Genomic DNA, 57,671 nt, shown 5'->3' with positions numbered 1-57,671 from the left:
GCCCGCGACAGCCTGGAGACCGCGATCGACTACGCGGGCTCGCGCGAGGTGTTCGACAAGCCGCTGACCAGCTACCAGCTCACCCAGGAAAAGCTGGCCAACATGACCGTCGAACTCGGCAAGGGAATGCTGCTGGCGATCCACCTCGGCCGCATCAAGGACGCCGAAGGTGTTCGGCCCGAGCAGATCAGCCTGGGCAAGCTCAACAACGTCCGCGAAGCCCTGGCCATCGCACGGGAATGCCGGACCCTGTTGGGCGGCAGCGGAATCACCCTCGAATACTCACCACTGCGCCATGCCAACAACCTGGAATCCGTCCTCACGTACGAGGGCACCTCCGAGATGCATCTGCTCTCCATCGGCAAGGCGCTGACCGGGCAGGCGGCCTTCCGCTGATGACCGTCGCCATCAAGCACCTGATCGGCGGACAGTGGGTGCCCGGCACCGGCGACGAGCTACTCAGTGTGAACCCGGCACAGCCGAGTCTGATTGTGGCTCAGGGAAGTAACGCACGGCTATCCGATGTCGACGCCGCGGTGGGTGCCGCCACTGCAGCCGCGGCGCCCTGGGCCACCGCGCCGATGCATCAGCGCGGCGCGGTCCTGCTCGGCGCTGCCGATATCGTCGACCGCAATGCGGAGGCGTGGGGGCTGGAACTGGCCCGCGAAGAGGGCAAGACGAAAGCCGAAGGCACCGGCGAGGTTCGGCGGGCCGCGCAGATCCTCCGCTACTACGGAAACGAGGGTGATCGGCAGGCAGGCGAGATCTTCGCCTCGCCCCGGGCCGGTGAACAGATCCTCATCACCCGCAAGCCGTTAGGCGTGGTCGGTGTGATCACCCCGTTCAACTTCCCCATCGCCATCCCGGCCTGGAAGATCGCACCCGCGTTGATCTATGGCAACACCGTCGTGTGGAAACCCGCGAGTACCGTTCCGCTGCTGGCGATTCGCCTCGCGCAGGCGCTCACCGAGGCCGGCCTGCCCGCCGGTGTGCTCAACCTGCTGATCGGCGGATCCGATATCGGCACCGCCATCGTCGACCACCCCGGCATCGACGGCATCACGTTCACCGGTTCCACCGGGGTCGGGCGGGGCATCGCCGCGGCCGCGGCCGCACGTGGCATCCCCGCGCAGGCCGAGATGGGCGGCAAGAACGCCGCCGTCGTCCTCGATGACGCCGATCTCGATCTGGCGCTCGAGCAGGTGATGCTCGGTGCGTTCCGCTCGACCGGGCAGAAATGCACTGCCACCTCCCGCCTGATCGTCACCGACGGGATCGCCGATACCTTCCTGTCCGCTCTGAGCCGGCGCGCGGCGGCCCTGATCGTCGGAGACCCGACCGACGATACGACGCAGATGGGTCCGGTCATCAACGACACTGCACACCAGTCTATTTCAGCCGGGATTCGTACCGCGGCCACGCAAGGTGCCACGGTTCTGACGGGTGGGCATCCCTATGCCGACGGTCCGCTCACGGCGGGCTACTTCGTCGCACCTACCATCGTCGAACTCAACAGTGCACCGGCCGATGTGTGGACCGACGAATTGTTCGGGCCCGTCCTCGCGGTCAAACGGGCCGCCGATGCCGATGCCGCGTTCGCGCTCGCCAACGACAGCGAGTTCGGCCTCTCTGCGGCGATCTTCACGCAGGACCTGACCCGGGCCCTGCAGGCTGTCGAGCAGATCGACGTCGGCGTGCTGCACGTGAACTCCGAGTCGGCCGGCGCCGATCCGCATGTGCCGTTCGGTGGCGCCAAGAAGAGCGGACTCGGCCCCAAGGAGCAAGGTGGCGCCGCGCGGGAATTCTTCACCCACACCACCACGGTGTACCTACGTGGCGGGCGGGCGCGCTCGTGACCGCCGGGGCGCTCGACGGGGTCGTCGTCGTGGATTTCAGCCGCGTGCTGGCCGGGCCGTACGCGACCATGATGCTCGGTGATTTCGGCGCGGAGGTCATCAAGATCGAACGCCCGGGTACCGGCGACGACACCCGGGCCTGGGGACCGCCCTACGATTCATCCGGTGTGGCAACGTATTTCAACGCCATCAACCGCAACAAGCGTTCGGTGGCACTCGACCTGACCGACCCGGGCGACCGGGATCGCGCCCGATCCCTGGTCGCGGGCGCCGACATCGTCGTCGAGAACTTCCGGCCGGGCACGATGGAGAAACTCGGCCTGGGGTACGAGGACCTGCGGGCGATCCGTCCCGATGTCATCTACTGCTCGATCACCGGATTCGGCCGCGACGGCGGTGCTGGATTGCCGGGCTACGACCTGCTGGTGCAGGCGGTCGGCGGATTGATGAGCGTCACCGGAACCGAACCCGGCGATCCCACCAAGGCCGGGGTGGCGCTGGTAGACGTGCTGGCCGGGCTGCATGCGCTGAGCGGGATCCTCGCCGCCCTGGCCCATCGCGACCGCACCGGGGTGGGCCAGCGCGTCGACACCAACCTGTTCTCGGTGTTGTTGTCCTCCATGGTCAATCAGGCTTCCGGGTACCTCGGCGCCGGTGCGGTGCCGCAGATCATGGGCAATCGCCACCCGAGCATCGCCCCATATCAGACCTTCGAAACCGCCGACCGGCCCATCGCCGTCGCTGTCGGCAACGACAAACAGTTCCGGTCCTTCGCCTCGGCCATCGGCGAACCTCAGCTGGCCGACGACCCCCGGTTCGGCACCAATCCGGAACGGGTTGCGCATCGGGATGCACTGTGCGCCGTCATCGAAACCGCGTTGAAGAACCACGGTGCCGACCACTGGTACGAGGTGTTGACCGCGGCGAGTATTCCGGCCGGGCCGATCAACGATCTGTCGGAGGCATTCGCCTTCGCTCGCGAACTCGGGTTGGAAGCAACAGTTCCGGTGCCCGGAACGCCCACACCGCAAGTGGCCAACCCGATCACGTTGTCGGCGACACCGGTCACCTACCGCAGCGGTCCACCACGGCTCGGCGCCGACCTGATGGACCGTCTCACCCCGACCGGCGAGACGCCAGCAGCTGCCAGGCCTTGAGCGCCAGCCATAGCTGTGCCCGGGTATCGGCGGACTCCAGGTCATCGCCCAACAGTTGACAGATACGCCGCATCCGGTTGCGCATGGTGTGGCGATGAACCGCGAGCTCGGCAGCCGCCGCCTCCATCTGACCGTTGCGACCGAGAAAGGCTGCCAGGGTGGGGATCAACTCGTCCCCACCGGCCAGCGAGTCCAACGGCGCTGCCAACACCCGGAGTTCGGCGGCACTCCGCCCCTCGAGCAGCACTGCCATCGCGCTGAGTTCACCGAATTCGCTGAACCGCCCGCCGCCGGAATGCGCCGCGATACGGGCCTGTTCCAACGCCGCGTGCAGATCGGCCAGCCCGGCCGGTCGGCTCACCCCACCACCGACCGTGATACCCGTCTGCTGCGCGAGCTCCTCCACGACGGTGCGGATACGACGTCGGCTCCCGGTCGCCGGAACCACGATGACGATCTCGTCACCCAGCGGAGCCATCAGAAACGAGGTCAGCACCCGGCCCAGTACATGCTGGGCTGTCAGCAACGGCCCCGCGCCGGTGAACGATGCCACCACGATGTCGCCGTCGGGTTCAAAACCGAAGTACCGCAACACCGCACTGTCCACAGCACCTGCGCCCGAAATCAGCTCGCGGGTCACCGCGATCCGCAGCAGTTGCTCGGCATCGACCACCCGGGCCGGCTTCTCGATCGCGATCGAGATCAGCGACACGGCATGCGCGACCAGGAACCGGTCGGCGTTGGACATCGGGGCGGACGTGCGCACCGCAAGCCGACCGCGAACGGGCTGGGCGGCCCGCAGATTCTGAATGGTGACGTAGGCGTCCCCATCGGTGGTGACATGGGCACCGTGCCGACGCGTCGGGCGCCCCTGCTCGCCCAGTACGGAGATCAGCCGTGCTTGGGCACCTCCCCCGGCAGCCAACACGGTGTCGTCGGTGTCGACCACCACGACCGTCGCCGACAGACAGTCGGCCAGCGCGTCGACCACTCCGGGGATGCCGCCCCGGAGTGTCGCCCGGGCCAGCACCTCCTGATCGTCGACGACCCGCTGCACCGAGCGCAGTTCGTCGGCCTTGAGCGCGTCGATCACCACGCGGGCGATCGCGATGAACGGCGTCGACGCGGGCACCTCGAGCACCGGGATCCCCAACTCGTCGCCGGCGGTGCGCACCGCCCGCGGGATGTCGGCAATCGTGGTGCCGGTGTCGATGGCCAGCGCTGCGGTCCCGGCCGCGGCCAGGCGCGCCACGTAGGCCGCTTGCGCTTCGGCGTCGGCTCCGATGTTGATGCCGGTCGTCATGACCAATTCACCACCGGCCAGATACGGGGTCGGGTCGGTCAACTCGATCGCATGCGCCCAGGAGATCTCACGGTCCGCGCCGCGCGCTCCGGCCACCAGCACGAGGCCGAGGCCGTCGACCTCGGTCAGGTCCCGCACGGTGAGTGCCACAGGAGAAGTCTTACCCCTTTTCGGCCGTCACCGGCATCACCTCGCGACCCCACTGTGACAGCGCACACTTACCTGCTGCGAAAGAGGTTGGGCTGTAGCGAAACTCACACTCTAAGAATTGCTTTTAGACAGCTGCTACGAGGACCATGGAGTTGTCCGTCCGGCGAGCGATCCTCGACGTGTGGACATCAGCAAAGACAATGGGTACCCGTGATCCGGGGCACTTTTTAGGAGTGAGAAGTATGTCCTTCGCACAGTTTCGCGCAAACCAGAAGCGCGCCAACATGCGGCGCCGCCTCTATGCGCGGATCAACGAAATGCCGAACTCGTCGGTTCGCGAAGAGTTGATCGCAGTCGTGCAGCGGCACGAGCTTCAGGATGCAGATCACTGAGACGACGTTTCCGCTGTACAGAGCCGGTGGCCCGAAGGCCTCCGGCTCTGTTGCTTTCGGCGGTTGATTTCACTGGCTGATCGGTCAGCCTCGGCCGAAGTACGGCATGGACCGCGCCATCACCGTCAGCGACGGCACCGAGACCTCCAGCGGCAGATCGACCAGATGCGCCACAGCGCGTGCGACATGCTCGACATCGAAAGTCGGCTCAGCCGCGAGACTTCCATCAGCCTGCAGAGTCTGGTGGCTGAATCCTGCGGTCATGTCGGTGGCGGCATTACCGATGTCGATCTGGGTGATGCAGATGTCGATATCGCGCAGATCCAACAACATTGACGCGGTCAACCCGCTCATCGCGTGTTTGGTGACGGTGTAGGCCAGGCTTTTGGGACGGGGCCGGTGCGCCGAGATCGATCCGTTGTTGATGATCCGCCCGCCCCTGGGCAATTGGGCGGCCATGACGCGAGCGGCTTCCCGCGCGCAGAACACCGCACCGTCGACATTCGTGCGCCACGTGGCGTGCCACTGCTCGTCGGTGATGTCGGCGACCGATGCCGACGGTCCGAACACCCCCGCATTGTTGAACAACACATCCACCCGGCCGTACGTCGACACCGCGTCGCCGAACAGCGCACGCACCGAGGCTGAATCCGTGACGTCGGTAGGCACGACGCGGGCGTTCGGGCGCCCACCGCCGGCCTCGACCAGCGGCTCGGCACGACGGCCCGCCAGCACCACCTGATGCCCGGCGTCCAACAGCACCTGGGCTGTTGCACGGCCGATGCCACTGCCCGCCCCGGTGATGATCACGACTTTCTGCACGGGTTCGATTGTGCCCGACCTAGTGTGTCGGCGTACCGCCCGCCGGGCTCGGCCGCGGCGCGGTGAAGAACGACCCGATCACGGCGAGCACGCTGATCACCGCGGCAGCCATGAAGGCCGCATGCACGCCAGGTAGATCCGGGGCCCCACCCGAGTGGGATGCCTTGGTCATCACCGTCACGAACAGCGCGGTTCCCGCCGCGCCACCAACCTGCTGCAGCGTCGTCAGGATGGCACTGCCGTGTGAATAGAACCGGTCAGGCAGGACTCCGAGTGCGTCAGTCATCAACGGGGTGAACATCATCGACAAGCCCAGCATCATGACCGACTGCAGGACAACCAGTTCCCACACCGGCGACGCCGCCGACAGCAGCGTGAAACCCCACAGCGACACGCTCAGCATCACCGATCCAGGTACGACCAGCAGACGGGCGCCGTGACGGTCATAGGCCCGCCCGACCAGCGGGCCGGCCAACCCCATCAACAGCCCGCCGGGCAGAGTCGCCAAGCCGGCGACCAACGCACTCTGCTTCAACACGTCCTGCACATACAGCGGCACCATGATGATGGCGCCGAACAGCCCCATGAAGCCGAGGACCACCAGGCTCAGCGACACCGAGAACCGCCGGTAGGTGAACGGCCGTAGATCCAGGAACGCGCGATCACGTCGCTGCAACTGAATCTGCCGCGCACCGAATGCCAGCATCGCCACCGCACCGATCACCATCGGCACCCACGCGGGTATCGACTGCTGACCGTGAGCGGACTCACCCATGAGCGACAGCCCGAACACCAAGCCCGCGAACGCAATCGCCGACATCGGCACCGAGACAGGATCGATCGGGGTCGGATCTTCCCGCTCATCATCGACGCGCAGCCATGCCAGACCGGCGCCGAGCGCCGCCAAGGCGATCGGCAGCACGATCCAGAACATCCACCGCCAGTCCAGTGAGCCCAGGATGAAACCTGACAACGTCGGTCCGATCGCCGGCGCGACGGCGATGACGATCGAGATGGTCCCCATCATCTGCCCACGCCGGTCGGCGGGGATCAGCATCATGACCGTCGTCATCAGCAGCGGCATCATCACCGCGGTGCCGCAGGCCTGCACGATCCGTCCAACCATGAGAGCCGCGAATCCCGGCGCCAACGCGGCCACCAACGTGCCGGTACAGAACAACGACATCGATGCCAAGTAGATGCCGCGCACCGGGTAGCGCTGCAACAGCGAACCCGACATCGGGATGACCACGGCCATGGTCAGCAGGAAGCCACTGGTCAGCCACTGCGCCGTACTCGCCGAAATATCCAGGTCGACGATCAGGGCCGGCAGCGCGACACTCATGATCGTCTCGTTGAGGATCATCACGAACGCCGAGCCGACCAACAGCGCGATGATGACGTTGGCGCTCGACTGGGCACGCGGATGCGTCGCGATCTCCCCCGTGCTCGGGCCCGTCGTCATTGCCACTCCCCTGTCTCCCCCGAGCTTGGTCTGCGCAAGCCACCCAGGGTAGGTGGGGCACCCGACATCAGGGAAACCAGTTTCGCCCCGAAATGATGGCGACCCGGCCGCTACGGGGCAGTTCTGGCGCTAAAGTCCGTGCCGAACCCGCCCTGATGGCGGTCGATGGCGGAGCCGACAGGGCGCCGAAAACGGCGAAGGTGGACCGATGACGACGAGCGAGGACCCTAAGGGCGCCAGTACGGCGCCGCAGACCGAGCCCGGGCGCCGCGGCGTCATGCAATCCCTCACCGCACTCTGTGTGCGCTATGTCGAACGCCTGATGCCGGACCCGTACCTGTTCGCCGTCATCCTCACCCTCATCGTCGCCGGCCTGGTCGCCTTTCTGGTGAAAGGCGCGACGCCTGACGGCATGCTCAAGGCCTGGTACGGCGGTGTGTGGGGTTCGCAAAACATCTTCACGTTCGCCTTCCAGATGGTCCTGATCCTCGTGACGGGCTACACGCTCGCCGAAGCGCCGGTCCTCAAACGCGCCATCGTCAACATCGCCGCGAAACCGAAAAACCAGGTCCAGGGCGCCCTGCTCTGTTTCGGTGTGAGCGCGGTCCTGTCCCTGCTGAACTGGGGACTCGGGCTGGTGGCCGGCGCGTTGGTCGCCCGGCAGGTCGCCAAGCGCTTCACCGACGCGCACTTCGGCTACCTCATCGCGGCGGCGTTCATGGGCTTCATCGTCTGGACACAGGGACTGTCATCGTCGATCGCGCTGGCGAACACCGACCCCAGCAGCCCGATCAACGTGATCCACAAGATCACCGACATCACCGTGCCGCTGAGCCTCACGATCTTCCAGCCCTACAGCTGGCTGTCGGTGATCGTCGTGCTGGCCCTGCTCGCGCTCGCGATCTGGCGCATGGAGCCCACGCAGAGCCTTGCCCCCGACCCCGCGGTGTTCGAAGACGAGGAGAACGCGGAGGCCGAGACGTCGGACCGCAAAAGGACGTTCGCCGAATGGCTGGAGAACCTGTGGATCCTCAATGTCCTCGTATTCGCCGCGGGCATGGCCTATTTCGTCCTCAGCGGTTTCGCACTGAACATCTCGTCGATGATCATGTTGTTCACGATCACGAGTGCCCTGCTGCACCGCACGCCGATCCGGTTCATCCGGGCGTTCACCGGCGCCGCCAAGGTGTCCGGTCCGCTGCTCCTGCAATATCCGCTCTACGGCGGTCTGGTCGGCCTGCTGGGTTACCACGCGAGCGAGGGAACCAAGCCGCTGCAGACGCTGCTGGCCGAGGCTGTCGTGAGCGGCGCGACGCAGCACACGCTGCCGTTCCTGACCTTCATCGGTTCGTTGATCATCAGCCTGTTCGTGCCCTCGGGCGGCGGGCACTGGGCGGTGCAGGGCCCGATAGCGGTCGACTCGGCGCTGGCGATCGGTCAGCAGTCGCCGGCGTATCTGGGGTTGATCTCCATGGCGGTCGCCGTCGGCGAGGGAGTGGCGAACATGATCCAGCCGTTCTGGCTGCTGCCACTACTCGCGATCGCGAAACTCAATGTCCGTCAGGTGATGGGCTTTACCGTCGTCGCGTTCTTGATCGGGGTGTTGGTGTTGGGTGCCACCACTCTCATAGCGCCCCATGTGATTTGACGGCGGTCCCCACTTCACCCGTCTAGGGTCGAAAAATGGGTGAGTCAACGGTGATACGCAGATTGGCGTCGGTGCTGGCCGTCACGTCGGTGATCAGCGCCGCGACGGCGTGCAATTCGGGCGGTTCCGGTAATCCGGAAACCACCGGCGACCCGGCGCCGACGATCACCACGGGCGCGTCGGGGACCGCTGACGCCGCAGCGTTCACGGGTTTCATCGAACCCGTCAAGGGCACCGAGGGAACCGTCACCTATCAGGTAGACCTCCCGCAGCTGCGCGGCGGAAACACCGCGGTGCGCAACAAGTTCAACACCGGAATGCGCGCCGCCTTGGACGACTACCTCAAGCCCACCGAGGACAACGCCCCGGTCACCATCGCGCCCGGGGTCCTCGGTGAGGACGACCGCAGCGAGGTATCCCACATCGGCACCGGCGCGGTGGCCGGCGTGCTCCTTGTCAACATCTTCGTCCACCATGCGGCGCATCCGTTCAACGCGGTATCGACGACGGTGACCAACGCGCACACGGCCGAGCCGATCATGATCACCGACCTGTTCACCGACCAGACCGCCGGGCTCACCGCACTCGTCGACGGCATCAAGGCCGAGATCGCCGGCGACGAGAAGCTGGCCAACCAGGCCGCGCCAGAGCCGGTCGCCGATCAGCTCGCCAATTGGGTGCCCGACGACGACGGCCTCGTCGTCTACCTGCCGGTGGCACACGTGCTCGGCGACTACTACCCGGTCACGGTGGACTGGGACGCGATCGCGGGCGTGCTCGCGCCGGGAATGCGGGAGACATTGACGATGTAACGGGGTTCGGATGGCCACCCGCGCCGCCTTGCCACTTGATAGAGAATGGCCCCCGGAGATAATCTCCGAGGGCCATTCTCACTGGTAGCGGGGACAGGATTCGAACCTGCGACCTCTGGGTTATGAGCCCAGCGAGCTACCGAGCTGCTCCACCCCGCGTTGCAAATACAAGATTACCGGGGTCTTAACCAGAGCTCCAAATCGGGTGCTCAGAGGTGGTTTTCGGCCCGAAAACCACTCGGATGTCAGCCGACGAAACGGACCACCTGACCGCACCGGAACACCCCGGCCGGGTCGTGCCGTTCGGCCAGCGCCGCCAGCCAGTGCCGAGTGTCCTCGTCGTAGACCCGGGCGGCCCGCCCGGCATCGTCGGAGGGAGCGAAGTTCGCGAGCTGGCCGCCGGTGGACCACTGCGACAGCGCCACGATGAGTGCGCCGGCCTGCGGCACCACGGCATCGGCGGACGGCGGGGCCAGGACCCCGGCGGTGCTCACCGCGAAGGCGGCGTCGCGATGGCAGAACGCGCTGCGATGGCGCCCCTCACGTGCCAAGGCGCCCCCGAGCAACCGGAGTTCGACGATCGTCTGCACCGAGCCCGAGTCAGGTCCGGCCGCACCCAACAGCACCTCGACCGTCTCAGGGGTCAATTCCCGCAACAGCGTGTGGTGTTCGTAGGTCGGCATCGGATCGACCGGATCGGCGTGCACCGCCCCGATTGCCGCGTACGGCAAGACCGAGACGGTGTCGAGCACCGGAGTGGCCACCGCACGCATCGGTGCCAGCAGCCGTTCAGCCCTGGCGAAGTCGCCGACGTGACCGTCTGCGCTCCTCACGTGCGCCGCGGCATACCGCACCGCCACCGTGAACCGGCCGGCCAACGGCTCGGGAACTCCCGGGAGCGGCGGAAGCTGTTGCAGTGCAATAGACGTCGAGACGGATTCGGGGAGGTCGACACACCAGCTGGCCCACTGCCGCAGCACCGCTGCGGCATCGGCACCGTCGAAAAATACCGCGCCACCGTAGAACTCGGCGATCGGCAGCAGTTCGATCTCGACGGTGGTGACGATGCCCAATGTCGACTTCCCGCCACGCAGCCCCCAGAACAGCTCGGCGTTCTCCTCCGGCGAGGCACGCAAGAGCTCCCCTGCCCCGGTGACCAGTTCGAAGGACCGCACATAGTCCGAGGACAAGCCGAGTGTGCGCACCAACGGTCCGATCCCGCCGCCGGTGAGGAAACCCACCACCCCGACTCCCGGCGCGGATCCGGACACTCCGGCCAGGCCGTGCGGCGTCGCCGCATCGAGCACGTGCTGCCAGGTGGCTCCGGCCGCCACCCGCGCGGTGCGTGTTGCCGGGTCCACGGTGCAGCTGGTCATCCCAGAGGTCACCACCAGGATCGTGTCGGAGGCGACGGCCATGGCGCCGTGGCCGGTGGCCTGGACGCCCACCCGAAATCCCCGGGCCGAGGCGAACCGCACGGTGTTGGCGATGTCGTAGGCCGACGTCGCCAACACCACCGCGGCCGGTTCCACGGTGGCCGCCAAATTCCACGGGGTGGCCTGCTCATAGCCGGCCTCCCCCGGCAGCGCGACGGGGGCGGCGACGTGGGCGCGGAGGCCCTCCAGCGCGTCGTCCAAGCCGTCGTGCGGGAGTTCGGTCAGGGTCATCGGGGTCCTCTCAGAATGCAGCCCAGCAGTCCGGGCGAAGTGTCGGCCTACAGCATCACCGCAACCGCTTGGCGTTCACTTGGCGGCCGGCTCAAGAACGCGGCAAGCCCCCGGTCACGCCAGCGTCAGCGCGCGGGCCGCCAGCCCGACCATGCCCACCGTCTCAGCCTCGGCAGCCAGCTTGCGCGCCGCCTCACGCCGCGCCGAGCCGTCCCCGCCGAGTACCGGGTCGAGTTGGCAACGCAACAGCGCACACCGCAGCTGGGTGGGCTTGGCCCCGGTGCGGTCCGCGATGTCCTCGGCCAGGGCCAGATCCACCAGCGCCCGCCGGTGATCGCCCCGCAGCGCGTGCAGTCGGGCGGTCGCCAGCGCCACCGGCCCCGCGTGCCCTACCTGCCCGATCATCGCGACGCGGTCGGTGAACGGTTCCAGTGCCGCGAGCAGGTCGCCCGCATACTCGTCCAACGCGTAGTCGACAGCCAGGTGCGCCATCCAGGCGGCCTCCCCCAGACCCGTCCACACCTGCCCACGGCCCGCTTCGGCGCGCCAATCATCCAGCCGGGCAATCGCATCGGCGGGTGAACCCTTGACGGCGGTGAGCAGAGCGGTGTGCACCAGCGCCTCCATCCCGCGCCCGCCGGAATCATCGTCAGACTGTGCGAAGGTGAGGCCCGCCCCGACTGGCCCACCTGTCTCCCGCAGCAGGGTCACCTCGGCCAGTAGACCGCTTCCGGCGCCGTAGAGTTCGGTCTGCTCGTGCACGCGCGCCGCGATCGCGTGGTGACGGCCCGCCTCGGCGAAGTCACCGCGCCAGATCGCCAGCACCGATTCCATCCAGCGCAACTGGGCACGCAGCACGGGGAGTTGTAGTTCCTCGCTGCCCGCCATTCCGGCGCGCAGGTGCCGCTCGGTCAGGTCGATGTCGCCGAGATTCATCGCCGCCATGGTCGCGACCGAGTGCGCGATCACCGTGTCCTCACGGGATCTGCTGTGCTGTAGCGAATTCAGGCGATCGATCCAGTCGAACGTCGCGGCACTGAATTCGGCCACACCCGAGTAGCTGATGAGCCGGGCCATCAACGTGTCGGCGATGACGTCGGGATCGCCTGTGCTCTTTGCCAACTGATCGGCCCGGTCGAGATGCTCGGCGACCACCGTGGGATCCGGGTGGTAGCAGCGGCCCACTGCCAGCGCCGCCAGGACCCGCGCCTCGGCCGCCGGATACGCCGTCGACATCGCCGCGGCCTCCTCCAACAAGACCAGCAACGGGCCGGGGTCATGGCCTGGCGCCAGCCAGGGCCAACCCCCGCTGGCACGCAGGAGCGCACTGGCCACCCTCCCGGCGGTGTCGGCCCGCTCACTGCGCAGCGCCTCGGCGAGATTCCGCTTGACGGCGTCCAGTACCAGACGCCCCCGGCCCGCACGCGAATGCGCGTCGAGCATGGCCACCGTCAATTCGTCGCGCTCGGCGTCATTGCGCGCCGGTGCCGGCAACCGGTCGTAGGCGTCGAGCGCCGCCTGCCACCACCGCGCGGCGATGTCCGAACTCCACCGCTGGGTGGCCTGCTCGGCGGCCAACCGACAGGCAGCTACCACCGCCTGCGGATCGGCCAGCGGTTGGGCGGCCACCAGATGCTGGGCACGCCTCGTCACCGCTTCCTCGGAGGCGCTGTCCGCCAACGCATCCGCTACCTGTAAGTGGAGGCGGTGACGACGCATGGCCGGCAAACCGGCAATCAAGTGCTCACGCAACAGTCCGTGGGCGAAGGCGTAGCCGTCGCCGTTGTGGGCGCTCACCACAATCCGTTCGTCGGCGGCTGCGTCGAGGTGATCGGCAAGGCTGTCGAGGTCGAGCCCTGCCACGCGCGCCAGCACCGGCACCGCGTCGGCGTCGATCGCGTCGCCTATCACCGCTGCCACCCGCACCAGTCCCACGACCTCCGGCGGCAGTCCGGCCAACCGCCGGTCGAGCACCGACTTCACCGCGACAGGTATCTCGTCACGCTCGACGCGCGGCAATCTCGCGTACTCGGAGATGAAGAACGGATTACCACCGGTACGTTCGGTCAGTACGCTGGCCTCGGCGTCATCGACGAAGTCCTCGGCGATCTGATTGACCAGTACCGCAACATCTTCCGATGACAGCGCGGTCAGGGTCAGGTGCCGGTTGCCCGCACCACGGGCCACCGTCGCCAGCAGCCGGGCAACATCTGTGACGTGTTCGCCGTCGCGGACCGTGAGAATTACGGCGATCGGGTGGCCCCACAGCGCACCGGCGATGTAGGCCAGACATGCCGCAGAGGTCGAATCCGCCCACTGCACATCGTCGATCACGACCATCAGCGGACGGCGCGCCGACTCCAGGAGCGTCTGCACCCGCTCGTACACGCGGAACCGCGCGGTGTCGGGATCGGCGTCGCCAGGCACTTCCAGCACCTCGTCAGGGTCACCACCCAGGCCTCGGACCAGCTGCCGCATCGGCCACCACGGCGGAGTCGACGGCCCGTCGGGGCAACTCACCCAGACCGCATCGGAGGAGAACCGGTCGTCGATCTCCTCGGCCAGGCGCGTCTTTCCAATTCCCGGCGGACCGGACAGCACCAGCCACCGGGTCTCGCCCGCACGGACATCGACGAGAAGGTCTGCGGCGATATCCAATTCGCGACCGCGGCCGATCAGCGCCCCGCGCCCGCAACCAGGAGCTACAGACTCGACCACCGGCGCGGCAGGGGTATGTACCTCAGCGGCGCCGCTCCACTCCGGGGACCGGGGCCAGGCCGCGAGCTCCGGCGCCTGACGGAGGACCGCGGTCTGCAAATCGCGTAGGTCCACCCCCGGTGTCAGACCCAACTCCTCATCGAGCTCACGAGAGTAGCGGGCATAGATCTCCAGCGCCTCCGAAGCCCGTCCCGACCGGTATTGCGCGAGCATGTGCAGCCACGCACCGCGATCGGAAAGTGGTTCGGCTGAACGCAATTCCGATATCGCGGTCAGCGCCGCCGGGACGCGCCCGAGCGCCAGCAGGGCTGTGATCCGGTGATCGAGGCATTCGTTGCGCACCTCCCGCACGCGCGCGGCATCCCTTGTGACCCAATCCTGGTCCCCCACGTCCTCGAGAAGGTCTCCCCGCCACAGCGCCAGAGCGTCGTCGGCGGCGCTCAGCGCCTCGACCCAACGTTCCTGCTCCACCGCCGCCGCAGCCCGGGCGCAGCAGTCTGAGAACACCGCGACGTCGACCGAACCGGCGGGCACGTCCAGGTAGTAGCCCGGGGGCTGACGCACGATCGGCGAGGCCGTCGCAGCACCGTCGCGCAATGCCCGACGTAGATGGGAGATATAGACCTGCAGGCTGGCGGTGGCACTGGACGGAGGATCCTCACCCCACACGCCGCTGATCAGCCGGTCAACCGAGACGACCCGCCCTTGCGCGAGCAACAACATCGCCAGCACGGCCCGCTGCTTGGGTGCACCGATCTCAACGGTCGCGTCGCCACGCACCACCTGCAGCGGCCCCAGCAAACGAAAGTGCACCGACGCAGCATAATTGTCGGCGCCACCACCCGGCGAGCAGATACTGCTCACTTCTTTTGCGGCGTGCACACCCCCGCGAACTCCTTGCCTTCCTTCTCCGCCACACCCGCGGCGTCGAGCCAACCGACGCCGTCGAAGAAGAAGGTGTCGGCCGGGTGACTGTCCGATCCGGCGACGACCTCAGCCGTCCGAGCAGTCGCGGGGTACCCCCCAGGCGTGGACTGCACATTGAGAAACAAATATTCCTCTGTGCGCCAATCGAAGTCAGGCGGCGGCGCTTCCGTCACGGTCAGACCCGGATAGGGTCCACCGACGGTGAACCGGTCGAGAGTCGCCGTACCGGAGGTATCGGTCAACACGAGCTTCGGGCCAAATCCAAACCCGACCTCCACCGACCGCACCCCGACGCAGCCCGGCGGCACCCAGATCTCCAGCTTGCCGTCGGTGACCCGCGCACCGAACGCCGGCCGCATCGGGGCGGCGGACGGCGCATCCGACCATCGGCGGTCCTCGGTTCGGCAAGCGGTGAGCCCCACCGCCACCAGCAGCGTCAACAGGACGGCCAGCCAGGACCTCACGAATAACCCCCGTCGGACAAGCCGGCATCGCGTTCCAGCGGGTTGATGCCGGTCTTCTGTTCGATGAGCGCACCCAATCCGTAATCCCGTGCCATCCAGGCGAATCCCTTCTGTGCCCACTGCTCGGAATGGCGCTCCTCGTGGTGCAACAAGCGGTCGAGGTCGAGGGTGCTCTGGAACGGCACACCGCTGTTATCTTGTCCCCAGTTGGCCCCCGATTGGATGATCGTGCTCAGCTGGTCCGCCGGATCCTTGGATCCGTCGATGTTCATCACGAACACATCGCCGTAGGTCGTCCCACCGTGGACGCCGATCTTGTCCATCACCGGGCCGCCCAGACCCATCAGCATTCCGTTGGGGGTCGTGGCCAACGATCCCCCGCCGCCCTTGTCGAAAATCTGGTCATAGCTCCACGAGTTCGCGTTCTGTCGATCGATGATGCGCTGCACCTCGGAGGCCGAGTAGGGCGTTTCCTCGAAATCGTTCTGAACATCATCGGCAGTGCCCAGCACGCCGTCGCTGCCGGCCTCGGCGGCGTCGTAGTCGGTGCCGGCGTTGAGGATGTAGGTCATCACCACCGCCTTCTTCGCATCCTCCTTGCTGGTGCCGGGCGGCAGGATGAAGAACGACTTGCCGTCCTTGTCCTTGACCTCCCGCAGTCCGTTGAGCACGTCGAACGACTGCGGGGTGATGTTCTGCTGACGGGCGATATCGACCATGGTCTGCGGATCCACCCCGTGCTTGGACGCATTCTCCAGCCACTGAGCATATTTCGAACCCGGGACCACCGGTCCGGTGAGGAGCCCGGCATCACGCAACGCCTTCTCGTAGTCGTCGACCGGCGGATGCTCACCGGCGTCGGGCAGCTCGGCTGTCCCGGTGAAGTCGATACGTTCGGCGGCCTCGTCGTCGCCGCGCTCGTAACGGTCGGCGGCCACCCGTAGCTTCTGCGCGTACACCGTCACATCGCCACCGAGTAGCTTCGCCTGCTCGGTCAGCGCGGATCCGACCGTTCCGCACGCCGCCCCGACAGCCAGCGCGGGCATCGCCCCGGCGGCACCGGAGATGACCGGCCCCGCGCGATTTCCGCTGACGCCATGGCCCGCGGTGTCGAAGGTGGACGCCGTCTCCCGCATCGTCTGTTCATCGACCTCGAGAGTTGCGCTGCTCATGTCACGCAGCCCATATCCCGAGGCTTCATTTCACGAGCCCCTTGTTGATCCGGTCCATCTTGTTGGCCGTCGACTTGTCCGCCGCGTCGAATTCGGCCAACGCAGTCTGAATGGCCGTCTGCAGCGCCAAGCGCCGCATCCCCCACTTCAAGGCCAGCACGGGATAGGCCACCACCAGGGCCTTCAGCCGCCATCCCAGCGAGACCCGGCCCTCGTCGGAGATGTCGAACAGGTCCGCCTCGGGACTCGACACCAGATCCGACACCCGGCTGCGGATGCCGCCGAGTTCGGCACCACCGGAAGACATCGCGGTGTGCAGCGACTTGAGCCTGTCGCGGTAGAGCTCCTGATCGCCGAACATCTCGTTGGCGTGGCCCTGTGCGGTGTCGGACGCGGTACCCCGCCAGTCCGAGGCCAACCTTGTCAACTGCATGCGTTCGCGGGCGATTCGACTGTCGAGATCAGACGCCGCCGAAGCCACCTCACCGGCTGCTGACACCAGTTGCTCGGGATGGCTGGCCAGCACCTGCGAGATCGTCACCGCCACCAGCGACTCCTCATCCGTCCGCCGTCCACCGAACTATCGGTCCATTGTCACCCACCGGACCGGCCGGGGGACGCACCAATATTCGACGGAGAAGCTACTTCGACGAATCGAACTTCTTCATCGCATCGTTCAAGCGCTGCAACGCCTGACCGTACTTGCCGAAGTCACCGCTGCGCTGGGCATCCTGCGCCTCGGACAGTGCCGACTCGACTTCCTTGAGAGCCGCGGACTTGGCCGGCGACAACTGCACGGGTTCACCCGGCGGGATCGCTCCCGGCGGCGCGACAACCTGCGGGGCCTGGCCATCGGCATTGGCCGGTGGCTGGGCCGCCGGTGGCGCCTCGGGCGTCCCGGCCGCCTGCGGCTTGCTGTCGGTGGGCGCCACGTTGGTGGCGGTGGCGCCGGCCCCCGGGCCGAACAATTCGGTCAGGGCGTCGCTGACGGTCGGGCCGTAGCCGACCTTGTCGCCGTAGAGCATGGCCACCCGGATCAACCGCGGGTAGGTCGAGGCCGCGTCACTGGTTCCAGGCGATGCGTAAACCGGTGCAACATAGAGCAATCCACCGTCGGCCACCGGCAGGGTCAACAGGTTGCCCCACCGGATCCGGTTCAGGTTGTCCCGTCCGATCACACCGAGGTCCTGCGTCACCGCGGTGTCGGTACTGATCGCGTTGAATGCCTGTTTGGGGCCCTTGACCTCACCCGGGATGGTCAGCACGGTGAGCTTGCCGTAGGTCGCGGGATCCGAGCTGGCACTGACATAGGCGGCCAGGAACTCGCGCTGCAACCAGTTCAGCGCGCTGGTCAACTGGAACGACGCCGAACCGCTGTTGTTCACAAGGTCTTTGGCGACGATGTAGAACGGCGGCTGATAGCTGCTCGCGGTCGGGTTGGGATCCAGCGGCACGTTCCAGAAGTCAGCGTTGGTGAAGAACTTCACCGGATCGTCGACGTGGTACTTGGTCAGCAGCGACCGCTGAACCTTGAACAGATCCTCGGGATAACGCAGGTGCGCCTGCAGTTCCGGGGAGATGTCCGCCTTCGGTTTGACCGTGCCGGGGAACACACTCATCCAGGCCTTGAGCACCGGATCCTGTTCATCCTGGGCGTACAGCGTCACCGTGCCGTCGTAGGCGTCGACGGTCGCCTTGACCGAGTTGCGGATGTAGGACACCTGCTTGTCGGGGGCCAGCCGGTTGACCGCCACCTCGTTGGAGTCGGCCGTCGCACTCGACAGCGTCGTCAACTCCGAATACGGATAGTTGTCCAGGGTGGTGTAGCCGTCGACGATCCAGACCATGCGCTTGTTGACGATCGCCGGGTACACGGACGTGTCGGTGGTCAACCACGGCGCCACCGCCTCCACGCGCTCCGCCGGATCCCGGTTGAACAGGATCTTGCTGTTCTCACCGATCACGTTGGACAACAGGAAGTTCCGCTCGGCGAACTTGGCCGCGAACACCGACCGCGTCAACCAGTTGCCGATCGCCACACCGCCGGTGCCCGAATAGCTGTAGTTCTTGGTGTCGGTGTTCGTCTCGTAGTCGTACTCGCGGTCGACATCACCGTTCTTGCCGACGATCGCATAGTCGGCCGAGGTATCGGCGATCACGGGACCGAAGTAGACGCGGGGTTGGTCAAGCGGCGCCGGTCCGGGCGAGACAACCTTGCCGTTGGCGCCGACGACGCTGGCGAGGAACTCGGGGTAACCGCCGTTCTGGTTGGGGTCGTTCGCGATTCCACGCACCGTGTTGGCCGGCGAGGCGATGAATCCGTTGCCGTGGGTGTAGACGGTGTGCCGGTTGATCCAGTCGCGCTGGTTCTCGATCAGCCGGTCCGGGTTGAGTTCGCGTGCGGCGACGACGAAGTCGCGCAGATTGCCGTCAGGCCCGGCATAGCGGTCTATGGCCAGCTGATCCGGGAAGAAGTAGAAGTTCTTACCCTGCTGGAACTGGGTGAATGCGGGGCTGACGATCGTCGGATCGAGCAGCCGGATGTTCGACGTGGTCGCCCGGTCCGCAGCGACCTGCGCGGCGGTGGTCTGACCGTCGCTTTCGTAATTGCGGTACGTCACCGTGTCGTCGGTCAGGCCGTAGGCCTGCCGCGTCGCGGTGATGCTGCGTTTGATGTACTCGCTTTCCTTCTGCGCGGCGTTGGGCTTGACGCTGAACTGCTCGACGACCAGCGGCCACCCGGCACCGACCACCATCGAGCTCAGCAACAACAGCACCACACCGATGGCAGGAATCCGCAAGTCGCGCAGCACGATCGCCGAGAACACCGCCGCCGCACAGATCAGTGCGATCGCCAGCAGGATCAGCTTGGCCGGGAGTACGGCGTTGATATCGGTGTAGCCGGCACCGGTGAACGGCTTGGCAGCGCGCGTGTTGCTCAAAAGCTCGTAGCGGTCCAGCCAGTACGCGAATGCCTTGAGCAGGATCAGGAGGCCGACCAGGCTGATGAGCTGGATCCGTGCGGCACGGCTCAGCGCCCCGCTGCGCCCGGCCAGACGGATCCCACCGAATACGTAGTGCCCCAGTAGGTTCGCGACGAACGCCAGGAACGTCGCGACGAACAGATACGTCAGCACCAGCCGGTAGAACGGCAGATCGAACGCGTAGAAGCCCAGATCCCGACCGAACTGCGGATCGGTGATACCGAAGTCACTGCCATGCAGGAACAACTGCACCCGCACCCAGTAGCTCTGCGCAATCACACCGGCCAGCAGACCGATGAAGACCGGCACTCCGATCCCGAACAACCGCAGCCGGGCCAGCACGGTGGTGCGGTAGCGCGCCACCGGATCATTCGGGCCCGCCGCCGGGACGAACACCGGACGGGTCCGATAGGCCAGCGCCAGGCCGGCGAACACCACCACACCGATGAACAGCCCGACAACGACGAACACGATGAGTCGGGTGGCCAGCACGGTGGTGAACACCGACCGGTACCCCAGCTCGCCGAACCACAACCAGTCGACATAGCCGTCGACCACCCGAGGTCCGATCAACAGTGCCAGCACTGCCACCAGCGCCAGGCCGATCAGCATCCGGCTACGTCGCGTCAGCTTCGGCATCCTCGCCGCGGGCCGCATCCCCACTCGTGAACTCCCGTTTCAGCCTCGGTGGACTCGTGGCATGCCCGACAGGCCGCCCGATTTCCTCTAACTCTAGCCATCCGCAGGCTGCGTGCGGTTCAGCAGCGAGGCGGTTCGCCACCGGCAGAAATCGTGTGCAACGCATCGACGGCCTGGGTCAGCGTGTCCACCTTCACCAACTCCATGCCGTCCTGAGGCGCCGAACGCGCCTCGGTGCAGTTGTCGGCGGGCACCAGGAACACCGTGGCGCCCGCGTCCTTGGCGGCCAGCATCTTGTGCGTGATGCCGCCGATGGACCCGACCTTGCCCTCGCCGGTGATGGTTCCGGTACCCGCGATGAACTTGCCGTCGTTGAGGTCGCCGGTGGTCAGCTTGTCGACGACGGCAAGGCTGAACATCAGACCCGCCGACGGGCCGCCGATGTTGGCCAGGTTGAAGTCGATCTCGAACGGCGCCCACGGCGCATCGAGCACACCCACGCCGAGGAACCCGTAGTCCCGGTCCGGGTTGTCACCGAGCGTGATGGTCGCGACCCCCGGCGGGGCGTTCTTGCGACGGAAGTCGATCACCAGCTGCTCACCCGGCTTGGTCTTCTTCAGGATCGCCTGGAACTCGTCGAGGTTGGCCACCGGTGTCCCATTTACCCCGTCGATCGCGTCACCATCGCGCAGCTTGCCCGCCGAAGGACCGGGATCGGTGACGCTCTGCACCGTCACCGCCACCGGGTACTTCAGGAGCGACAGCGCCGCGTACTCGGCGCTGTCCTCGGACTTCTTGAAATCCGAGTTGTTGGCCTCGTCGATCTCGTTCTTGGACTTGTCCGGCGGATACACCAGGTCGCGCGGAACCAGTTGCTCACGGCCCGACATCCACAACGCCATCGCCTGGCCGAGGGTCAGACCGTCACGCTGGGACACCGTGGTCATGTTCAGGTGACCCGAGGTCGGGTGGACCACGGAACCGCCGGTCTCGTCGGTGCTCTTGATGTCGACCACCTGTTTGCCCTCGACGTCGCCGAGCGTGTTGAACGTCGGACCGGGCCCCAGGGACACGAAGGGCACCGTCACCACCGACAGCAGCACGCCGAACGCCACAATCGGCACCAACGCAACCAGCAGCGTCAAAATCCGCCTGTTCACGCCGCCCACAGTAAGGCCTGCACCATCGTGTTCACCCACAGCGTGACCCGCAGGCACACCCGGACACCCCGTCATGAGTACCGTTGTGGGTATGGCTGACCTGCCCTTCGGCTTCTCCGCCGGGAACGACCCGGACCGAGACAAAGACAAGAAGGACCCCGATTCGGGGTCCGGCCCCGGCAACTCCGGGCCAGGTCCGGGTTCGGATCCGTTCGGTTTGGGCATGGGCGGAGCCAACTTCGACATGGGCGACCTCGGGCAGATCTTCACCAAGCTCGGCGAGATGTTCAGCGGCGCAGGTGGCGCCATGGGCGGCAAACAATCCGGTCCGGTGAACTACGACCTCGCCCGGCAGTTGGCGTCCAACTCGATCGGGTTCGTCGCCCCGGTGCCGGAAAAGACCACCGGCGCGGTAGCCGACGCGGTACGTCTGGCCGAGACCTGGCTCGACGGCGTGACCCCGCTGCCCGCGGGCACCACCAGGTCGGCGGCCTGGACCCCGAGCGACTGGCTGGACAACACGCTGGACACCTGGAAGCGGTTGTGCGACCCGGTGGCCGAGCAGATCTCCTCGGTCTGGGCGTCGGCGCTGCCCGAAGAGGCCAAGAGCATGGCCGGTCCGCTGCTGGCGATGATGTCGCAGATGGGCGGCATGGCGTTCGGCTCCCAACTGGGCCAGGCGCTGGGCAAGCTGTCCCGCGAGGTACTCACCTCCACCGACGTCGGCCTGCCGCTGGGCCCCAAGGGCGTTGCGGCACTCATGCCGGAGGCCATCGAATCGCTGGCCGAGGGCCTGGAGCGCCCGCGCAGCGAGATCCTGACCTTCCTGGCCGCGCGGGAGGCCGCCCACCACCGGCTGTTCAGCCATGTGCCGTGGCTGTCCAGCCAGTTGCTCGGCACCGTCGAGGCCTTCGCCAAGGGCATGAAGGTCGACATGTCGGGTATCGAGGACTTCGCCCGCGGATTCAACCCGGCCTCCCTCGGCGACCCGTCGGAGATGGAGCAGCTGCTCAACCAGGGCATCTTCGAGCCCAAAGCCACGCCCGAGCAGGAAGCCGCCCTGGAGCGGCTGGAAACCCTGCTCGCGCTCATCGAGGGCTGGGTGCAGACCGTCGTCATCGCGGCGCTGGGCGACCGCATCCCCGGCACCTCGGCACTGGCCGAGACGCTCCGTCGTCGGCGCGCCACCGGCGGGCCCGCCGAACAGACCTTCGCCACGCTCGTCGGCCTGGAACTGCGCCCCCGCAAGATGCGCGAAGCCGCGGTGCTGTGGGAACGGCTGACCGACGCAGTGGGCACCGACGTCCGCGACAGCGTGTGGCAGCACCCCGACCTGCTGCCCAGCGCAACCGACCTCGACGATCCGGCCGGCTTCATCGACCGGATGATCGGCGGCGACACCAGCGGCATCGACAGCGCCTTCGAACAGGCCATCGCCGACCTGGAGAAAGAGCAGCGCGAGGGTGGCGAAGGCGGCGCCGAGGGTGACGGCGGCAGCCGGTCCTGACCCCCGCACGGCGGCCTGTGGATAACTGAAACGGCGGTCCCCGCCGCCGTGGCACAGTCTTCGCATGAAGCGCTACGTGCTCGCCGCAGGCCGACCGATCCTGCTGCGTCCCGACGAGATGGTTCAGTTGGGCTGGGATCCGCGGCGCGCAGTACTGGTGCGTCCCCCGGCCGGAATGAGCCAGGCACAGTTGGCCGATCTGCTGCGGGCACTGCAGGTCGGCGCAACCCGCGACGAATTGGTCACGGCTGCAGCATCATTCGACGATGCCGACGCCATCGATGAGCTGATCGCCGCATTGACGGAAACCGGAATGCTCACCGTCGCCGCCACGCCCTCACGGCCGGCGCGGTCGGCATCCATCCGCGTGCACGGCCGCGGACCGCTGTCGGAACTGCTGGCCAACGGACTGCGCTGCTCGGGCGCGCGAGTCAGGCACAGCACGCACCCACACACCAGGAACGTGGCCGCCTCCACCGACCTGGTGGTGCTGGCCGACTACCAGATCACCGACCCGCGGCTGCTCCAAGAACTGCATCACGGCGGGATCGCCCACCTGCCGGTGCGGGTCCGCGACGGCGCCGGCTTGGTGGGGCCGCTGGTGATCCCGGGCCTGACCAGCTGTCTGCGCTGCGCCGATCTACACCGCACCGATCGCGACGCGGCGTGGCCTGCCGTGGCAACCCAACTCAGGGGCACCGTCGGCAGCGCCGGCCGTGCCACCATCCTGGCCACTGCGGCGCTGGCGATGCGGCAGGTCGACCTCGTGATCCGTGCCGTCAGACACACCGACGGTGACGAGCCCGCACCCGATGCACCGGCGACGCTGAACACCACCCTCGAACTCGACGCCGATGGGTACTCGATCGTGGCGCGGCGCTGGTCCCGGCACCCCGACTGCCCATGTTGAAAACGTTTGTTGCCAGTTGGTGGTGGGCCGTTCAGCCACGTCATGGATGATGGTCTGGTGTCTGACATCAAACGGGGAAGCGTGGCACGGAATGCGAAGCTCGCCGGCTTGGCCGGCGGCATGGCGGGTCGGGCCGCATTGGGCTTCGGCAAGCGTCTGACCGGCAAGTCCAAGGACGAAGTCACTGCCGAGTTGATGGACAAAGCCGCCCAACAATTGTTCGCCGTACTCGGTGAACTCAAGGGCGGGGCGATGAAGGTCGGCCAGGCCCTGTCGGTGCTCGAGGCGGCCATTCCCGAGCAGTACGGCAAGCCGTACCGCGAGGCGTTGACCAAGTTGCAGCGAGAAGCACCGCCACTCCCGGCCGCCAAGGTGCACCGGGTGCTCGATGCACAGCTCGGCACCAAATGGCGGGACCGGTTCACCTCGTTCGACGACACCCCCGTCGCCTCGGCCAGCATCGGTCAGGTGCACAAGGCAGTCTGGTCCGACGGCCGTGAGGTGGCCGTCAAGATCCAATACCCCGGTGCCGACGAAGCCCTGCGCGCCGATCTCAAGACGATCCAGCGCCTGGTCGGTGTCTTCAAGCAACTGGCCCCCGGCATCGACATCCAGGGCATCGTCGACGAGCTGATCGAACGCACCGATATGGAGCTGGACTATCGGCTCGAGGCCGAAAACCAGCGTGCGTTCGCCAAGGCTTACCGCGACGACCCGCACTTCTGTGTCCCCGCCATCGTCGCCAGCGCACCGAAGGTCGTCATCGCCGAATGGATGGACGGCATCCCGATGTCGGTGATCATCCGCGACGGCACCCCCGAACAGCGCGACCTGATGGGCACCCGGTTGTCCGAACTCACCTTTGACGCGCCCAAGCGGCTGCAGATGATGCACGGCGATGCCCATCCGGGGAACTTCATGCTGCTGGCCGACGGGCGGATGGGCGTCATCGACTTCGGCGCGGTCGCGCCGCTTCCCGACGGTTTCCCGACCTCCCTGGGCGAGTGCATCCGGCTGGCCCGGGACAAGAACTACGACGAGCTGCTGCCCACCATGGAGGAAGCCGGTTTCATCCAGAAGGGCGAACAGGTTTCGATCGAGGAAGTCGACGACATGTTGCGCCAGTACGTCGAACCGATCGAGGTCGACGTCTTCCACTACAACCGCCGGTGGATTCAGAAGATGGCGGCCGGCCAGATGGACAACTGGGTGGCCCAGATCAAGACGGCGCGCCAGCTCGACCTGCCGCCGAACCTGGCCATCCCATTGCGGGTGATCGCCTCGACCATCGCGATGTGCTGCCAACTCGACGCGCATGTGCCGGTGAAAGCGATTGCCACCGAACTGGTTCCGGGTTTCGCCGACGAGGCGGCCTAGCTGCTGAGCGTCGACTCTGCGGTCAGGGTGTGAAAGTTCGAGCAGAACTCACCCTGAACCGCAGAGTCGATGCCGTTACGCGGCTGCCACATTCTTCCGTGGACGCCCACGCGGCCGCTTGCGGGCCACGATGGTTCCGCGGTCGAGGATCTCACCACCCCAGACACCCCACGGCTCCTGCCGTTCCAGCGCGGCCGTGAGGCACGCGTTGCGGATCGGGCAATCCGCACACAGCGCCTTGGCCTGCTCCAGATCGACTGGGCTCTCGGCGAACCACAGATCGGGATTCCCGACGTGGCACGGCACCGCCGGTAGCCGCTGCTCGCATGTCACCGGCGCGACGCTCACCTCCGGAGCGGTCATCGCAATGGACATGTGCTTATCCCCCTACTTCCTGGTCGTTGTCGGAGATCTGTCTCTTGAACGGATCTGCGACCAGGTTTCTCGGGGTGGAGAACAACTCCCAAAGAAATTGGCCACGGATCCGGTTGACTGCGGGTCCGTGGCCATTTGGCGGTGATGGGAGCTCTACCTAGTAGGGGCTCCGATCCACGGACGCGCCAGTCGCGGCGGCCGGACGGCGCTTGTGCTGCGGCGAAATAGCAGCGGCGGCCGGCCATGCAGCAGCGGCGGCGGGGGCAGCGGGTGCGGCATGCCGGCGTCCCTCCGGGGAAACCGGGGAAACGGCGACGGCGAGCACGGACGATGGCATGCCTGCAGCCGCTACACCACTGAAATTGATGTTGCTATCCATTGCGGGCACCCTCCTTCCGTCTCGTCACCAGAGCTGTGTTACGAGGCTAAAGCCTAACAGCCAAATCGCACAACCTATTTTCTACCTGCGGTTTTGGCGCAATCTTTACGAATCTTGGCGGGCTTTCACCCGCGCGACAACCAACTCGAGGACATCCGGGCCGTACTGCTCGAGCTTGCGCGCACCGATACCGGGGAGTGCCACCAGTGCGGCATCGTCGGTCGGCAGTGACTCGGCGATGGCCATCAGGGTGTTGTCGGTGAACACCACGTACGCCGGCACTTTCATCTCCTTGGAGACGCGCAGCCGCCAGTCCTTGAGCTCGGTGAGAAGCTCCTCATCCAAGTCTGAGGGACAGGTTTCGCAGCGTCGCAACATGATCGCCGGCGGCGTCGACAGCTGGGCATTGCACACCCGGCAACGCGGCGCCGGACCGCGCTGACGACGCGGCCGGTCCGGGCCTGAGCCGCCGGAATTCTGTAGTTGCGGCGCGATGCCGTTGAGGAATCGCGACGGGCGTCGGCCCTGCCGCCCACCGGGGGTGCGAGCCAGCGCCCAACTCAGGCCGAGGTGCACTCTGGCCCGGGTGACTCCGACATAGAGCAGACGACGCTCCTCCTCCACCGGCTCGCTGTCGGGCCCGTGCGCAAGGGCATGGGAGATCGGCAGGGTGTTGTCGGCAAGGCCCACCAGGAACACCGCATCCCACTCCAGGCCCTTGGCCGCATGCAGCGACGCCAGCGTGACACCTTGCACCACCGGTGGGTGCCGGGAGTCGGCCCGCTGGCGCAGCTCGGCGACCAGCGCCCGCAGATCCAGGTCCGGGCGCACCGTGACCTCTTCGTCCACCAGCTCGGCCAGCGCCGTCAGCGCTTCCCAGCGTTCCCGCGCCTTGGTACCGGCCGGTGGTTCGGCGGTCAGTCCGAGCGGCTCCAGCAGCTCACGTACCAGGGCCGGCAGGTTGTCCTCGGGGATGTCGCGGTCGGCGAAGCGTTGCATCGCCACCAATGCCTGGCGGATCTCCTGGCGGCTGAAGAAACCCTCGCCGCCGCGGACCTGAAACGCGATTCCCGCCTCGGTGAGTGCTTCCTCGTAGACCTCAGACTGCGCGTTGATCCGGTACAGCACCGCGATTTCGGCCGGCGCTGTTCCGTTTTCGATCAGCTTCTTGATGGACCGGGCGACGGCATTGGCCTCGGCCACCTCGTCGGGATACTCGGAGAACGTCGGCTCGGGGCCAGGGTCACGCTGACCCACCAGATGCAGCTTGCTGCCCGCCATCCGGCCACGCGCGGCAGCGATCACCCGGTTGGCCAACGACACCACCTGCGGAGTCGAGCGGTAGTCACGCTCGAGCCGCACGACGGCGGCGTCGGGGAAGCGCCGGGAGAAGTCCAACAGGAAACGCGGAGTGGCCCCGGTGAACGAATAGATCGTCTGGTTGGCGTCACCGACCACCGTGAGATCGTCGCGCTCCCCCAGCCAGGCGTCGAGTACCCGCTGCTGCAGGGGTGTGACGTCCTGGTACTCGTCGACGACGAAGCAGCGGTAGCGGTCTCGGAATTCCTGGGCGACGGCGGCGTCGTTCTCGATGGCCGCGGCGGTGTGCAGCAGCAGGTCGTCGAAATCCAACAGCGCCGAGCCGTCGCGGCGGGCCTTGAGCGCCTCGTAGCCCGAATAGACCGCCGCGACCTTGGCCGCATCGAACGGGATGTCGCGCCCGACCTTCGCGACCGCCGTGCTGTAGGCCTCCGGGGTGATCAAAGATGCCTTGGCCCACTCGATTTCGCCGGCCAGATCGCGAACGTCATCGGTGCTGGTCTGCATCCCGGCCCGGTTGGCGGCCTGAGCGACCACGGCGAATTTGCTGTCGAGCAGCTCCCACCCCGTGTCGCCGACCAGTCGCGGCCAGAAGTACTGCAGTTGCCGGCGCGCCGCCGCGTGAAACGTCACCGCCTGCACCGCCGCGGTATTCACCCCCGACTCCTGACCCAACGCCCGCAACCGGCCCCTCATCTCGCCCGCGGCCCGCGCGGTGAACGTGACCGCGAGCACCTGACTGGGCGCGACGTGACCGCCGGCCACCAGGTGCGCGATCCGGCGGGTGATCGTGCGGGTCTTGCCGGTACCTGCACCGGCCAGCACGCACACGGGGCCGCGGGCGGCCAGCACGGCTTCCCGCTGCTCATCATCGAGATCGCCCAGGGCGGGCGAGGGAGCCTCCAACGGCATGCGCTCCATGGTGTCAGAGACCGGTGACAGTCCTCGGTCCGGCGTGGCCGGGGACTACCGCTGCCGGCTCAGCCACTGGTCGAAGGTGGTGGGCGCGATGCGGGCATTCTCTCCGGGCAGCAGTGCATCACCGGCCATCTGCACACCGAAGATCGATGACCACGTCGGCACCAACGTCACCTCGCGGCCGCGCACCGCCAGGGTCCGGCGGGCCATGTCGACCAGATCCTGCGTCTGCGGCCCGGCCACGTCGACGTAGCGGCCCTGTGGATCGCCCACGACCACCTCGGCGAGCACCGCGGCCACGTCGTCGGGATCGATGGGCTGTACCAGCAGCGGCGCGATGGGTGCAGTCCCATCCTGTTCGGTCCAGCTCACCACCGTCTCGGCGAAATCGTGGAACTGGGTGGCGGGCACGATCGTCCAGGGCACCGTTCCCGCTTGGATCAGGCGTTCCTGTTCACGTTTTCCGGCGTAGTGCGGATTGCCCTCGATGTCGTGGATCCCGACGATCGACAGCAGGACATGATGCCCCACCCCGGCGCGGGCTTCGGCGGCCAGCAGATTTCCGGTGGCGCTGCCCAGATAGTGCACGGTGCTGTCCCGATCGGTGGGCGGCGCACTCATCACGTCGACCACCGCCCGCACCCCGGCCAGGGCCGCGTCGAGCCCGTCACCGGTCGACAGGTCCACCCCGTTCGAGCGGCTGATCGCCACCACCTGGTGTCCGGCGCCCTGCAGAGCAGCGACCACGCGCGCCCCGATGTTCCCCGTAGCTCCCGCAACCGCGATTCGCATGATGTCTCCCGTCCTGGCCGATGGATATCTCGGACTATATAGGTCCGTAATATCTGTAATAAGCTACCGTCCGTGAAACTTCCCGTGGCCACCGAGTGGGCGCTGCACTGCGCGACATCGCTGGCGCAGCTCGACGTCGGGGCCACCGCATCGGCCGCCGATCTCGCGGAGTACTTCGACCTACCCGCGGCCTATCTCGCCAAGCAGCTGCAGGCGCTCACCCGCGCAGGTGTACTCGCCGCGACGACCGGCCCCCGCGGCGGGTTCCGGCTGGGCCGGGCACCGGCCGACATCACCCTGCTGCAGATCGTCGAGGCCGTCGACGGCGCATCCCCGCCGTACGAATGCCGCGAGATCCGCCAGCAGGGTCGCGGTGCCCTACCGGCCGCCTGGTGCCGCCACGAGTGCATCCTCGCCGTGAAAATGTCTGACGCTCACCAGGCGTGGCGGGCCAGCCTAGACGGTGTCACGCTTGCCGACATCCTCGCCGACCTACCCGCCACGGCACCCGCGCGCACGCGAAAGCTGTTGGGCAGGCAGGGCTCATAGCAAGAGCCGGCGCAACTCCTTGCGGCCGCCGTCGTCGAGCGGCAACAACGGGAGACGCGGGTCTCCGACGCCCTGACCCAACAGTTCGAGTCCACCCTTGATGGTGGTGGGCAGGCCGCCGGCCACGATGAACTCCAGAAAGGGCCTGAGGTCGGCGTAGATGGCGTCGGCCTTCGCCCAGTCTCCGGCCTGTGCCGCAGCATAGAGATCCAGGCATGGCTGCGGCAGCAGGTTAGGCGCCGCTGTGCACCAGCCCTTGGCGCCCGCCTTGAAGGCCTTGAGAATCATCGGATTACTGCCGTTGTAGAACGGCAGTTGGCCGCCGGTGAGCTCGGACAGGCGCTCCATGCGGGTGATGTCGCCGGTGGATTCCTTGACCATGGTGACGTTTTCGATGTCGGTGAACATCTGCACCAGCAGTTCGGGCCGCATGTCGATGCCGCTGGTCGCCGGGTTGTTGTACACCATGATGGGAATTCCGATGGCCGCCCCGATCGCCGCATAGTGTCGCGCGATCTCCCGTTCGGACAGTTTCCAGTAGGAGATGGGCAGCACCATCACCGCATCCGCGCCGGCCTGCTCGGCGTACTGCGCCCGGCGAATGGTATTGGCAGTGGTCAGATCTGAGGCGCCGATGACGACGGGTACCCTGCGATCGACCACACCGATCGTGGTGTCGATGACGGCATCGAACTCGGCTTCGGTGAGGTAGGCCGACTCACCCGTGCTGCCCAGCGGGACGATGCCGTGCGCTCCGCCGGTCACCAGCCGGTCGACCAGGGCGGCAAGCTTGCCCGTATCGATGCGATGGTCTGCGGTGAACGGTGTGACGGGATAGGCGAGAATTCCGTGGATTTCCTTGTTGGTGGTCATGTTTGACGTCCTTCTGCGGTTCGGATCGGATCGAGTGCGGGCCGGCCGGCTGCTCAGCTGGTCAGCGCATCGGGATGGTTGCGGAGCGCACGCCGCGCGTAGTAAGCGAAGTTGGCCTGGCTGCGTTTGGGCTGCAGAGTCCAGTCGTGCGCCTCGCGTGCCAGCCTCGGAGGCAGGTCCGCGATGGTGCCCGCGGCCATGGCAGCCAGCTGTAGCTTGGCGCCACGTTCGATGAGCATCGCCAACGAGCACGACTCCTCGATGCTGGCTCCGGCGATCACATGGCCGTGATGGGCCAACAGGATGGCCTTCTTGTCCCCCAGTGCGGCACTGATGATCTCGCCCTCTTCGTTACCCACCGGGACTCCGGGCCAGTCGGCCAGAAATGCGCAGTCGTCGTAAAGCGGTGCGATATCCATCTGCGACACGTGCAACGGAACTTCCAGCATCGAGAGCGCGGCGACATGGAACGGGTGCGTGTGCACGATGCACTGCACATCGGGCCGGGCGCGGTAGATCCAGGTGTGGAACCTATTGGCGGGGTTGGCCATTCCCTCACCCTCGAGAACTGTGAGATCCTCGTCGACAAGCAGCAGATTGCCTTCGGTGATCTCGTCGAAGCCCAATCCCAGCCGCTGGGTGTAGTAGGTACCCGGCTTCTCGGCTCGCGCGGTGATCTGGCCCGCCAGGCCCGAGTCGTGGCCCGCGTCGAACAGAGCTCGGCACGTCAACGCCAGCTTCTGCTGCGTCGTCAGAGCGGACTCCTCGATGTGGTTCGACAACCCATCGAGAGCGCGATGCATCAAAACCTGTTTCGAATCACCAAGCGTGGTGGTCATCTCGGCATACCTTTCTAACGCGGAGGCGGGAGACACAACCACGACTGTAGGACACCTTGTGTCCTACAGTCAACACGATTGACGATCCACGCTGGTTGCGAGCTACGATCTCCGGCCAACCTGTCATCGACCGTGCTCACCACCGCATCCGGCGAGATCACCATCGGCCTTCTCGGCCTGCCGGACCCGAACCCACCCACTCGGTGCACTTGAACCCCAGGTCCTCACGCCGGGAACGAGCGCAAGTCAACGATTGCGGCCGTAGTCGGTGTGGGTGATCACCAGAACCTCGCTAGGCGCGCTTCCCCGCTGCCGCAGCTGGTGAGGCAGTGAAGCGTCGAAATACGCGCAGTCGCCGGGTTCCAAGGTCACCAGGTCGTCCTGATAGCGCAGCTCCACGATGCCCGCGTGGACGAACACCAACTCCTGGCCGGCGTGCTCGGGATGCGGGTGTTCGGCGAACTTGAGGGTCGGTCGCACGATGAACGGCGACATCGACTTACCGAGCATCCCCGCGGCCACCGCGTGATACCGGCCGACTGCGCGGTCACCGGCACGGTCAACGGACAACGTCGTGACCGCCGGGTCCTCGGAAAATAACTGTGCGACATCGACTTCGAGTGCACGTGCCAGCTTCATCGCGACCGATATCGACGGGGTGGAACGCTGCCGTTCGACCTTGGACAGGTAACTCTTGGTCAACCCCGTCGCTTCGGCGAGCTCCTCGAGCGTCATGCCCCGCTGTTGACGCACAGCTCGCAACAGAGCGCTCACAATGTCTCCTGTCGCCGAGCAACACCGACCAACTTCAGGCCCATTCTCCCATAGGACAACCGGTGTCATATCGACGACACCGGTGAATGCCTGCGTCCATCGCGCCGAATCAGCCGCCGACCGCAGTGATCAACGACCACAACCCGTCCGAGCCCGCCCGAGTGCCGTACTCGGTGAGCTTGTCATCCCAGTGCGCGACCGAGCCGTACTCCGAACGCCAGGACAGGGCAGGCATGGTGAACTCGTGCAGTCGGTGTTCAATCGTGGTGCCGATCGCACCGTGCACCTGATGAGCGTTGCGTACCACCACGGAGGCAGCATGCCCTACACATGAACGCGCCACCGCGACAAGGAAATCCAGGTGTGGCGACAACCAGTCCGATCGCAGCGCCTCGGCGAGCGCACCGTCGGTGGCTGCGCGGGCCAGCGCCGACTCGGCGGCGATGTCGGCCACGAGATTCTGGACCGCCTGGAACTTGGCCAGTGGCCTGCCGAATTGGATCCGTTCACGGGTGTGCGCCACCGACATCGCCAGAATCCGGTCCAGCGCCGCGCACACCTGCACTGCCCGTACCAACGCCGCGCGTCGGGTGAACTGCTCGATCACATTGTCGGGCACCGGTGTTCCCGTCAATCCGGAGACGTCCACACTGACATCGTCACGCGGCTCCCCCGCCCTGTTGTATCTCGGGGTGACCGACACAGACGCGGTATCCACCTCAGCCACGCGGTATCCAGTGCCAGCGCGCCAGAGCAGCACCACCCGCTCGGAGCTCGCCGCCCACGGCACCCCGCGCGCCGCACCGTCGATGTCGAGCAGGCAGACAGTGCGCCGGGAACCGTCGACAACCAGACCGGCCGTTTCCAACAGCCAGCAGGCCAGCAGATCGTGCTCGGCGAGCGGGATTCTCACCCCGTGCCAGGCGGCCGCGCGCAGCAGCTCGACGGCCTCGGCCCAGCCGGCGCCACTCCCGCCGGACTCCTCGGAACCGGTCAGCCGGATCAGACCGAGATCGCCCAACTGATCCCACAATTCGGTGATGGCCTCTCCGGGCGCGTGCTGTTCCCGGTGCGCGGCGAACACCGCCGACATCATCTCGACCAGTTCGGCGTCGACAGCGCTCATCAGCACTGTCTCCTCTTCGCGCAAGCGCTCATCAGCGCAACCCCAGTCCCCGCGCAATGACCCCACGCAAAACCTCGTTTGTACCGCCCCGCAGGGTGAACCCAGGGCGCTGCACCACGGCATCGGCCAGCATCGAGCAGTAGTCCTCGTCGTCGATCTCCCCGAGAACATCAGCGAAATCGGCGATGTCGCCTTCAGTGGAGGTTCCCAGCACCTTGACCACGGCCGCCGCGGTGTCGGCCGGCTCGTGTCGCTCCAGCGCACCGGCGACCGCCATCGACATCTGGTGCAGCCCGGTGATGCGGGCCAGATCGGTGTGGCGAGGCAGCTCCCCGTCGCGCATGTGCGAGGCCATGTCTGCCAGCAGCGGGAACGTCGACAGGAAACGCTCGGGCCCACTGCGTTCGAAGCTCAGCTCCGAGGTCACCTGCTGCCAGCCGTTGCCGATGGTGCCGAACACCATGGCGTCGGGCACGAACACCTCATCGAGGATCACCTCGTTGAAGTGGTGCTTGCCGTTCATCGAGATGATGGGCCGGATGTCGACGCCGGGCGCGCGCAGATCGACGATGAACTGACTGAGACCGTCATGGCGGTGTGCCGGATCCACAGGCGCGGTGCGGGCCAGACAGATGAATGCGTGGGCCAGATGCGCCCCTGACGTCCACACCTTGGCGCCGGTGACCGCCCACCCGCCGTCAACCTGCAGAGCCTTGGTGCGCACGCTGGCCAGATCCGAGCCGGAATCCGGCTCGCTCATACCGATTCCGAAGTAGCACTCGCCTTTGGCGATGGCGGGCAAGAACTTTCGCCGCTGTTCCTCGGTGCCGTACTTGAGCAGAGAGGGAACGATCTGGCGGTCGGCGATCCAGTGCGCCCCCACCGGGGCCCCGGCGGCCAGCAGCTCCTCGGTGACCACGAAGCGCTCCTGATGGCTGCGTCCGTGCCCACCGTAGGAGACCGGCACCGTCATCCCCAGCCAACCGCGGGCGGCCAGCGCCCGGCTGAAGTCCTCGTCCCAACCGGTCAGCCAACTGTCGGCGTACCGGCCGACCTTGCCGGTCTGCTGCTGCTCGGCGACGAACTGGCGCACCTGCAACCGCAACTCGTCGAGCACACGCGGGTCGCCGGCCACCGGCGGTACCACTCGGGTCATGTTCAGCTCCGTCCCATTGCAGATCGGCAACATACCGCTGCAGGCCGGAGACCTGCGTCACCGCGGGCATGAGGCAGCCGTTCCGCTACGTTATGAGGACTATGACTGCTACACCGACTGTGACCATGTACACCACCACGTGGTGCGGCTACTGCTCGCGGCTCAAGATGGCTCTGAAGTCCGAGGGCATCGCGTGGACTGAGGTCGACATCGAGCAGGATCCCGCCGCCGCGGAATTCGTCGGCTCGGTCAACGGCGGCAACCATGTGGTGCCGACCGTGAAGTTCGCCGACGGGTCGACGCTGACCAATCCGACGATCAAGCAGGTCAAAGCCAAAATCGGCTGACATTGCCCGGCCCATTGAAATTCAGTCCAGGGCCGCCCACGACTCGATGATCTCCCGGGCGATCGAGATCGACCCGGGCAACAGCAACCGGGACTGCGAATCGCCGTCGGCCGAGTTCCAGTCACCCCGATCCAGAGCCTCGCGGATCTCGGCACGGGTGAACCAGTCGGCCTCCGCGATCTCGCCGTCATTGAACGAGAACGGCTGTTCGGGATCACCGATGGCATGGAACCCGACCATCAGCGACCGTGGGAACGGCCACGGCTGGCTACCCAGGTACTGCACATCGGTCACCGTCAGGCCGACCTCCTCGGAGATCTCACGCACCACACATGTCTCGAAGGACTCGCCGGCTTCGACGAATCCCGCCAGGATCGAGAACAACCGCTCGGGCCATGCCGTCTGACGGGCCAGTACCGCGCGGTCATGGCCATCGTGGACCAGACAGATGACTGCCGGATCGATGCGGGGGAACTCCTCATGACCGCTGACCGGGTCGACCCGCGACCAGCCACCTTTGGCCGACCTTGTCACCGCGCCGTCCACCGCATTGAACCTGGCCCGGTCATGCCAGTTGAGCAGCGCGGTAGCGGTCGACACCAACTGGGCGCTGACATCGTCGAAGACCTCGCCGGCCCGGCGCAGATCGAGCACCTCGGCCGGCGCATCCGGATCCTCGGGCCCTTCCAGTGCGCTGCGGACACCCCAGACATGCCGCCCATCGGCCAGCCGCCCCAAGAAGACCGCGTGCTCCGGTGGCTTGTCGGTGCCCAAGCTCGAAGCCTTACCGAGCACCACCTGGCCACCCGAGATCAGCACCTGGCTGCGGCGGTCGACACGTAGCAGCAGCGCGTCCTTCCAGCCCTCGGTCGCAGCATCGACATCGGTGCGCAGGGCGTCGGCGCGGTCGGCGCCAACCCGCGACAGCAGGGGGACGTTGCGTAGGCCGAACGTTCGATGTGTCATCGCTCGGCGTCCGCACTGCGGATGTAGAGCAACCGGTCACCGGCCTCCAGCGCATCCACCTCTGGCGCATCGACCCGGACCAGCCGGCCTCCACGCACCACACCCAGCACGATGTCGTGCAGATGGCGCGGGGAGCCGCCCTCCTCCTTCGGAGTGACCTCGCGCTCGGCGATGGCGAACCCCGCATCGGGAGTGAGCAGATCCTCCATCATCTCCACCACACTGGGAGTCTGCGTCGCGATCCCGAGCAGGCGCCCGGCGGTCTCGGAAGACACCACTGTGGAGTCCGCACCGGACTGCTTGAGCAGATGCAGGTTGTCAGATTCCCGCACCGCCGCGATGATCTTGGCTTTGGGGGCCAGCTCGCGGGCAGTCAGCGTGACCAGCACCGCGCTGGCGTCGTTGTCGGCGGCGACGATGATCGACTTGGCGTGCTGGGCACCCGCCAGCCGCAGGACAGCGGAATTGGTGGCGTCACCGTGCACGGTCACCAGCCCGGCGCCCTTGGCGCGTTCCAGCGCAGCCGCGCTCTCGTCGACGACGACGATGTCGGCCGGGGAGACCTCATCGCCGACCATCGCGGCGACCGCCGTCCGGCCCTTGGTGCCGTATCCGACGACGACGGTGTGGTTACGCACTTTGTTCCTCCATCGCTGAATCTTCAGCGCCTGCCGGGATTGGGTGGTCAGGGTTTCCACGGTGGTACCGATGAGAACGATCAGGAAGGCCACCCGCAGCGGCGTGATCACGATGACGTTCACCAGACGCGCCGAATCCGTGTACGGCGTGATGTCGCCGTAACCGGTCGTCGACAGTGACACCGTCGCGTAGTACAGGCAGTCCAGGAACGAGAGCGGATTGTTCGGATCTGGGGCGCTGTCGTTGTCCCGATAGCCGTGCCGATCGAGGTAGACGATGAGCACCGCGGCGAACAGCGCCCCCAACGCGTACAGCACCCGCATGAAGATCTTGCGGGCCGGACTGACGAACGGCTCGGGGATACGCAGCACGTCGACCAGCGCGGCATCCGGGCGCGAAGTCAGGTTCGGGTCCATCGCGGCGAGCCGGCGCCGCAGCCTGCCTTTAGCCACGCCACCCCATCATCGAGCAAAGCACCCCGGGGCGTGCCGGGATCGTTCCGATCAGACGCACGCCACAATGTAACCATGACCGCACCCGAGACTCAGCGGATCTCCTCCGCACCCGCCGCCCAACGCATGGCTGCCTTACTGGTGGGCATGGGGGTGCTGCACTTCGTGGCCCCCAAACCGTTCGACTCGATCATTCCGGCCGAGCTGCCCGGCAGCGCCCGCTTCTACACCTACGCCTCCGGCGTGGGTGAGGTGGCTACCGGAGCCCTCCTTGCCGTGCCCCGCACCCGGCGGCTGGGTGCACTGGCCGCGATCACCCTGTTCGTCGCGGTGTTTCCCGGGAACGTGAACATGGTCCGGTTGTGGTGGGACAAGCCATGGCCGTTGCGCATCGGGGCGATCGCCCGACTGCCGCTGCAGATCCCGATGATCACCTCGGCCCTGCGGATCTACCGCAACACCTGACCGACCCGGCCAGAACGCCTGGGCTCCAACCGGTTTCGTCTCGGTCCCGGCGCCGGGAAGCATCCGGAGCCAAGTTTGGCAAGGCTATCGTTGCTGGTGGCGTGCAATTTTGGTCGATATGGTCGGGATCGTGCCGAATCCCAGCCATCCGTCCGAGCCGCACGTGGGTTCACTGGCATCGAGACTGAACTGGCTTCGCGCTGGGGTTTTGGGTGCCAACGACGGCATCGTCTCCACGGCCGGCATCGTGGTGGGCGTGGCCGCCGCGACGGTGGAGCAGGCGCCGATTCTGACCGCCGGCATCGCCGGCCTGGCCGCCGGAGCGGTCTCGATGGCGCTGGGCGAATACGTCTCGGTGAGCACGCAACGTGACACCGAACGCGCGCTGCTGAGCAAGGAACGCCTCGAATTGAGCGACGACCCCGCCGCCGAATTGGACGAGTTGACCTCGCTCTACGAGGCCAAGGGCCTGTCGACGGCGACGGCGCGCACCGTGGCCGAAGAACTCACCGACCACGACGCCTTCGCTGCGCACGCCGAGGTCGAATTGGGCATCGATCCCAAGGATCTGACCAATCCGTGGCAGGCGGCTACGTCATCGGCGCTGTCGTTCACCATCGGTGCGCTGCTGCCGTTGATCGCAATCCTGATCCCGCCGACGACATTGCGGATCCCCGTGACTGTGGTGTCGGTATTGCTGGCATTGATGCTCACCGGAGCGGTGTCTGCCGGGCTGGGCGGGGCACCAAAAGGACGCGCTGTGCTACGCAACGTGATCGGCGGCGGCCTGGCCCTGGCGATCACCTATCTGATCGGTCTGTTGGTGGGGACCACCATCACCTGACCTCGTCGATCATCCGGCCAGCCAAGGAGTTCCGTGACAATCATCAACGGCCTACCTGCCCACGTTCTTCTCGTCCACGCGCTGGTCGTCCTCGTACCGCTAACCGCGGTACTGGAGATGCTTTGTGCACTGTGGCCCTCCGCCCGCCGAGGCCACTTGCTGTGGCTCACGCTCATCCTGGCTGTTGTGACAACGGTGTTGACGCCGCTCACGACGTACGCCGGGGAATGGCTCTACAACCTGCGGCCCGCTCAAGATGCCGTCCTGCAAGAGCACGCGGAGCGCGGCGACACCATGATCTACTTCTCGCTCGCACTGCTGGTCGTCGCGCTGGCGCTGGTGGGTGTGCATTTCGCCGAACGCCGCGATGACAGCCGGCGGCTGATCTACCACGGGGTCGTCGGGGCGGCCGCCGTTCTGGTGGGAGTTGCCTCGATCGTTCAGATCTACCGCATCGGCGATCTGGGAGCGCGATCGGTGTGGGGATCCGAGATCGCCAACTTGACCTCAACTGCCGACGGCTAGTGCTCCTGCGCAGTGCTCGACGAGGCGGGATCGGTCAGCAGAGCGACGAGTTCGTCCTCCCCTGGCAGCGATTCGGGACTGACGGTCCGCCCCGAGCGCACGTAGTGGAACGCGGCCCGCACCGATTCCGGCGCGCACCCGCGTAGCGCCGCCCAGGCCAGGCGGTACACCGCCAGCTGAACCGCAGCCTGCGCCAGGGATTCCGGAGTAGTCGGAGGCTCTCCGGTTTTCCAGTCGACCACGGTGGTGGTCCCGTCATCGTGCGCGAAGACCGCGTCGATCCGGCCGCGCACGATGGTGGTTCTCGTCGTCCCGATCACCATGTCGAACGGCACCTCCACCTCGATCGGGGTACGTGCGGCCCACGACGACATGACGAATGCGTCCTGCAACTCGGACAGTTCGGCCGCGCTGGCGCGCCCGCTGTCACTGTCCATCGCACCAGGTAGATCGTCGAGATCGAACAGACGCTCGGAGTGGAAGTACCGCTGCACCCACTCGTGGAAGGCGGTGCCCAGCAGGGCATGCGGATCCGGACGTTGCGGCAACCGGCGGTGCAGGCGCTGCAGTGCAGCCTGCCGATCGCGGCTCAACTCCACCAATGTGCTGACCGACAACTGGCCGGGCACCTCAAGCGGGGCGACCTGAGGTGCGTGATCCCGTTCGGCCAGAAGCGCATCGACGTCGGCGGCCCAGCCCTCCCCGGCGGCATCGGCGACGGATTCGGCAGCCTCGCCGGTCTCGTCTGAGCCGGCGTCGGCACGCTCACCGGCCAGCGCCCGCGCCACGAGTGCCGCACCACGGTCGGCGTCGGTCTCTCTGGCCGGGGCCGCCGGCCAGATCGCTTCGAGAGCCTTGTCCCGCAACGGGTTGACCTCGCCCGCCGGTGGATCGGGAGCCCACTGCTCGATCTCTCCGCACGGATTACCCTGCGCGGCAGCATCCTCCACGATGGCTTTGATCTCGCACAGGAACTCCGAGGGGCCACGCGGCTTACTCTCGGTGGCACCCCAGTGATGCCCGGAGATCAGCAAGGTGTCCTCCGATCGGGTGATCGCGACGTAGAGCAGCCGACGTTCCTCGTCGATGCGGCGCTGTTCAAGGCTGCGCTTGTGATCGGAGATCTTGTCCGACAAGATCTTCCGGTCGTTGATGTCGGAGGTGTCCAGCACCGGTACACCGAGCTCCGACTCGGTCGCCCGATCCCCGCGCAACAGCGGAGGCAGATCCGACGAATCGCTGAGCCAGGTGCGTGCCGAGGCCGTCGACGGGAACACCCTGCCGCTCAGATGCGGAACGGCGACCACCTGCCATTCCAGTCCCTTGGCCGCATGCACGGTCAGGATCTGCACCCGGTCGTGCGACACCGTCAACTCCGCCGGCGCCAAGCCGTTCTCCACCTCGGTGGCCACATCCAAATAGGCCAGCAGCGCGAGTACGGACCCACCTGATCGTCCGGCGAAATCGGCCACCAGATCGCAGAATGTGTCGAGGTTCTCGGTCCCGGACCAGCCCGCGGCCACCGGGCGGGCCGCGCGAGCCTCGGCGTCCAATCCGGCGACGCGCCGCACCTCGGCCACCAACTCGGGCAGCGGGTGGCTCAGGTGTGCACGCAACATGGTCAGCTCGCGCCCGAGGGCCTCGATCCGCCGATAGCCGGCCGGCGAATAGTGTTCGGCGGCACCGGGATCGCAGAGCGCGTCGGCCAGACAGGCCGAATCGGCGTCGGGGGCGGCCTGGGCCACGATCTCAGCGGCGCTGGGCTCCCCCACCGGCCGGTCGTCGAGTTCCCTGGCCCGGCGCCACAGAGCGGCGATATCCCGCGCACCGAACCGCCACCGCGGTCCGGTCAGCACCCGCATCACCGCGGAGCCTGCCGCGGGATCGGCCACCAACCGCAGCGTCGCGACCAGATCGGCCACCTCGGGTACGGCCAGCAGTCCGGCCACCCCGACCACCTCGGCCGGAACCCCGCGTGCACTCAGCGCCTCGGCCATCGGCGCGGCGTCGGCGTTGCGCCGCACCAGTACGGCCGCGGTCGGTGTGGCCGACCCCTGTGCCACCGCACCGTGGTGGATCCGCGCCAGATGATCTGCCACCCAGTCACGTTCGGTCTCGACATCATTCAGCAGTGCGCACCGGATGGTGCCCGGCTCAGCGTCGGGACGGGGCCGCAGCTCATGCACCGTCACCGACCGGCGGCGCGCCTCGGCCGACACCGCATTGGCCAGATGCAGGGCACTCGGCGGGTTGCGCCAACTGGTCCGCAGTTCCAGCGTCGGGGCGGGAGACCCGTCGACCTGCGGGAAGTCCGTGGTGAACCGGGGCAGATTCGTCGCGGACGCGCCCCGCCAGCCATAGATCGACTGGATCGGATCGCCCACCGCGGTCAGCGCCAGGCCCTCGTCGACGCCGCCGCCGAACAGCGAGGACAGCGCTACTCGCTGCGCATGCCCGGTGTCCTGGTACTCGTCGAGCAGCACCACCCGGAAACGTTGCCGCAGTTGCTCACCAACCTGAGGAAAATTCGAAGCCAGCCGCGCCGCAGCGGACATCTGCATACCGAAATCCATCACCTTGTCGGTGCGCATCCGCTGGTGCAACGCATCGATCAACGGCACCAGTTCGGTGCGTTCGGTCTGGGTGGCCAGCATCTTGAGCAGCCACTGGCTGGGCCCGCGGTCACGCTGGTACGGACCGGCCGGCAGGGAGTGCACCAACCGCTCGAGCTCCACATGCGTATCGCGGAGTTGATCGGTGTCGACCAGATGCTCGGCCAGCGCGCCTGCGAGCCGCAGCAACATGCCCGTGACGGCGGCCGGGGTCTTGTCGATGGCCAGCTCTCCCGGGTGCGCACACACCACGTCGAAGGCCAGCTGCCACAGCTCCGTCTCGCTCAGCAGCCGGGTATCCGGTTCGACCGGGAGGAGGAGGCCGTGCTCGCGCAGCAGAGTGCCGGCGAACGCGTGATAGGTACTGACCGTCGCGATCTCGTCGGCGCCGACGGTCACCGGCGCGAGACCGGCACCGGCGAGGCGGGCCAACCGGGTCCGCACCCGGCGCAACAGCTGGCCCGCGGCTTTGCGGGTGAAGGTAAGGCCCAGCACCTGTGACGGCGTGGCATACCCGTTGGCGACCAACCAGACGACCCGGGCCGCCATGGTCTCGGTCTTACCGGCACCCGCCCCCGCAATGACCACCAACGGCCCGGGCGGCGCGGCGATGACTGCGGCCTGCTCCTCGGTCGGGGGGAACAGACCCAGTGCGGTGGACAACTCGGCCGGGCTGTATCGCACGCGGGCCTGCGCGGTTTCCGTCATGACCGGTCCCCGGCAGCCTGGGCCGGGCACGACGAACGCACTGGGCAGTGCGCGCAGCCGTCGTTGACGCGGGCCACGAACTGCGGTCCTGCGGTGGCCGCCGCCGCGCTGCTGACCGTGCCCAGCCAGTCGGCACGAGTGTCTGGTGTCATCGGATCCTGTTCGCGTTCGGTGGCGCCCGCCGCGCCCGCCTTGCCCAGGTATACCAACCGGCCCCCACCCGGCTGATCGCCGTGCGGCAGTAATCCCGCTGCCACCGCAAGTTGATACGTGGCCAGCTGGGCGTGCTTCTGGGCGTCGTCCTTGGTGACGGGGCTCTTACCGGTCTTCAGGTCGACGACGACGAGGCGATCCGCCTGGTCACGCTCAAGGCGATCCAACCGGCCCCGCACCCGGACGCCCGGCCCGTCGGTCCCCGGCTCGACGAGCACCCCCTCGACATCGATCTCCACGGCGACCTCGGTCAACTGGCCCCGGGTGTCCGTACGCCACCGGGTGAAGGTTTCGAGCATCTCGCGGTGGCGCGACAACTCATTGTCCGAATACCACTTCGCCTCGAAAGGTAGGTCTTCCCAGACCTTTTCCAGGTCGTTGATCAGTTGGCTCTCGGTCTTGCCGGAATCGGCGACCAGCGCGTGCAGCAACGACCCGACCGTCGAACGCACGTCGCGTCCGTCACCGCCGCCGTGGCGCTCCAGCAGCCAACGCAACGGGCAGTCGGTGAGCATCTGCAGCGTCGACGGCGACAAAACAACCTCAGGTAGCACGCCGTCAGTCTCCGACCACAGCGGCTCCTCGGTGGACAACGCTGTCATGGTGTGCCATTGCGAAGGATCAGCCCCTGGAACCCCCGCCGCGGCCAGTCGGGCCAATTGAGTTGCCGCACAGGACCGGGACTCGTCGTCGACGGCACCCTCTGGCGCGCACACGACGGCCCGCAGCCGACCGACCACCGCCGAAGGCAGCAGTACCCGCGGTGCGGTCAACGGTGGAAGCGACACCGATTCCGTTGCCACCTCGGCCAGTTCGGCACAGAACGGTGACGGCAGCAGCGATTCGTCCCCACCGTCGCTGTCGACCGCGGTCACCAGCAGCCGGATCCGGGCCCGGCCCATGGCCGCCATCAACAGCCGCCGTTCCTCGGCGAGCAGGGGCGCCCGGGTCGACACCACGCGCTCATCCGGGGCGGCCACCCCGTCGAGAACATCCACCAGGTTCTGCGTCCCCAGGATGCCGCCCCGCGGAATGGTGTTGGGCCACAACCCTTCCTGCACACCAGAAATCACCACGAAATCCCACTCGCGGCCCAGTGCGGCGTGCGCGCTCAGCACCGAGACCGCGTCGGACCTGGGGCTCGCATCTGAGGCCGACATCGACGACCCCAATGCCGCCACGTGGTCCACCAGCCCGCGCAGCGACGCCCCCGCGGTGCGGCTCACGTACTGATCGGCTACATCGAAGAGCGCGGTCATCGCGTCCAGGTCACGGTCGGCTTGTGCCCCGATGGTGCCGCCGCGCTCACTGGCCGCCAGCCAACGCGGCTGCAACCGGCAGGCATTCCAGGCCTGCCACAGGGTGTAGCGCGGATCGGCGCCGTCTCGCTCGCTGCGGCGAGCGGCGGCCAGGACCGACCGCAGCCGGCGCAGCGGCTTGACGTGTTCGGCCGACAAGCCGGCCGGCTCCGCATCGATCGCGGCCACGAGCAGATCGGTGAAACCCCTTGGCGGCGTGGAACCATCGGCACGCCGCAGCGCCCGTCGCAACTGCCGCAGGGTCACCGGGTCGACTCGGCCGATCGGACCGGTGAGCAGACTGACGGCGCTGTCACCGTCCAGGTTCCCGGATGCCGTCACCTCCAACACCGTCAGCAAGGCTGCGACCGCAGGCTGCTGCGCCAGCCCCAGGTCAGTGCCCGCGGCCTGCACCGGCACCCCGGCCCCGCTCAGTGCCCGCGCCAGGGCCGCACCCACCCGTGGAATCGAGCGGACCACCACCGCCATCTCGGACCAGGGCACGCCGTCGACCAGATGGGCACGGCGCAAAGCGTCGGCGATGTAGGCGTTCTCGGCATGCGGCGTGGCCGCCAACCGCATGGTCACCTCGCCCTGCCCGCGTTCCGGGTTGCCCTCCATCGCGCGGCCGGCCCCCACACCAGGCAGGCGGCGAGCGATGCCCGAGATCGCCGAAGCGACTGCGGGGGCACAGCGGTGCGACTGGGTGAGAATGATCGCCGGGGCGTCGTCCCCGCCGTGATCGCGCAACAACACCGGATCGGCGCCGCGGTACGAGAACACCGTCTGGTCGGGGTCACCGGCAATAACGGTCAACCCCGCCCCGGCCGCCAACACCCGCACCAACAACGCGGCCTGCGGATCGAGGTGCTGGGCGTCGTCGACCAGCAGCAGGCTGATCCGAGCCCGCTCGGCGGCCAGCAGATCCGCGTCGGTCCCGAGGGCCTCCAGCGCCGCACCGACGAGTTCGGCCGCCCCCAACGCGGGGACCGTGGCCTGCGGTGCGGCCATACCGACAGCCGAACGCAACAGCATGATCTGCTCGTAGGCCTGGGCAAACCGGCCCGCCGCCAACCATTCCGGGCGCCCGGCCGACCGACCCAGCCGCTGCAGGGCGCGTGGATCCACACCGCGCTCAGTGCAGCGTGCCATCAGATCACGCAGCTCGGTGGCGAAGCCCGCCGTGCTCAGCGCCGGCCACAGCTGTTCCGGCCAGCCAACGGGGGAATCCGTGCCGTCCTCCAGGTCGCCGGCCAGCAGTTCCCGGATGATGCCGTCCTGTTCGGCGGTGGTGATCAGCCGCGGCGGCGGATCACCGTTGCGCTGAGCCGCCAGCCGCAGGAGTGCGAACGCATAGGAGTGCACGGTGCGCACCATCGGTTCCCGCACCACGCCGTGAGTGCCCGCACCGAGCAGGCGGGCGGTGATGGCGGCCCTGGCCTCGCCCCGCAGCCGGGCCGAGCCGGTGAGCAACAGCACCGACTCGGGGTCGGTGCCCGCCGCGATGTGGTCGACCGCGGTGCCGATCAACAGTGAGCTCTTGCCGGTGCCCGGCCCGCCCAGGACCCGCACCACCCCGCCGCGCCCCGGTACCAGCAGCTCGCTGCCCGCCAGTGCCGGTTCGACGTGGTGTGTGGTCATGGAGGAGATGACACCAGAGGGGTACGACAAGTAGCGGAGCGGATTGGAGCGAGGGGCACGACAAGTAGCGGTTGCGGCTCCTGGCAGCATGAACGGATGTCAGCCGCGAAGTTGAACGTCCACCACTACGGTCCCGCGCAGCCGACCCGGCTGTTGCTCATCCACGGCTTGACCGGGCACGGCGAACGCTGGAAGACCTTGGCCGAGCAACACCTGCCCGAGGTGGCGGTACTCGCCCCCGATCTGCTCGGGCACGGCCGCTCACCTTGGGCAGCCCCGTGGACGCTCGATGCCAATGTCGAGGCCCTCGCGTCACTGTTGGACGGTCCGACCCTGGTGGTCGGGCATTCGTTCGGCGGTGCGGTGGCGCTCAATCTGGCTGCCGCACATCCTCATCTGGTGAGCGGGCTCGTGTTGTTGGACCCCGCGGTGGAACTCGACGGCGAATGGATGCGGGAGATCGCCGATGCCATGTTGGCCTCTCCGGACTATCCCGACCGCGCCGAGGCACGCGCCGAGAAGGCGGACGGTTCGTGGGGCGAGGTCGCGCCGGAGGAGTTGGACCGTGACCTCGACGAGCACGTCGTCGAACTACCGGGCGGACGCTACGCGTGGCGGATCAGCATCCCGGCCATGATGTCGTATTGGAGTGAGCTGGCGCGCCCGGTTGCACTGCCGCGCCAGGGCACTCCCACCGTTCTGGTCCGCGCCACCCGTACCAGCCCACCGTATGCGCGGGACGGTCTCATCAGCGCGCTGAGTGGGCAGCTCGGCCCGGATTTCACGCTGCTGGATTGGGACTGCGATCACATGGTGGCCCAGGCCAAGCCGGCGGACACCGCGAAGCTGATCCTCGAACAGCTGGGCTGACGATGCCGGCCGTCACCGAGGAGCAGGTGGAGCTGGTGCGCACCCTGGTCGCCGCGATCCCGTCGGGAAAAGTGTCGACCTACGGCGACATTGCCGATGCCGCCGAGCTTTCCAGTCCACGGATCGTCGGCTGGATCATGCGGACCGATTCCTCGGACCTGCCCTGGCACCGGGTGATCCCTGCGTCAGGACGCCCGGCGCCGCACCTGGCCACCCGGCAGTTGGGACGGCTGCGCGCCGAAGGGGTACTTGCCGTCGACGGGCGGGTGCCATTGCGCGAATACCGGCACAGTTTCTAGCTAGGAGACCGCGCCGCCGCCAAGCGCGCTCAAGCAGAAGCGCCACAGCCGTTCTTTGACGAGTTCCAGCTCGCCGTCGGGGTGTGGAGCGAAGGCATAGAAGTGGAAAACTGACCGCGCAAGTTCGGCCAGAAACCACGGATCCCATTCCGGATCGGGAGGATTCAGCAGGCCTGCATCGATGGCCGCGTTCACCTCATCACGCAGCAGTTCGACGAAAGGCTTTTCGGCTTCGGCCAGTTCCTTGGCATAGTTGCGGTGCAGCCGCCAGCGCGTGGAGACGATGAAGCGAGCGGTCGCCGCGTCGTCATCTGCGCCGTCGAGTCGCTCAAGGGTGACCGTGATGTAGAACCGCAGCCGGGCCAACGGGTCCGGCAATTCAGCCGCGATCTCCGCCCACCGTTCGCACGCCTCGGTCATCGTGTCACCGATCACCGCCAGCAACAGTTCGTCCTTGCTGGCGAAGTAGCGGTAGAACGTCTGCAAGGCGACGCCCGCCTCGGCGACCAGTTCCTGGGTGGTGAACTCGTCGCCCTTGGCGTCGATGAGACGGCGAGCGGCATCGAGCATCTGCTGTCCCTGGTGCGCGATGCGCAGTCGTGAGCGTTGCACAGCTGCGGACCGCTCGACAGCACGTTCGACCCAGGACACTGGGCAATGTTAGCGCCCTGCGAGACCATATCTGCGCTCCGCAGGCCGCCGGGCTTGAACTTGCGCGCCGTGAAGCGCCGTCAGTCCGCCTTCTCCAACCGAAACGGCAGGGCGATCTCCAGTTTGTCGTTGAGCCGGCAGCCGCCGCTTTCCCCCGTCGTCTTGTCGAAGCCGGCGAACACCCGGCTACCAGGATGTAGGTACCCCCCTTGCCCGACGGGGTAGAACAGGAAGCTCTGATGGCCCGTGACCGTGTTGCCGTCGGCGCAGGGCTCCCAGTTGGGGATGTCGTGCTCGACGAAGTACCGCGAACCTTTGGCCGTGATGTCCGCACTCCACCCGGCGTCACTGGTCACCCGCCCCCCACACGTCGTGGCGTTACTGCAGCTCATGCTGATGGTCCAGGTGCTCCGGACGGTGGCCTCGTCCTTATACACATCGTTGGTCTGGGCCCAATCCCCGTTCGATGTCGCCAGATAGGTTCCGTTGAGTGCCCAGTCGCCGCTCCCCTCGTCGGCGAACCCAGCGGGCGCGCCTGCGACACCGATGGCGAACACAGCGCTCAGAGCAACGATCGGGCCGGCGCCGTTCAACGAACCGGCGTGAAGCGCAGGTGCAGATCGGTCAGGCCGCGCAGGATGAAGGTCGGCTCATAGGTGTACCGGCGCTCGCCTTCCCTGCCATGGAAATCCTCGTCGACAATGATGTCGCTCATTCGCGCGAGAATTCGCTCCAGGGACACGCGTCCTTCGACCCTGGCCAGGGGCGCACCGGGACAGGAGTGCACACCGCGGGCAAAAGCAACCTGCTCACGGACATTTTTACGGTCCAGCCGAAACTCGTAGGGGCATTCGAAACGGTCCGGATCTCGGTTGGCGGCTCCCGGCGAGATCATCACGACAGTCCCCGCCGGGATGTCGACTCCCGCCAGGCTCGTTGAGCGCCGCGCCAAGCGGAATTCGGTCTTGACCGGACTCTCCAACCGCAGGGTCTCCTCGACGAACGCGGGTACGAGGCTCGGATCAGTGCGCAGCGCCTGCTGCAACTCCGGTTGGTCGCACAGGATGCGCAGAGCGGCCCCGAGAAGCTTGGCGGTGGTCTCCTGGCCCGCGCCGAACAGGAAGGTGGCGGTACGTACGACCTCGGTAACCTCCGGCAACGACCCGTCCGGATATGTCGCCGCAGCCAGTTCGCTCAGCACGTCGTCGCGCGGCTCGGCGCGACGCTCCGATATGTAGGCGCTGAACTTCTCGTCGAGGAATTCCAGCGGGTTGATCGCGGCGGCCTCGCCTTCGATGTTCCCCATCAGGTGTGGATTGGCCAGTGCGTCGATGAACTGCGCGTGGTCCTCTCGCGGAACACCCAACAAGTCGGCAATCGCAAGTAGCGAGAACGGCTTTGAATAGGCCGTGAGGAACTCGCACCGTCCGGCGTCGATGAAGCTGTCGAGTTGACGGTCAGCGAGCTCCCACAGGAAATCCTGGTTGTCCTTGAGCCGGCGGGGAGTGATCAGGCGGCTCAACAGCGAGCGCGCCCGCGTGTGGTTCGGCGGATCCATCGCCACCATGTGCTCGTGCAACGGCATTTCGGTGCGATGCGCCTCGATCAGGTCGCTGATGTCGTCGCCCTCCGGGGTGAACGGCAGCGGCGGGAACGGTCCGCCGACCGCTACACAGTTCGACCAGAGCTCAGAGTCTTTGTACACCTCGAGCGTTTCGGCATATGCCGTGACCGCGACGACGTCGTGGTGCCGCTCCCGCACCACCGGCCCCTGCTTGCGCAGGTGCTCGAAGTACGGGTTGGGGTCGGGCACGAATGCCGGGTTGGTGAAGAAGTCCAAACTGTCAAAGTCGGTCGCGGCGTCAGTATCGGAATCGGGCATTGCACAACACCTTTCATGGACTATCCAGAGAGACTTGGTGGGGACTGGGGCGCGTTTTGGTTGGTGCCACCCAAGGCCGTCAGGCAAAAACTCCACAATCGTTCCTTGGCTATGTCCAACTCGCCGTTGCCATGCGGAACGAACGCGTAGAAATGAAACACCGAACGCGCGAGATCGGCGAGGAACCGCGGATCCCATTCCGGATCAGGCGAACTCAGCAGCCCCGCCTCGACTGCAGCATTCACCTCGACACGCAACAAATCGACCAGGGGCTTCTCTGCCTCGGCGAGTTCCTTGGCATAGCTGCGATGGAGCTGCCAGCGCGTCGACACAATGAACCGCGCCTTCGCCGCATCGGCCCCCGGCGCATCGAGCGGCGCAAGCGTGGACGTGAGGTAGTACTTCAGCCGGGCCACCGGATCTGGCAACTCAGCCGCGACATTCGCCCACCGTTCGCATGCGTCGGTCATCGCATCGCCGATGACTGCCAATAGCAGTTCGTCCTTGCTGGCGAAATAGCGATAGAAGGTCTGTAGCGCGACGCCGGCCTCAGCGCACAGTTCCTGGGTGGTGAACTCATCGCCCTTTGCGTGGATCAGTCTGCCTGCGGCCGCGAGCATCTCACGCACCTGTTGAGCGATGCGCAGACGCGAGCGTTGCACAGCGACCGATCGCTCGACTGCGCGTTCGACCCAATCCCCCGACGAGAGTCCGGTATCCGTCACGACGGGGTGAGCACCACAATCGGAATGTCCCGATCCGTACGGGTCTGGTACACATCGTAATTGGGCCACGCCTCGGTGACGACCCCCCAGAGTCGGGGTTTCTCGGCCGCCGTGGCGGTACGGGCCGTGACCGCAATGTGCTCGGCCTTCACCTGGATCTCCGCCTCCGGATGAGCCCGCAGGTTGTGATACCAGGCCGGGTGCCGGGGAGCGCCGCCGTAGGAGGCCACGATCAGATAGTCGTCACCGTCGCGCGCAAAGATGAGCGCCGAGGTCCGCGTCACGCCGCTGTGCCGTCCGGTGGTACTGAGCAGCAGCGTCGGGACCCCGTTCCACAGGTAGCCGACCTCGCCGTCGGTCTCGCGGTAGCGGTTGATGTGCTCGGGCCCGATGAGGGTGAGATCGGGCGAGCTGTACTTGGGTTTGGTCATCGTCGCATCACCATTTCCTCACGGAGCATCGAACAGGACAGGTATCGCTGTGGCACCACGCTCGTACATACCGACGAAACTCGGCGGTTCGGCATCGGGGTCCAGCCGTAGATTCGGCAGTCGGTCGAGCAGTGCCGAAATCGCCACGTTCATCTCGGCCCGCGCCACGTGCATGCCCAGACAAATGTGGGACCCCTGGCCAAATGCCAACGACGGCTTCAACTTCCGGCTCAGATCGAACTCGTCCGGCCGGTCCCAGCGCAACGGGTCGCGGTTGGCGGCCCCCACCGCTAGATGCACCACGGACCCGGCAGGCACCTTTACGCCGGCCAGTTCGGTATCGGCCGTCACCCAGCGGGAGAACATCGGATCGGTGGGCATCCATCGGAGCGCCTCCTCGATGGCCGGGCGAAGCAGCTGCCGGTCGACACGCACCGCTTCGAGGAGGTCCGGACGCTGCAACAAAGCGGTGAACGTGGTCCCCATCTGCTTCCATGTGGTGCCCGAGCCTGCGCCGAGCAAGAGCAGCACGAACGAGTCGATCTCCCGATCTGTGAGCCGGGTGGTGATGCCGTCGTCATCGGTGAGCTCGGCCTTCACCAAGATGCTGATCAAATCGTCCTGCGGTTGCTCGCGACGCGCCACGACGATCGGCCTGACCATGTCAACGACCCGTTGTGGATCGTGCCCGATGGCTTGTCGGATTTCGAGGGCCTGCTCGATCGGCACGCCGAAGCTGCCGGTGATGGTGAGCAGGGGGATGGCTGCAAAGAAGTCGACGTTGAGTTCGGCGCGGCCGTCCTGGACTATCCCGTCGATGAGCACGTCGACGGTCTCGATGATCCAATTGTGGGCCCACCACCTGCCATTCGCCGGGAGGAACGACGGCTGTACGAGAGCTCGGTACCGCTTGTGCTGCGCACCGCCCATGGACAGCATGCTGTTCGTCACGCCCAGCGGGCCACCGTTGACGTCAACGACCTCTGCCGACGAGCTGAAGACGTCGGGATTGCGGTAGGCGACCATGCAGGTTTCGTAGTCGAAGACGGTGAAGTGGGGCCGGTCCGGATACGGCAGTCCGTGGAAGAAGTACGGCGCGCTGCATCCGGTCAGTTCGTGCAGGATGCCGGGCAGTACCGGCCCCTGCTCGCGCAGTTGATGCCAGATCGGGTACGGATCATCGTGGTAGGTCCCGCCGGTGTACTCGTTGTACGAGCTTCGTAGATCGAACAATTCCCGCAACCGGTCGCGGTCCAATGTGGGGGTCGTCATTTGGCGACGAACCCACCGTCGATGGGTAACGCGACGCCGGTGACGTTACGCGACGCGTCGGAGACCAGGTACAGCGCGGCTTCGGCGCAGTCCTCGGCCGTGATGGCGCGACCGAGCGGGTGCTGCTGGCCGACCACTTCCGCGATCTGCTCTTGCTGGGCGCCGTCGACGTCGAGTCCGCCGGCTGCCATGAATCCGGTCGCAGGCATCGCGGCCGGGCAGATCGCGTTCACGCGGACGCCGAACGGGGCGGCTTCGATGGCCACTCCACGGGTGAGCTGGATGACGCCGCCCTTGGTGGCACCGTAGACCGTGCCGCCCCAACCCACCAGTCCCGCTACCGAAGCGGTGTTGAGGATGACGCCACCATCGCCCTGTTCCTTGAACTGCAGCAGCGCGTGCTTGCACCCGAGGAAGACTCCGCCGAGGTTCACCGCGACCAGTCGGTTGAAGTCTTCGAAAGTGTGCTCCTCGAAGATGAGTCCGAGTCGCGGTGTCGGAATGCCGACGTTGTTGAACAGGATGTCGAGCCTGCCGTATTGGTCGACCGCGGCGGCGATCAATGCCTGAACCTGCTGCTCGTTCGCCACGTCGACTTCGATCGCGATGGCGGAGCCGCCCGCCGATTCGATCTCGCACACAGTCTCTTTGGCGTTGTCTATGTTGATGTCGGCGACGACCACCTTGGCGCCCTCCTGCGCGAACCTCAGCGCGGAGACCCGACCGACGCCCGAGCCTGCGCCGGTGACAACGGCGCTCCTGCCTTCCAGCACGCCCGTCATCGGATCAGACCTTCGCCAGGACGGGCGGCTCGGCCGGGGTGAACCGGTACAGCCGCTCGGCGTTGCCGCGAAGCAACTTGTACTGGACGTGCTCCGGAAGGTCCTTCATCGTGTCGCGGGCGACGTCGATGCAGTTCGGCCACGTCGAGTCTGAATGCGGATAGTCGGTTTCGCACATCACGTTGTCCTCGCCGATTTCGTCGAGGCTCTTCATCGCGTGGCGATCTTCGATGATGCAGCCGTAGATGTGGTTGCGGAACGATTCCCGGATGTCGAGTGTGTCGAGGTCGGCCTCGTTGCCGGCGTGGCCCATGAACTTCGTGCCCCGTTTCACCCAGTAGCGTTGCTTGTCCAGCACCTGTTCGGCGCGCTCCAGGAAGTAGGGCGCCCAACCGATCTCGCCTTCCGACAGGGCGATCTTCAGGTTGGGATAGCGTTGGAAGAGGCCGCTGAAGATCCAGGACAGCATGGTGCCCGACGTGCGCGAGGCGCCCCAGGTGAGGTTGGCCATGAACGGGGCGTCGTTGCAGATCCTGGGCAGCGTGGACGACGAGCCGACGTGCATGCTCGCGACCATGCCGAGCTCGTTGGCCGCGGCCATGACGGGCTCCCAATAGTGGTCCGCATCGTGAATCGTGGGTAGCCCCAACGGCTCCGGGTTCTCGGAGAATGCGAAGGACGTCACGCCTCTGGCGGCCATCCGCTCCATCTCCTTGACGGCCAGCTGCGGGTCCCACATCGGGATCAGCATCAGGGGGATGTAGCGCCCTGGTGCGGCACCGCACCACTCCTCTACGAGCCAGTCGTTGTAGATCTGCAGGCACTGGAACCCGAACTCGCGGTCGCCGGCCTCCATGAACAGCTGCCCGCAGAACCGCGGTAGGGTCGGAAAACACAGCGACGCAAGCACGCCGGACTGGTCCATGTCCTCGACTCGCGCCTTTGCGTCGTAGCACCCCGGGCGCATCTCCGCGTAGTTCAGCGGCTCTGGGCTGAACTCTTCCTTGGACTTGCCGACCACCGCACTCAGACCCGAACTGGGCATCTTCTTGCCGTCGTACACCCAGACGTCCATGCCATTGTCGTCGGTCTGCATGTTGGGCGCGCGGTCCCGGTCCTTCGTGGCGACGCGGTCGACCCACAGGTTCGGCGGCTCGAGAATGTGGTCGTCAACCGAGATAAGCCAATCCAAATTGTATGTGGTGCCGTCTGTTTCGGTGGTTGCGCTGCTCATCGGGCCAACTCTCCAATCGACATGTGTTTGACTTCCTGAAACTCGCGGATCCCGTCGGGACCTCGTTCGCGGCCGAGCCCGCTCTGTTTGTATCCGCCGCTCGGCGCGTAGGCGGAAAAGACCGTGGTGTTGACGTTGACCGCCCCGGTCCGCAACCGCCTGGCGATGCCCACCGCTGCCGTGACGTCTTGGCCGTACACCTGGCCCGACAGGCCGTAGGGGCTGTCGTTGGCGATCGCCACCGCCTCATCCAGATCGCGGTAGCCCAGCACGCCGATCACAGGACCGAAGATCTCTTCCTGCGCAGCCGGATTGGCATTGTTGGGCAAGTCGAGCACCGTGGGCTCGAAATAGTAGCCGCGGTCGAGATCTGCCGGCCTGCCCCCGCCACTGAACACCTTGCCACCGTGATCCTCGGCGAGCTGCACGTACCGCTCACACTTCTCGCGCTGCGCACCGCTGATCAGCGGGCCTATCGCGACTGCCGGATCGGTGGGCACACCGACCTTCAGTGAGCCGTATGCAGCGCTGACCGCTTCCAGCACTTCACCTTTGCGGTCTTCGGGAACGAGCATCCGCGTGGCGGCCACGCAAGCTTGACCTGCCGTGTAATAGATGACGGCGAGAGCGCCCAAGGCGGCACGGCTGACCGCGTCCGGTAGATATATCTGCGCGGATTTGCCGCCGAGCTCCATGGACAGCCGCTTCACGGTCGGGGCCGACTGGGCGATGATCCTGCGGCCGGCCACGGTGGAACCCGTGAACGAGACCATGTCGACCGCCGGGTGGCTGGTGAGTAGACCGGCCCCGGCGATACCTTCCTCGACGACGATGCTCAGTACGCCGGGCGGCAGGCCGGCCGCATCGGCTGCGGCACCGAAGATCAGCGACGAGATCGGGGTCAGCGGGCTGGGCCGCAGGATGATCGAGTTGCCGGCCATCAACGCCGGAATCAACTTCTGAAAGCCCATGAGGAGCGCGGCGTTGTACGGCGTGATCGCCGAGACGACGCCTACCGGCTCGTGCCGGCGGATGCTGAGCGCGACCCGTGCGTTCACCAGGTCATCGACCGGAACCGGGCTGGCCTGCTCGTGTGTCATCGACAGATACAGATCGATGGTCTGGCGTGCCAGCGCGACACCACTGCCGACCTGGGTCCGCTCGGCGAAAGCCGTTGGCTGACCGGCTTCGGCCACCAGCGTGGGAACCAGGACCTCACGGTTGGCTTCGATGTAGTCGACGAAGGCGTGCAGTGCGGCGGCCCGACTCGAGGCGGGCAGGTCGGCCCACGCCCCTTCGTCGAAGCTGCGTCGCGCTTCGACGATGGCGCGTTCGACCTCTCCGATCGGGGTGGCAGTGACGTCTCCGACGTGGGTTTCATCTGCGGGGTTCTCCACGCGGACCACGTCGTCGCCGGTCACCCACTGACCTGCGACGTAAGTGCGCCGCTCCGAGAGGATTGTCAACACAGCTCCTAATTTCGCTGGTATCGGTAGAAGATAGTTCTTATTTCACAAGAGCGAAATACTCGTGTTGTCGAGAAACGCATCGCGCCAGTAGCGGCGTTGGGAGGTCCTGCCGACCGACTCGCGGGCGGGTCGCCATCAATCGGACGAGTGCCCAGCAGCCAGCTCCCTCAGTCGGGCCGGCGAGGCGATACCGACTCGCCGCCGCCTGTCGGCAATCTTGGCCAAAAACCACCAGTTGACTGTAGAACGTCATTCTATCTCGAGCAATACCTATGCACTTGTTCTAGCCATCTTGAGGTTCTCATATCTCACGTGTAGCGTTCTTGCTGCTACAAGCATGAGATTTGCATCACAGCATCCTAGGGGGCCCGCTTGACCGTCGCTGAGGTTTGGCAGCTTCGATCCGAAGCCCCCGCAACATGCAGCTGGGTTCCGAGACGGGCCGCCAGATGAGCTCGGCGCCGAAGAAGTCCCCGTGGAGCGCGGCCACTTCCGCGCGACCGGTTGCCGCCTCACCAGGCCGCGACTTCGGTGCCAGGAGCTATATACGGCCCATCGTCGGACTTTGCGCAGTACTCGCGATCGTCGTGGTCCTAGCCGCCGCCGTCATCCAGTTCAGGGGCGACTTCACCAAGACGGTGCCGGTGACTGTGATCTCCGATCGCGCCGGGCTCCTGATGAACCCCGGTGCGAAGGTCAAACTCCACGGCGCCCAGATCGGCATGGTCACGCACATCAAGGAGACACCCGACGGGCAGGCTGAACTACAGCTGGCGATTCAGCCCGACCGGATGTCCATCGTGCCGGAGAACGTACTCGTCGAGATCGGCTCGACGACCGTCTTCGGAGCCAAGTCAGTTGAGTTCCGCCCACCTACGAACCCATCGGCAACCCATCTCCGCGGCGGCCAGACGCTTGATTCGCGGCACGTGACCGTCGAGGTGAACACGATCTTCGAACAGCTCAACTCCGTTCTGGCCCACATCGATCCGGCAAAACTCAACGAAACGTTGGGGGCTGTCTCCACGGCATTCAGTGGGCGCGGCGAGACGTTCGGGCACACCCTGACCGATTTCAATGCGTTTCTGGGCACAATCGAACCGAGCCTGCCCCAGCTGAGCGCTGACCTACAGACACTGCCCGACGTCTCCGCCGCGTACGCCGACGCCGCGCCTGACCTGATGGGTCTCGTCAAGAACGCCACCCGGATCAGTCAGACCTTGGACGAGCGACAAGGTGATCTCGACCGGTTCCTTGTCACGAGCATCGGACTGGCCGACATCGGCAACGACGTCATCGGCACCAATCGGGAGCCGCTTACCAACGTCATGCACCTCCTGGCGCCGACGACCGACCTGACCAACGAGTACCACGAGGCCTTGAACTGCGGCCTCACCGGAGTTCTGCAGTTCGCACTCCGCCCGCCAGGGCCGAATCCCGGGGTCACCGACCTCGCCGCATTCAGTCTCGGCCTCGAGCGCTATCGCTACCCGCAGGACCTGCCCAAGGTTGCCGCGTCGGGGGGCCCGCAATGCAACGGGCAACTGCCGGTCCAATTCGGCCAGTTCCCACCCAAGGTCGTTGCCGACGTCGGAACCAATCCGTACAAGTACGGCAACGTCGGGCCCCTGCTGAACTCCGATCTCCTCAAGCAGATCCTGTACGGTCCGATCGACGGGCCGCCCCGCAATGTCGCGCAGTACGGGCAACCCGGATGAGCGCGACCGGAACTTCGATCAAGTTCGGCATCTTCGTCGTCGTCACAGCGACTGTGACCGCTGCTATTTTTCTTACCTTCGGAGAGTTTCGCAGTGGATCGACCGCTGCGTACTCCGCGGTGTTCAGCGATTCGTCGAGCCTGGAGCCCGGCGATTCGGTGCGCGTGGCGGGTGTGCGGGTGGGCACCGTCAAAGATGTGACGTTGCAGACCGACAACACGATCCTCGTGTCATTCGACACCGACACCGACGTCGTCCTCACGACCGGAACGCGACTGGCAATCCGTTATCTCAACCTCGTCGGCGATCGCTATTTGGAGCTGATCGACGGACCCGGGTCCACCCGGGTGGTTCCCCGCGGCACGCAACTCCCCATGGAGCGCACCCAGCCCGCGCTCGATCTCGATCTGCTCGTGGGCGGACTCAAACCGGTGATCCGCGGACTGGACCCCGCCGATGTCAACGCGCTCACCACCGCACTGCTCCAGATCTTCCAAGGCCAGGGCGACACACTTCAATCGCTGCTGACGAGGACGTCCTCCTTCTCGAATAGCTTGGCCGACAACAACGAAGCACTCGAACAACTCGTAGACAATCTCGACAAGGTCCTTGCCAACCTGGGTCACGAGGGTGACAGGTTCTCCGGCGCCCTCGATCGCTTCGAACGCCTGACCACCGAGCTGGCGGCTGACCGCGACACCATCGGATCCGCCATCACATCTCTGAGCAACGGCACCGCGTCCATTGCCGAGTTACTGACCAACGCGCGTCCACCGCTGGCGGGCACAGTGGATCAGCTCAATCGTCTCGCACCGCTTCTCGACCAGGACAAGGGGCTGCTCGACGCCTCGCTGCAACGGGCTCCGGAGAACTACCGCAAGCTCGCAAGGATGGGCTCCTACGGAAGCTTTGTGAACTACTACCTGTGCGGCATCACCGTGCGGGTCACCGATTTGCAGGGGCGCACCGCAGTGCTGCCCTGGGTCAAACAAAAAGACGGAAGGTGCGCGGAGCCCTGATGCTCAAGTACCGCAACACCGACCTGCGTCGAGCAGGGTTCATCGGGATAGTGCTCGTAATTCTGATTGTCTCCGTGGGACTTCAGCCCGAGCGACTCCTCTCACTGGCCACCCACCTGGTCTATACCGCCGAGTTCGCAGAGGCGGGTGGACTGACGTCGGGTAACGAAGTGAAGGTCTCGGGCATGACGGTGGGCAGCGTGACCCGGGTCGCTCTGGGAGACCGGGGCGCCGTGGCGACGTTGACCGTTGACGGCAAGGTGCGACTGGGCGAGCAGACCACGGCACACATCAGGACCGGCTCCCTGCTCGGTGCGCGGGTCCTCACTCTGGAACCGGCCGGCCACAACAGAATGCGTTCCGGAGACGTGATACCGC

Annotated in this window: 50 protein-coding genes and 1 tRNA gene (2 of these 51 cut by a window edge); 19 read left to right on the top strand and 32 right to left on the bottom strand. The window is 66.5% G+C overall.

The genetic code is table 11. The annotated features are described in order from the left end of the window. The 3 genes in view from ACZYZF_RS20845 to ACZYZF_RS20835 are tightly spaced (each overlapping or abutting the next) and all read left to right on the top strand, a layout consistent with a single transcriptional unit that may run on beyond the window. Nucleotides 1-396, top strand: partial view of an acyl-CoA dehydrogenase family protein gene (locus ACZYZF_RS20845; RefSeq protein WP_463744547.1) — the 3' portion only. 816 nt of this gene lie to the left of the window's left edge; only the last 396 of its 1,212 coding nucleotides appear in the window; its start codon lies beyond the left edge, outside the window; it ends in the stop codon at nt 394-396. After that, the gene (locus tag ACZYZF_RS20840) at nt 393-1,856 is read left to right on the top strand and encodes an aldehyde dehydrogenase family protein (protein ID WP_463836866.1); all 1,464 of its coding nucleotides are present in this window, start codon (nt 393-395) and stop codon (nt 1,854-1,856) included. Before ACZYZF_RS20845 ends, ACZYZF_RS20840 begins: the two co-directional genes overlap by 4 nt. Continuing rightward, nucleotides 1,853-3,013, top strand: a complete 1,161-nt coding sequence (locus tag ACZYZF_RS20835) for a CaiB/BaiF CoA transferase family protein (RefSeq protein ID WP_463836698.1) — start codon at nt 1,853-1,855, stop codon at nt 3,011-3,013. The genes ACZYZF_RS20840 and ACZYZF_RS20835 overlap by 4 nt, the downstream gene beginning before the upstream one ends. On the opposite strand, the gene ACZYZF_RS20830 is transcribed toward ACZYZF_RS20835, so the two are convergent. After that, on the bottom strand, nt 2,973-4,466 hold the full coding sequence (locus tag ACZYZF_RS20830) for a PucR family transcriptional regulator (RefSeq protein ID WP_463836697.1): 1,494 nt from the start codon (nt 4,464-4,466) through the stop codon (nt 2,973-2,975). The two genes, ACZYZF_RS20835 and ACZYZF_RS20830, sit on opposite strands and share 41 nt — an antisense overlap. A 242-nt stretch (nt 4,467-4,708) precedes the next feature. On the opposite strand from ACZYZF_RS20830, the gene ACZYZF_RS20825 reads away from it, so the two are divergent. Then, nucleotides 4,709-4,858, top strand: coding sequence for a hypothetical protein (locus ACZYZF_RS20825; protein WP_463836696.1), 150 nt, complete (start codon nt 4,709-4,711; stop codon nt 4,856-4,858). 84 nt (nt 4,859-4,942) lie between these two features. Here ACZYZF_RS20825 and ACZYZF_RS20820 read toward each other — a convergent pair whose 3' ends face one another. Continuing rightward, nucleotides 4,943-5,689 (bottom strand): SDR family oxidoreductase, encoded by a 747-nt coding sequence (locus ACZYZF_RS20820; RefSeq protein ID WP_463836865.1) that lies wholly within the window; start codon nt 5,687-5,689, stop codon nt 4,943-4,945. 10 nt (nt 5,690-5,699) lie between these two features. Beyond that, complete coding sequence (locus ACZYZF_RS20815; protein WP_463744550.1) at nt 5,700-7,145, bottom strand: DHA2 family efflux MFS transporter permease subunit; 1,446 nt, start codon at nt 7,143-7,145, stop codon at nt 5,700-5,702. 208 nt (nt 7,146-7,353) lie between these two features. On the opposite strand from ACZYZF_RS20815, the gene ACZYZF_RS20810 reads away from it, so the two are divergent. Both ACZYZF_RS20810 and ACZYZF_RS20805 read left to right on the top strand, forming a co-directional pair. Further along, nucleotides 7,354-8,793, top strand: a complete 1,440-nt coding sequence (locus ACZYZF_RS20810) for a TIGR00366 family protein (protein ID WP_463836695.1) — start codon at nt 7,354-7,356, stop codon at nt 8,791-8,793. A 35-nt stretch (nt 8,794-8,828) separates the two neighbouring features. Beyond that, nucleotides 8,829-9,605 carry a hypothetical protein gene (locus ACZYZF_RS20805; protein WP_463836694.1) on the top strand — a complete coding sequence of 259 codons (777 nt, stop codon included), beginning with the start codon at nt 8,829-8,831 and terminating at the stop codon, nt 9,603-9,605. 82 nt (nt 9,606-9,687) lie between these two features. Here the strand turns inward: ACZYZF_RS20805 and ACZYZF_RS20800 are convergent. The 8 genes from ACZYZF_RS20800 to ACZYZF_RS20765 all read right to left on the bottom strand — a co-directional run bounded on the left by ACZYZF_RS20800 (nt 9,688) and on the right by ACZYZF_RS20765 (nt 21,336). Continuing rightward, a tRNA-Met gene (locus tag ACZYZF_RS20800) sits at nt 9,688-9,764 on the bottom strand. Between the two features lie 86 nt (nt 9,765-9,850). Continuing rightward, a complete protein-coding gene (locus ACZYZF_RS20795) occupies nt 9,851-11,272 on the bottom strand; it encodes an FAD-binding oxidoreductase (RefSeq protein WP_463836693.1) in 1,422 nt (473 codons plus the stop codon). Between the two features lie 114 nt (nt 11,273-11,386). Beyond that, a complete protein-coding gene (locus ACZYZF_RS20790; RefSeq protein WP_463836692.1) occupies nt 11,387-14,803 on the bottom strand; it encodes a BTAD domain-containing putative transcriptional regulator in 3,417 nt (1,138 codons plus the stop codon). Between the two features lie 47 nt (nt 14,804-14,850). After that, on the bottom strand, nt 14,851-15,381 hold the full coding sequence (locus ACZYZF_RS20785; RefSeq protein ID WP_463836691.1) for a hypothetical protein: 531 nt from the start codon (nt 15,379-15,381) through the stop codon (nt 14,851-14,853). Further along, the gene (locus ACZYZF_RS20780; RefSeq protein ID WP_463836690.1) at nt 15,378-16,553 is read right to left on the bottom strand and encodes a type VII secretion target; all 1,176 of its coding nucleotides are present in this window, start codon (nt 16,551-16,553) and stop codon (nt 15,378-15,380) included. The genes ACZYZF_RS20785 and ACZYZF_RS20780 overlap by 4 nt, the downstream gene beginning before the upstream one ends. 25 nt (nt 16,554-16,578) lie before the next feature. After that, nucleotides 16,579-17,100: a WXG100 family type VII secretion target gene (locus ACZYZF_RS20775; RefSeq protein ID WP_463836689.1), complete on the bottom strand. Its 522-nt coding sequence runs from the start codon at nt 17,098-17,100 to the stop codon at nt 16,579-16,581. A 94-nt stretch (nt 17,101-17,194) separates the two neighbouring features. Next, nucleotides 17,195-20,200 (bottom strand): UPF0182 family protein, encoded by a 3,006-nt coding sequence (locus tag ACZYZF_RS20770; protein WP_463744558.1) that lies wholly within the window; start codon nt 20,198-20,200, stop codon nt 17,195-17,197. Between the two features lie 95 nt (nt 20,201-20,295). Continuing rightward, nucleotides 20,296-21,336: a YlbL family protein gene (locus ACZYZF_RS20765; protein ID WP_463744559.1), complete on the bottom strand. Its 1,041-nt coding sequence runs from the start codon at nt 21,334-21,336 to the stop codon at nt 20,296-20,298. Between the two features lie 91 nt (nt 21,337-21,427). Between ACZYZF_RS20765 and ACZYZF_RS20760 the strand changes: the two genes are divergently transcribed. The 3 genes from ACZYZF_RS20760 to ACZYZF_RS20750 all read left to right on the top strand — a co-directional run bounded on the left by ACZYZF_RS20760 (nt 21,428) and on the right by ACZYZF_RS20750 (nt 25,130). Next, the gene (locus ACZYZF_RS20760; protein WP_463836688.1) at nt 21,428-22,843 is read left to right on the top strand and encodes a zinc-dependent metalloprotease; all 1,416 of its coding nucleotides are present in this window, start codon (nt 21,428-21,430) and stop codon (nt 22,841-22,843) included. A gap of 64 nt (nt 22,844-22,907) precedes the next feature. Then, complete coding sequence (locus ACZYZF_RS20755) at nt 22,908-23,753, top strand: cyclodehydratase (protein ID WP_463744561.1); 846 nt, start codon at nt 22,908-22,910, stop codon at nt 23,751-23,753. 42 nt (nt 23,754-23,795) lie between these two features. Next, nucleotides 23,796-25,130: a macrolide-binding ATPase MABP-1 gene (locus tag ACZYZF_RS20750; protein WP_463744562.1), complete on the top strand. Its 1,335-nt coding sequence runs from the start codon at nt 23,796-23,798 to the stop codon at nt 25,128-25,130. Between the two features lie 75 nt (nt 25,131-25,205). Here ACZYZF_RS20750 and ACZYZF_RS20745 read toward each other — a convergent pair whose 3' ends face one another. The 3 genes from ACZYZF_RS20745 to ACZYZF_RS20735 all read right to left on the bottom strand — a co-directional run bounded on the left by ACZYZF_RS20745 (nt 25,206) and on the right by ACZYZF_RS20735 (nt 28,914). Further along, complete coding sequence (locus ACZYZF_RS20745) at nt 25,206-25,505, bottom strand: WhiB family transcriptional regulator (RefSeq protein ID WP_463744563.1); 300 nt, start codon at nt 25,503-25,505, stop codon at nt 25,206-25,208. 484 nt (nt 25,506-25,989) lie between these two features. Next, nucleotides 25,990-28,116 carry an ATP-dependent DNA helicase UvrD2 gene (locus ACZYZF_RS20740; RefSeq protein ID WP_463744564.1) on the bottom strand — a complete coding sequence of 709 codons (2,127 nt, stop codon included), beginning with the start codon at nt 28,114-28,116 and terminating at the stop codon, nt 25,990-25,992. Nucleotides 28,117-28,170: 54 nt separating this feature from the next. Next, a complete protein-coding gene (locus ACZYZF_RS20735; protein WP_463744565.1) occupies nt 28,171-28,914 on the bottom strand; it encodes an SDR family oxidoreductase in 744 nt (247 codons plus the stop codon). A gap of 72 nt (nt 28,915-28,986) precedes the next feature. On the opposite strand from ACZYZF_RS20735, the gene ACZYZF_RS20730 reads away from it, so the two are divergent. Further along, entirely contained in the window at nt 28,987-29,463 is a 477-nt protein-coding gene (locus tag ACZYZF_RS20730; protein ID WP_463836687.1) for an RrF2 family transcriptional regulator, read from the top strand. Here ACZYZF_RS20730 and ACZYZF_RS20725 read toward each other — a convergent pair. The 5 genes from ACZYZF_RS20725 to ACZYZF_RS20705 form a co-directional block, all read right to left on the bottom strand. Further along, nucleotides 29,458-30,336 carry a dihydrodipicolinate synthase family protein gene (locus ACZYZF_RS20725; protein ID WP_463836686.1) on the bottom strand — a complete coding sequence of 293 codons (879 nt, stop codon included), beginning with the start codon at nt 30,334-30,336 and terminating at the stop codon, nt 29,458-29,460. The two genes, ACZYZF_RS20730 and ACZYZF_RS20725, sit on opposite strands and share 6 nt — an antisense overlap. A gap of 53 nt (nt 30,337-30,389) precedes the next feature. Beyond that, nucleotides 30,390-31,175 (bottom strand): aldolase, encoded by a 786-nt coding sequence (locus ACZYZF_RS20720; RefSeq protein ID WP_463744568.1) that lies wholly within the window; start codon nt 31,173-31,175, stop codon nt 30,390-30,392. Between the two features lie 246 nt (nt 31,176-31,421). Continuing rightward, entirely contained in the window at nt 31,422-31,949 is a 528-nt protein-coding gene (locus tag ACZYZF_RS20715) for a helix-turn-helix domain-containing protein (RefSeq protein WP_463744569.1), read from the bottom strand. A 109-nt stretch (nt 31,950-32,058) separates the two neighbouring features. Then, a complete protein-coding gene (locus tag ACZYZF_RS20710; RefSeq protein WP_463836685.1) occupies nt 32,059-33,075 on the bottom strand; it encodes an acyl-CoA dehydrogenase family protein in 1,017 nt (338 codons plus the stop codon). 31 nt (nt 33,076-33,106) lie between these two features. Next, nucleotides 33,107-34,231, bottom strand: coding sequence for an acyl-CoA dehydrogenase family protein (locus tag ACZYZF_RS20705; protein WP_463836684.1), 1,125 nt, complete (start codon nt 34,229-34,231; stop codon nt 33,107-33,109). A 101-nt stretch (nt 34,232-34,332) separates the two neighbouring features. On the opposite strand from ACZYZF_RS20705, the gene mrx1 reads away from it, so the two are divergent. Beyond that, on the top strand, nt 34,333-34,578 hold the full coding sequence (mrx1, locus tag ACZYZF_RS20700) for a mycoredoxin Mrx1 (RefSeq protein WP_463744572.1): 246 nt from the start codon (nt 34,333-34,335) through the stop codon (nt 34,576-34,578). A gap of 21 nt (nt 34,579-34,599) precedes the next feature. Here the strand turns inward: mrx1 and nudC are convergent, their stop codons facing one another. Together nudC and ACZYZF_RS20690 are read right to left on the bottom strand one after the other, a co-directional pair. After that, on the bottom strand, nt 34,600-35,544 hold the full coding sequence (gene nudC, locus ACZYZF_RS20695) for an NAD(+) diphosphatase (protein ID WP_463836683.1): 945 nt from the start codon (nt 35,542-35,544) through the stop codon (nt 34,600-34,602). Next, nucleotides 35,541-36,635 carry a potassium channel family protein gene (locus ACZYZF_RS20690; RefSeq protein WP_463744574.1) on the bottom strand — a complete coding sequence of 365 codons (1,095 nt, stop codon included), beginning with the start codon at nt 36,633-36,635 and terminating at the stop codon, nt 35,541-35,543. Before ACZYZF_RS20690 ends, nudC begins: the two co-directional genes overlap by 4 nt. A 75-nt stretch (nt 36,636-36,710) precedes the next feature. On the opposite strand from ACZYZF_RS20690, the gene ACZYZF_RS20685 reads away from it, so the two are divergent. The 3 genes from ACZYZF_RS20685 (at nt 36,711) to ACZYZF_RS20675 (ending at nt 38,469) form a co-directional block, all read left to right on the top strand. Next, nucleotides 36,711-37,100: a DoxX family protein gene (locus ACZYZF_RS20685; protein ID WP_463836682.1), complete on the top strand. Its 390-nt coding sequence runs from the start codon at nt 36,711-36,713 to the stop codon at nt 37,098-37,100. Nucleotides 37,101-37,218: 118 nt separating this feature from the next. Next, the gene (locus ACZYZF_RS20680) at nt 37,219-37,944 is read left to right on the top strand and encodes a VIT1/CCC1 transporter family protein (protein WP_463836681.1); all 726 of its coding nucleotides are present in this window, start codon (nt 37,219-37,221) and stop codon (nt 37,942-37,944) included. Between the two features lie 33 nt (nt 37,945-37,977). After that, nucleotides 37,978-38,469, top strand: a complete 492-nt coding sequence (locus tag ACZYZF_RS20675; RefSeq protein WP_463836680.1) for a DUF2231 domain-containing protein — start codon at nt 37,978-37,980, stop codon at nt 38,467-38,469. On the opposite strand, the gene ACZYZF_RS20670 is transcribed toward ACZYZF_RS20675, so the two are convergent. Together ACZYZF_RS20670 and ACZYZF_RS20665 are read right to left on the bottom strand one after the other, a co-directional pair. Continuing rightward, complete coding sequence (locus ACZYZF_RS20670; RefSeq protein WP_463836679.1) at nt 38,466-41,789, bottom strand: ATP-dependent helicase; 3,324 nt, start codon at nt 41,787-41,789, stop codon at nt 38,466-38,468. The two genes, ACZYZF_RS20675 and ACZYZF_RS20670, sit on opposite strands and share 4 nt — an antisense overlap. Then, a complete protein-coding gene (locus ACZYZF_RS20665; RefSeq protein ID WP_463836678.1) occupies nt 41,786-44,941 on the bottom strand; it encodes an ATP-dependent helicase in 3,156 nt (1,051 codons plus the stop codon). The genes ACZYZF_RS20670 and ACZYZF_RS20665 overlap by 4 nt, the downstream gene beginning before the upstream one ends. A 96-nt stretch (nt 44,942-45,037) precedes the next feature. Here ACZYZF_RS20665 and ACZYZF_RS20660 point away from each other — a divergent pair, with 96 nt between their 5' ends. After that, nucleotides 45,038-45,811 (top strand): alpha/beta hydrolase, encoded by a 774-nt coding sequence (locus ACZYZF_RS20660; protein ID WP_463836677.1) that lies wholly within the window; start codon nt 45,038-45,040, stop codon nt 45,809-45,811. A gap of 2 nt (nt 45,812-45,813) precedes the next feature. Continuing rightward, on the top strand, nt 45,814-46,110 hold the full coding sequence (locus ACZYZF_RS20655; protein WP_463836676.1) for an MGMT family protein: 297 nt from the start codon (nt 45,814-45,816) through the stop codon (nt 46,108-46,110). On the opposite strand, the gene ACZYZF_RS20650 is transcribed toward ACZYZF_RS20655, so the two are convergent. The 9 genes from ACZYZF_RS20650 to ACZYZF_RS20610 all read right to left on the bottom strand — a co-directional run bounded on the left by ACZYZF_RS20650 (nt 46,111) and on the right by ACZYZF_RS20610 (nt 54,556). After that, a complete protein-coding gene (locus ACZYZF_RS20650; protein WP_463836864.1) occupies nt 46,111-46,722 on the bottom strand; it encodes a TetR/AcrR family transcriptional regulator in 612 nt (203 codons plus the stop codon). A gap of 119 nt (nt 46,723-46,841) precedes the next feature. Then, nucleotides 46,842-47,318: an Rv2253/PknI dimerization domain-containing protein gene (locus ACZYZF_RS20645; RefSeq protein ID WP_463836675.1), complete on the bottom strand. Its 477-nt coding sequence runs from the start codon at nt 47,316-47,318 to the stop codon at nt 46,842-46,844. A 32-nt stretch (nt 47,319-47,350) separates the two neighbouring features. After that, nucleotides 47,351-48,643 (bottom strand): cytochrome P450, encoded by a 1,293-nt coding sequence (locus tag ACZYZF_RS20640; RefSeq protein ID WP_463836674.1) that lies wholly within the window; start codon nt 48,641-48,643, stop codon nt 47,351-47,353. 20 nt (nt 48,644-48,663) lie between these two features. Continuing rightward, nucleotides 48,664-49,305 carry a TetR/AcrR family transcriptional regulator gene (locus ACZYZF_RS20635; protein ID WP_463836863.1) on the bottom strand — a complete coding sequence of 214 codons (642 nt, stop codon included), beginning with the start codon at nt 49,303-49,305 and terminating at the stop codon, nt 48,664-48,666. Nucleotides 49,306-49,364: 59 nt separating this feature from the next. Next, nucleotides 49,365-49,799, bottom strand: a complete 435-nt coding sequence (locus tag ACZYZF_RS20630) for a nitroreductase family deazaflavin-dependent oxidoreductase (RefSeq protein ID WP_463836673.1) — start codon at nt 49,797-49,799, stop codon at nt 49,365-49,367. 18 nt (nt 49,800-49,817) lie between these two features. Next, a complete protein-coding gene (locus ACZYZF_RS20625; protein WP_463836672.1) occupies nt 49,818-51,071 on the bottom strand; it encodes a cytochrome P450 in 1,254 nt (417 codons plus the stop codon). Next, nucleotides 51,068-51,853 carry an SDR family NAD(P)-dependent oxidoreductase gene (locus ACZYZF_RS20620; protein WP_463836671.1) on the bottom strand — a complete coding sequence of 262 codons (786 nt, stop codon included), beginning with the start codon at nt 51,851-51,853 and terminating at the stop codon, nt 51,068-51,070. The genes ACZYZF_RS20625 and ACZYZF_RS20620 overlap by 4 nt, the downstream gene beginning before the upstream one ends. 4 nt (nt 51,854-51,857) lie before the next feature. Continuing rightward, complete coding sequence (locus ACZYZF_RS20615; RefSeq protein ID WP_463836670.1) at nt 51,858-53,087, bottom strand: amidohydrolase family protein; 1,230 nt, start codon at nt 53,085-53,087, stop codon at nt 51,858-51,860. Next, nucleotides 53,084-54,556, bottom strand: a complete 1,473-nt coding sequence (locus ACZYZF_RS20610; RefSeq protein WP_463836669.1) for an aldehyde dehydrogenase family protein — start codon at nt 54,554-54,556, stop codon at nt 53,084-53,086. The genes ACZYZF_RS20615 and ACZYZF_RS20610 overlap by 4 nt, the downstream gene beginning before the upstream one ends. A gap of 449 nt (nt 54,557-55,005) precedes the next feature. Between ACZYZF_RS20610 and ACZYZF_RS20605 the strand changes: the two genes are divergently transcribed. The 3 genes in view from ACZYZF_RS20605 to ACZYZF_RS20595 are tightly spaced (each overlapping or abutting the next) and all read left to right on the top strand, a layout consistent with a single transcriptional unit that may run on beyond the window. Further along, nucleotides 55,006-56,274, top strand: a complete 1,269-nt coding sequence (locus tag ACZYZF_RS20605) for an MCE family protein (RefSeq protein WP_463836862.1) — start codon at nt 55,006-55,008, stop codon at nt 56,272-56,274. After that, nucleotides 56,271-57,293, top strand: coding sequence for an MCE family protein (locus ACZYZF_RS20600; protein ID WP_463836668.1), 1,023 nt, complete (start codon nt 56,271-56,273; stop codon nt 57,291-57,293). The genes ACZYZF_RS20605 and ACZYZF_RS20600 overlap by 4 nt, the downstream gene beginning before the upstream one ends. Further along, nucleotides 57,278-57,671, top strand: partial view of an MCE family protein gene (locus ACZYZF_RS20595; protein WP_463836667.1) — the 5' end (the start) only. The gene runs 683 nt beyond the window's last position; 394 of the gene's 1,077 nt are visible here — the first part of the coding sequence; it begins with the start codon at nt 57,278-57,280; the stop codon falls past the right edge of the window. Before ACZYZF_RS20600 ends, ACZYZF_RS20595 begins: the two co-directional genes overlap by 16 nt.

Source organism: Mycobacterium sp. IDUB_24, assembly GCF_055419385.1.
This window is presented reverse-complemented; position numbering and strand designations above follow the sequence as displayed.

Bases quoted from the DNA above. Each gene is read 5' to 3' on its own strand.
- ACZYZF_RS20745 (WP_463744563.1), bottom strand. From the start codon at position 25,505: ATGTCCATTGCGATGACCGCTCCGGAGGTGAGCGTCGCGCCGGTGACA.
- ACZYZF_RS20750 (WP_463744562.1), top strand. From the start codon at position 23,796: ATGGATGATGGTCTGGTGTCTGACATCAAACGGGGAAGCGTGGCACGG.
- ACZYZF_RS20760 (WP_463836688.1), top strand. From the start codon at position 21,428: ATGGCTGACCTGCCCTTCGGCTTCTCCGCCGGGAACGACCCGGACCGA.
- ACZYZF_RS20825 (WP_463836696.1), top strand. From the start codon at position 4,709: ATGTCCTTCGCACAGTTTCGCGCAAACCAGAAGCGCGCCAACATGCGG.
- ACZYZF_RS20755 (WP_463744561.1), top strand. From the start codon at position 22,908: ATGAAGCGCTACGTGCTCGCCGCAGGCCGACCGATCCTGCTGCGTCCC.
- ACZYZF_RS20670 (WP_463836679.1), bottom strand. From the start codon at position 41,789: ATGACGGAAACCGCGCAGGCCCGCGTGCGATACAGCCCGGCCGAGTTG.
- ACZYZF_RS20810 (WP_463836695.1), top strand. From the start codon at position 7,354: ATGACGACGAGCGAGGACCCTAAGGGCGCCAGTACGGCGCCGCAGACC.
- ACZYZF_RS20740 (WP_463744564.1), bottom strand. From the start codon at position 28,116: ATGCCGTTGGAGGCTCCCTCGCCCGCCCTGGGCGATCTCGATGATGAG.
- ACZYZF_RS20710 (WP_463836685.1), bottom strand. From the start codon at position 33,075: ATGAGCGCTGTCGACGCCGAACTGGTCGAGATGATGTCGGCGGTGTTC.
- ACZYZF_RS20780 (WP_463836690.1), bottom strand. From the start codon at position 16,553: ATGAGCAGCGCAACTCTCGAGGTCGATGAACAGACGATGCGGGAGACG.
- ACZYZF_RS20660 (WP_463836677.1), top strand. From the start codon at position 45,038: ATGTCAGCCGCGAAGTTGAACGTCCACCACTACGGTCCCGCGCAGCCG.
- ACZYZF_RS20720 (WP_463744568.1), bottom strand. From the start codon at position 31,175: ATGACCACCACGCTTGGTGATTCGAAACAGGTTTTGATGCATCGCGCT.
- ACZYZF_RS20630 (WP_463836673.1), bottom strand. From the start codon at position 49,799: ATGACCAAACCCAAGTACAGCTCGCCCGATCTCACCCTCATCGGGCCC.
- ACZYZF_RS20665 (WP_463836678.1), bottom strand. From the start codon at position 44,941: ATGACCACACACCACGTCGAACCGGCACTGGCGGGCAGCGAGCTGCTG.
- ACZYZF_RS20735 (WP_463744565.1), bottom strand. From the start codon at position 28,914: ATGCGAATCGCGGTTGCGGGAGCTACGGGGAACATCGGGGCGCGCGTG.
- ACZYZF_RS20620 (WP_463836671.1), bottom strand. From the start codon at position 51,853: ATGACGGGCGTGCTGGAAGGCAGGAGCGCCGTTGTCACCGGCGCAGGC.
- ACZYZF_RS20805 (WP_463836694.1), top strand. From the start codon at position 8,829: ATGGGTGAGTCAACGGTGATACGCAGATTGGCGTCGGTGCTGGCCGTC.
- ACZYZF_RS20725 (WP_463836686.1), bottom strand. From the start codon at position 30,336: ATGACCACCAACAAGGAAATCCACGGAATTCTCGCCTATCCCGTCACA.
- ACZYZF_RS20685 (WP_463836682.1), top strand. From the start codon at position 36,711: ATGACCGCACCCGAGACTCAGCGGATCTCCTCCGCACCCGCCGCCCAA.
- mrx1 (WP_463744572.1), top strand. From the start codon at position 34,333: ATGACTGCTACACCGACTGTGACCATGTACACCACCACGTGGTGCGGC.
- nudC (WP_463836683.1), bottom strand. From the start codon at position 35,544: ATGACACATCGAACGTTCGGCCTACGCAACGTCCCCCTGCTGTCGCGG.
- ACZYZF_RS20640 (WP_463836674.1), bottom strand. From the start codon at position 48,643: ATGCCCGATTCCGATACTGACGCCGCGACCGACTTTGACAGTTTGGAC.
- ACZYZF_RS20625 (WP_463836672.1), bottom strand. From the start codon at position 51,071: ATGACGACCCCCACATTGGACCGCGACCGGTTGCGGGAATTGTTCGAT.
- ACZYZF_RS20605 (WP_463836862.1), top strand. From the start codon at position 55,006: ATGAGCTCGGCGCCGAAGAAGTCCCCGTGGAGCGCGGCCACTTCCGCG.
- ACZYZF_RS20680 (WP_463836681.1), top strand. From the start codon at position 37,219: ATGGTCGGGATCGTGCCGAATCCCAGCCATCCGTCCGAGCCGCACGTG.
- ACZYZF_RS20655 (WP_463836676.1), top strand. From the start codon at position 45,814: ATGCCGGCCGTCACCGAGGAGCAGGTGGAGCTGGTGCGCACCCTGGTC.
- ACZYZF_RS20705 (WP_463836684.1), bottom strand. From the start codon at position 34,231: ATGACCCGAGTGGTACCGCCGGTGGCCGGCGACCCGCGTGTGCTCGAC.
- ACZYZF_RS20615 (WP_463836670.1), bottom strand. From the start codon at position 53,087: ATGAGCAGCGCAACCACCGAAACAGACGGCACCACATACAATTTGGAT.
- ACZYZF_RS20795 (WP_463836693.1), bottom strand. From the start codon at position 11,272: ATGACCCTGACCGAACTCCCGCACGACGGCTTGGACGACGCGCTGGAG.
- ACZYZF_RS20600 (WP_463836668.1), top strand. From the start codon at position 56,271: ATGAGCGCGACCGGAACTTCGATCAAGTTCGGCATCTTCGTCGTCGTC.
- ACZYZF_RS20815 (WP_463744550.1), bottom strand. From the start codon at position 7,145: ATGACGACGGGCCCGAGCACGGGGGAGATCGCGACGCATCCGCGTGCC.